The 56,567-nt window shown below is 67.8% G+C and carries 51 protein-coding genes (1 of these 51 cut by a window edge); 29 read left to right on the top strand and 22 right to left on the bottom strand.

Annotated features, from left to right (window positions below; genetic code table 11):
- From dnaJ to exaC, 3 genes are all read left to right on the top strand, one after another.
- On the top strand, positions 1–493 hold the 3' portion of the coding sequence (gene dnaJ, locus NYP18_RS08775) for a molecular chaperone DnaJ (protein ID WP_259427814.1). It extends 695 nt beyond the left edge of the window; 493 of the gene's 1,188 nt are visible here — the last part of the coding sequence; the start codon falls outside the window, past its left edge; the stop codon is at positions 491–493.
- A 130-nt stretch (positions 494–623) separates the two neighbouring features.
- Entirely contained in the window at positions 624–965 is a 342-nt protein-coding gene (locus NYP18_RS08770) for a heat shock protein transcriptional repressor HspR (RefSeq protein WP_439648078.1), read from the top strand.
- 209 nt (positions 966–1,174) lie between these two features.
- Positions 1,175–2,695, top strand: a complete 1,521-nt coding sequence (gene exaC, locus NYP18_RS08765; RefSeq protein WP_259427813.1) for an acetaldehyde dehydrogenase ExaC — start codon at positions 1,175–1,177, stop codon at positions 2,693–2,695.
- On the opposite strand, the gene NYP18_RS08760 is transcribed toward exaC, so the two are convergent.
- Positions 2,665–3,858 (bottom strand): alpha/beta hydrolase, encoded by a 1,194-nt coding sequence (locus NYP18_RS08760; protein WP_259427812.1) that lies wholly within the window; start codon positions 3,856–3,858, stop codon positions 2,665–2,667. The genes exaC and NYP18_RS08760 overlap by 31 nt on opposite strands.
- Entirely contained in the window at positions 3,858–4,112 is a 255-nt protein-coding gene (locus NYP18_RS08755; protein WP_259427811.1) for a hypothetical protein, read from the bottom strand. Before NYP18_RS08755 ends, NYP18_RS08760 begins: the two co-directional genes overlap by 1 nt.
- A 90-nt stretch (positions 4,113–4,202) precedes the next feature.
- Between NYP18_RS08755 and NYP18_RS08750 the strand changes: the two genes are divergently transcribed.
- A complete protein-coding gene (locus tag NYP18_RS08750) occupies positions 4,203–5,006 on the top strand; it encodes a carbon-nitrogen hydrolase family protein (RefSeq protein WP_259427810.1) in 804 nt (267 codons plus the stop codon).
- Between the two features lie 6 nt (positions 5,007–5,012).
- Here NYP18_RS08750 and NYP18_RS08745 read toward each other — a convergent pair whose 3' ends face one another.
- Positions 5,013–6,179, bottom strand: coding sequence for an FAD-binding oxidoreductase (locus NYP18_RS08745; RefSeq protein WP_259427809.1), 1,167 nt, complete (start codon positions 6,177–6,179; stop codon positions 5,013–5,015).
- Between the two features lie 22 nt (positions 6,180–6,201).
- Complete coding sequence (locus NYP18_RS08740) at positions 6,202–7,215, bottom strand: alpha/beta fold hydrolase (protein ID WP_259427808.1); 1,014 nt, start codon at positions 7,213–7,215, stop codon at positions 6,202–6,204.
- 114 nt (positions 7,216–7,329) lie between these two features.
- On the opposite strand from NYP18_RS08740, the gene NYP18_RS08735 reads away from it, so the two are divergent.
- From NYP18_RS08735 to NYP18_RS08720, 4 genes are read left to right on the top strand one after another with little or no spacing between them, the layout of a single operon-like run.
- Positions 7,330–8,136, top strand: coding sequence for an ABC transporter ATP-binding protein (locus NYP18_RS08735; RefSeq protein ID WP_259427807.1), 807 nt, complete (start codon positions 7,330–7,332; stop codon positions 8,134–8,136).
- Positions 8,133–8,777, top strand: coding sequence for an ABC transporter permease (locus NYP18_RS08730; protein WP_259427806.1), 645 nt, complete (start codon positions 8,133–8,135; stop codon positions 8,775–8,777). The genes NYP18_RS08735 and NYP18_RS08730 overlap by 4 nt, the downstream gene beginning before the upstream one ends.
- The gene (locus NYP18_RS08725) at positions 8,774–9,448 is read left to right on the top strand and encodes an ABC transporter permease (protein ID WP_259427805.1); all 675 of its coding nucleotides are present in this window, start codon (positions 8,774–8,776) and stop codon (positions 9,446–9,448) included. The genes NYP18_RS08730 and NYP18_RS08725 overlap by 4 nt, the downstream gene beginning before the upstream one ends.
- On the top strand, positions 9,445–10,404 hold the full coding sequence (locus tag NYP18_RS08720; protein ID WP_259427804.1) for an ABC transporter substrate-binding protein: 960 nt from the start codon (positions 9,445–9,447) through the stop codon (positions 10,402–10,404). The genes NYP18_RS08725 and NYP18_RS08720 overlap by 4 nt, the downstream gene beginning before the upstream one ends.
- Here NYP18_RS08720 and NYP18_RS08715 read toward each other — a convergent pair.
- A complete protein-coding gene (locus NYP18_RS08715) occupies positions 10,401–11,468 on the bottom strand; it encodes an LLM class flavin-dependent oxidoreductase (protein ID WP_259427803.1) in 1,068 nt (355 codons plus the stop codon). The two genes, NYP18_RS08720 and NYP18_RS08715, sit on opposite strands and share 4 nt — an antisense overlap.
- On the bottom strand, positions 11,465–12,637 hold the full coding sequence (locus NYP18_RS08710) for an NAD(P)-binding domain-containing protein (protein ID WP_259427802.1): 1,173 nt from the start codon (positions 12,635–12,637) through the stop codon (positions 11,465–11,467). Before NYP18_RS08710 ends, NYP18_RS08715 begins: the two co-directional genes overlap by 4 nt.
- Before the next feature lie 170 nt (positions 12,638–12,807).
- On the opposite strand from NYP18_RS08710, the gene NYP18_RS08705 reads away from it, so the two are divergent.
- The 5 genes from NYP18_RS08705 (at position 12,808) to NYP18_RS08685 (ending at position 18,853) form a co-directional block, all read left to right on the top strand.
- Positions 12,808–14,157 carry a sodium/glutamate symporter gene (locus tag NYP18_RS08705; RefSeq protein ID WP_259427833.1) on the top strand — a complete coding sequence of 450 codons (1,350 nt, stop codon included), beginning with the start codon at positions 12,808–12,810 and terminating at the stop codon, positions 14,155–14,157.
- A 143-nt stretch (positions 14,158–14,300) separates the two neighbouring features.
- Positions 14,301–16,862, top strand: coding sequence for an ATP-dependent chaperone ClpB (clpB, locus tag NYP18_RS08700; RefSeq protein ID WP_259427801.1), 2,562 nt, complete (start codon positions 14,301–14,303; stop codon positions 16,860–16,862).
- Positions 16,863–16,931: 69 nt separating this feature from the next.
- The gene (locus tag NYP18_RS08695) at positions 16,932–17,219 is read left to right on the top strand and encodes a DUF7218 family protein (protein WP_259427800.1); all 288 of its coding nucleotides are present in this window, start codon (positions 16,932–16,934) and stop codon (positions 17,217–17,219) included.
- A gap of 52 nt (positions 17,220–17,271) precedes the next feature.
- Positions 17,272–18,447, top strand: a complete 1,176-nt coding sequence (locus tag NYP18_RS08690) for a glucose-1-phosphate adenylyltransferase family protein (protein WP_259427799.1) — start codon at positions 17,272–17,274, stop codon at positions 18,445–18,447.
- A 10-nt stretch (positions 18,448–18,457) separates the two neighbouring features.
- The gene (locus tag NYP18_RS08685; protein WP_259427798.1) at positions 18,458–18,853 is read left to right on the top strand and encodes a DUF4265 domain-containing protein; all 396 of its coding nucleotides are present in this window, start codon (positions 18,458–18,460) and stop codon (positions 18,851–18,853) included.
- 9 nt (positions 18,854–18,862) lie between these two features.
- Here NYP18_RS08685 and NYP18_RS08680 read toward each other — a convergent pair whose 3' ends face one another.
- On the bottom strand, positions 18,863–20,185 hold the full coding sequence (locus tag NYP18_RS08680) for an MFS transporter (protein WP_369415250.1): 1,323 nt from the start codon (positions 20,183–20,185) through the stop codon (positions 18,863–18,865).
- 81 nt (positions 20,186–20,266) lie between these two features.
- On the opposite strand from NYP18_RS08680, the gene NYP18_RS08675 reads away from it, so the two are divergent.
- The 7 genes from NYP18_RS08675 to NYP18_RS08645 all read left to right on the top strand — a co-directional run bounded on the left by NYP18_RS08675 (position 20,267) and on the right by NYP18_RS08645 (position 27,335).
- Positions 20,267–21,106 (top strand): sulfurtransferase, encoded by an 840-nt coding sequence (locus tag NYP18_RS08675; RefSeq protein ID WP_259427796.1) that lies wholly within the window; start codon positions 20,267–20,269, stop codon positions 21,104–21,106.
- A gap of 71 nt (positions 21,107–21,177) precedes the next feature.
- A complete protein-coding gene (locus NYP18_RS08670) occupies positions 21,178–22,350 on the top strand; it encodes a TtfA family protein (RefSeq protein WP_259427795.1) in 1,173 nt (390 codons plus the stop codon).
- Positions 22,351–22,427: 77 nt separating this feature from the next.
- Positions 22,428–22,982 carry an orotate phosphoribosyltransferase gene (gene pyrE, locus NYP18_RS08665; protein ID WP_259427794.1) on the top strand — a complete coding sequence of 185 codons (555 nt, stop codon included), beginning with the start codon at positions 22,428–22,430 and terminating at the stop codon, positions 22,980–22,982.
- Positions 22,963–23,616 carry a TrmH family RNA methyltransferase gene (locus NYP18_RS08660; RefSeq protein ID WP_259427793.1) on the top strand — a complete coding sequence of 218 codons (654 nt, stop codon included), beginning with the start codon at positions 22,963–22,965 and terminating at the stop codon, positions 23,614–23,616. Before pyrE ends, NYP18_RS08660 begins: the two co-directional genes overlap by 20 nt.
- A gap of 78 nt (positions 23,617–23,694) precedes the next feature.
- Positions 23,695–24,894 carry a glycoside hydrolase family 76 protein gene (locus NYP18_RS08655; RefSeq protein ID WP_259427832.1) on the top strand — a complete coding sequence of 400 codons (1,200 nt, stop codon included), beginning with the start codon at positions 23,695–23,697 and terminating at the stop codon, positions 24,892–24,894.
- 146 nt (positions 24,895–25,040) lie between these two features.
- Positions 25,041–26,072: a class II fructose-bisphosphate aldolase gene (fbaA, locus tag NYP18_RS08650; protein ID WP_259427792.1), complete on the top strand. Its 1,032-nt coding sequence runs from the start codon at positions 25,041–25,043 to the stop codon at positions 26,070–26,072.
- 78 nt (positions 26,073–26,150) lie between these two features.
- Positions 26,151–27,335 (top strand): FUSC family protein, encoded by a 1,185-nt coding sequence (locus NYP18_RS08645; RefSeq protein ID WP_259427791.1) that lies wholly within the window; start codon positions 26,151–26,153, stop codon positions 27,333–27,335.
- Positions 27,336–27,347: 12 nt separating this feature from the next.
- On the opposite strand, the gene NYP18_RS15540 is transcribed toward NYP18_RS08645, so the two are convergent.
- The 3 genes from NYP18_RS15540 to NYP18_RS08630 form a co-directional block, all read right to left on the bottom strand.
- Positions 27,348–28,427, bottom strand: coding sequence for a PRC-barrel domain-containing protein (locus NYP18_RS15540; RefSeq protein ID WP_369415249.1), 1,080 nt, complete (start codon positions 28,425–28,427; stop codon positions 27,348–27,350).
- 322 nt (positions 28,428–28,749) lie between these two features.
- Positions 28,750–29,190: a PRC-barrel domain-containing protein gene (locus tag NYP18_RS08635; protein ID WP_259427790.1), complete on the bottom strand. Its 441-nt coding sequence runs from the start codon at positions 29,188–29,190 to the stop codon at positions 28,750–28,752.
- A gap of 251 nt (positions 29,191–29,441) precedes the next feature.
- Positions 29,442–30,290 (bottom strand): hypothetical protein, encoded by an 849-nt coding sequence (locus tag NYP18_RS08630; RefSeq protein WP_259427789.1) that lies wholly within the window; start codon positions 30,288–30,290, stop codon positions 29,442–29,444.
- A 106-nt stretch (positions 30,291–30,396) separates the two neighbouring features.
- Between NYP18_RS08630 and NYP18_RS08625 the strand changes: the two genes are divergently transcribed.
- Genes NYP18_RS08625 through NYP18_RS08615 form a run of 3 tightly spaced genes read left to right on the top strand, consistent with a single transcriptional unit; the run spans position 30,397 to position 33,279 of the window.
- On the top strand, positions 30,397–31,686 hold the full coding sequence (locus NYP18_RS08625; RefSeq protein WP_259427788.1) for an adenylosuccinate synthase: 1,290 nt from the start codon (positions 30,397–30,399) through the stop codon (positions 31,684–31,686).
- Positions 31,687–31,689: 3 nt separating this feature from the next.
- Entirely contained in the window at positions 31,690–32,733 is a 1,044-nt protein-coding gene (locus tag NYP18_RS08620) for an ATP-grasp domain-containing protein (protein WP_259427787.1), read from the top strand.
- Positions 32,734–32,793: 60 nt separating this feature from the next.
- Positions 32,794–33,279 (top strand): hypothetical protein, encoded by a 486-nt coding sequence (locus NYP18_RS08615; RefSeq protein WP_259427786.1) that lies wholly within the window; start codon positions 32,794–32,796, stop codon positions 33,277–33,279.
- Positions 33,280–33,352: 73 nt separating this feature from the next.
- Here NYP18_RS08615 and NYP18_RS08610 read toward each other — a convergent pair whose 3' ends face one another.
- Entirely contained in the window at positions 33,353–34,720 is a 1,368-nt protein-coding gene (locus NYP18_RS08610) for an FAD-dependent oxidoreductase (RefSeq protein ID WP_259427785.1), read from the bottom strand.
- Positions 34,721–35,200: 480 nt separating this feature from the next.
- On the opposite strand from NYP18_RS08610, the gene pta reads away from it, so the two are divergent.
- From pta to NYP18_RS08595, 3 genes are all read left to right on the top strand, one after another.
- Complete coding sequence (gene pta / locus NYP18_RS08605; protein ID WP_259427784.1) at positions 35,201–36,574, top strand: phosphate acetyltransferase; 1,374 nt, start codon at positions 35,201–35,203, stop codon at positions 36,572–36,574.
- Positions 36,575–37,780 (top strand): acetate kinase, encoded by a 1,206-nt coding sequence (locus NYP18_RS08600; RefSeq protein ID WP_259427783.1) that lies wholly within the window; start codon positions 36,575–36,577, stop codon positions 37,778–37,780.
- 195 nt (positions 37,781–37,975) lie between these two features.
- Entirely contained in the window at positions 37,976–38,434 is a 459-nt protein-coding gene (locus NYP18_RS08595) for a DUF4383 domain-containing protein (protein WP_259427782.1), read from the top strand.
- An 85-nt stretch (positions 38,435–38,519) separates the two neighbouring features.
- Here the strand turns inward: NYP18_RS08595 and NYP18_RS08590 are convergent, their stop codons facing one another.
- From NYP18_RS08590 to NYP18_RS08555, 8 genes are all read right to left on the bottom strand, one after another.
- Positions 38,520–40,544 carry an acetoacetate--CoA ligase gene (locus tag NYP18_RS08590; RefSeq protein WP_259427781.1) on the bottom strand — a complete coding sequence of 675 codons (2,025 nt, stop codon included), beginning with the start codon at positions 40,542–40,544 and terminating at the stop codon, positions 38,520–38,522.
- A gap of 59 nt (positions 40,545–40,603) precedes the next feature.
- Positions 40,604–41,965, bottom strand: coding sequence for an MFS transporter (locus tag NYP18_RS08585; RefSeq protein WP_259427780.1), 1,362 nt, complete (start codon positions 41,963–41,965; stop codon positions 40,604–40,606).
- Between the two features lie 231 nt (positions 41,966–42,196).
- Positions 42,197–42,997: an IclR family transcriptional regulator gene (locus NYP18_RS08580; protein ID WP_259427779.1), complete on the bottom strand. Its 801-nt coding sequence runs from the start codon at positions 42,995–42,997 to the stop codon at positions 42,197–42,199.
- Between the two features lie 23 nt (positions 42,998–43,020).
- A complete protein-coding gene (locus NYP18_RS08575; RefSeq protein ID WP_259427778.1) occupies positions 43,021–43,902 on the bottom strand; it encodes an amidohydrolase family protein in 882 nt (293 codons plus the stop codon).
- A gap of 219 nt (positions 43,903–44,121) precedes the next feature.
- Positions 44,122–45,294, bottom strand: coding sequence for an NAD(P)-dependent malic enzyme (locus tag NYP18_RS08570; RefSeq protein WP_259427777.1), 1,173 nt, complete (start codon positions 45,292–45,294; stop codon positions 44,122–44,124).
- A 206-nt stretch (positions 45,295–45,500) separates the two neighbouring features.
- Positions 45,501–47,936, bottom strand: a complete 2,436-nt coding sequence (locus NYP18_RS08565) for a serine/threonine protein kinase (protein WP_259427776.1) — start codon at positions 47,934–47,936, stop codon at positions 45,501–45,503.
- On the bottom strand, positions 47,933–48,967 hold the full coding sequence (locus NYP18_RS08560; protein ID WP_259427775.1) for a transporter substrate-binding domain-containing protein: 1,035 nt from the start codon (positions 48,965–48,967) through the stop codon (positions 47,933–47,935). The genes NYP18_RS08565 and NYP18_RS08560 overlap by 4 nt, the downstream gene beginning before the upstream one ends.
- Positions 48,967–50,571, bottom strand: coding sequence for a GlnX family signal transduction membrane protein (locus NYP18_RS08555; protein ID WP_259427774.1), 1,605 nt, complete (start codon positions 50,569–50,571; stop codon positions 48,967–48,969). Before NYP18_RS08555 ends, NYP18_RS08560 begins: the two co-directional genes overlap by 1 nt.
- A gap of 99 nt (positions 50,572–50,670) precedes the next feature.
- Here NYP18_RS08555 and NYP18_RS08550 point away from each other — a divergent pair, with 99 nt between their 5' ends.
- From NYP18_RS08550 to NYP18_RS08540, 3 genes are read left to right on the top strand one after another with little or no spacing between them, the layout of a single operon-like run.
- Positions 50,671–51,177, top strand: coding sequence for an NUDIX domain-containing protein (locus tag NYP18_RS08550; RefSeq protein WP_259427773.1), 507 nt, complete (start codon positions 50,671–50,673; stop codon positions 51,175–51,177).
- A 22-nt stretch (positions 51,178–51,199) separates the two neighbouring features.
- On the top strand, positions 51,200–52,123 hold the full coding sequence (locus NYP18_RS08545; protein ID WP_259427772.1) for an ABC transporter ATP-binding protein: 924 nt from the start codon (positions 51,200–51,202) through the stop codon (positions 52,121–52,123).
- Between the two features lie 3 nt (positions 52,124–52,126).
- Complete coding sequence (locus NYP18_RS08540; protein WP_259427771.1) at positions 52,127–52,888, top strand: multidrug ABC transporter permease; 762 nt, start codon at positions 52,127–52,129, stop codon at positions 52,886–52,888.
- 25 nt (positions 52,889–52,913) lie between these two features.
- Here NYP18_RS08540 and NYP18_RS08535 read toward each other — a convergent pair whose 3' ends face one another.
- From NYP18_RS08535 to NYP18_RS08525, 3 genes are all read right to left on the bottom strand, one after another.
- Positions 52,914–54,137: a Na/Pi symporter gene (locus NYP18_RS08535; protein ID WP_259427770.1), complete on the bottom strand. Its 1,224-nt coding sequence runs from the start codon at positions 54,135–54,137 to the stop codon at positions 52,914–52,916.
- An 87-nt stretch (positions 54,138–54,224) separates the two neighbouring features.
- Positions 54,225–55,712 carry a cardiolipin synthase gene (gene cls / locus NYP18_RS08530; RefSeq protein WP_259427769.1) on the bottom strand — a complete coding sequence of 496 codons (1,488 nt, stop codon included), beginning with the start codon at positions 55,710–55,712 and terminating at the stop codon, positions 54,225–54,227.
- 5 nt (positions 55,713–55,717) lie between these two features.
- The gene (locus NYP18_RS08525) at positions 55,718–56,539 is read right to left on the bottom strand and encodes an exodeoxyribonuclease III (RefSeq protein WP_259427768.1); all 822 of its coding nucleotides are present in this window, start codon (positions 56,537–56,539) and stop codon (positions 55,718–55,720) included.
- Positions 56,540–56,567 lie beyond the last annotated feature (28 nt).

The raw sequence follows: 56,567 nt of genomic DNA, 5'->3' as shown, positions 1-56,567 counted from the left end.
CTGCCACGGTTCCGGCACGGTCCGGCGCACCCGCCAGCTCACCGTCCGCATCCCGGCCGGCGTCATTGACGGGCAGAAGGTCCGGCTGGCCGGGCAGGGTGAGGCAGGGCCGCAGGGTAAACCTGCCGGCGATCTCTTCGTCACCGTGCACGTGCGCGCCGACAAGGTGTTCACCCGCTCCGGTGATGATCTCGAGGTGACCGTGCCCGTTTCCTTCGCGGAGCTTGCCCTCGGCGACACCGTCACGGTCCCGACCCTCGACGCGCCGGTGAAGGTGAAGGTGCCCGCCGGCACACCCAGCGGACGCACCCTGCGTGTCCGGGGCCGGGGCGTGCCCAAGAGCGGCGGCACCGCCGGTGATCTCCTGGTCACCGTGGAGGTGACGGTGCCGAAGAACCTCGACGCCGCCGCCACCAGCGCCCTGCGCACCTATGCACAGGCGGAGAAGGACTCAGGATTCAACCCGCGCACCGGGTGGTCCGGGAACAAATAGCAGAGTGTGAGGAGGTGTATGACCTGTGATCGGTGACAGTGACAAGGCCGGCGGAAAGGCCAAGGACAAATCATCGACGGAGGAGCTGGGCGAGGTCTTCGTCATCTCGGTGGCCGCCGAGCTGGCCGGCATGCACGCCCAGACCCTGCGCACCTACGACCGCATGGGACTGGTCACCCCGCGCCGCACCACCGGTGGTGGGCGACGCTATTCCCGCAAGGATGTCGCCCTCCTGCGCTGGATCCAGCAGCTCTCCCAGGAGGAGGGTGTGAACCTGGCCGGCATCAAGGCGATCATCGAGCTCTCGGAGGAGAACGAACGCCTCCGCACTGAGGTGGAGGAGCTGCGTGCAGAGAAGGAACGGTTGCGCGGCCGCAGTGGTGTCCGGGGCGGGGAACTCGTCCACGTGCCGCGTTCCACCGCGATTGTGATGTGGGAACCCCGCCGCGTGCGGCGCCGCCGCCAGGCATGAACCGGGATCTTCCCGAGACCCGCGACCGCTCCTGCTGAAGGGGTGACCGCGGGTCCCTTTTTCCCCGGAGTTTTCCTGCCTGTGCGGTCGTGAACGCTGCTGACCACCCCCTTGGCTGATAATGTCCACAGATCTTCGCAACTGTGTCCTGGGGCACAGGTAGGGTGTGTGGGGCAGACCGTACATCCTCCGTGAAAGGACCCACCGACATGACTGTCTACGCCAACCCCGGTACCGAGGGCTCGATCGTCAACTACCGTGACCGCTACGACAACTTCATCGGCGGCGAGTGGGTGGCCCCGGTGGACGGCGAGTACCTGGACAACATCACCCCCGTCACCGGCGAGGTGTTCTGTCAGGTCGCCCGAGGCAAGGCCGCCGACATCGAGCTCGCCCTCGACGCCGCCCACAAAGCCGCCCCGGCCTGGGGGAAGACCTCCGCAGCCGAACGCGCGCTGATCCTGCACCGCATCGCCGACCGCATCGAGGAGAACCTCGAGGAGATCGCCGTCGCCGAGACCTGGGACAACGGCAAGTCCGTCCGCGAGACCCTGGCCGCCGACATCCCTCTGGCCGTCGACCACTTCCGCTACTTCGCCGGTGCCCTGCGTGCCCAGGAGGGGCGTCTGTCGCAGCTCGACGAGAACACCGTGGCCTACCACTTCAACGAGCCCCTCGGTGTGGTCGCCCAGATCATCCCGTGGAACTTCCCGATCCTCATGGCCACCTGGAAGATCGCCCCGGCCCTGGCCGCCGGCAACGCCATCGTGCTCAAGCCCGCGGAGCAGACCCCGGCCTCCCTGCTCTACCTCGTGGAGAAGATCGCGGATCTGCTGCCGGCCGGTGTGCTCAACATCGTCAACGGCCTCGGCGATGAGGCCGGCTCGGCGCTGTCGGGCTCAGACCGCATCGCGAAGATCGCCTTCACCGGCTCCACCGGCGTGGGCAAGATCATCAACAAGGCCGCGGCCGACAAGATCATCCCGGTCACCCTCGAGCTGGGCGGCAAGTCCCCGTCCATCTTCTTCCCGGACATCATGGACAAGGACGACGCCTTCCGGGACAAGTGCCTCGAGGGCTTCGCCATGTTCGCCCTCAACCAGGGTGAGATCTGCACCTGCCCCTCCCGCGCGCTGGTCCACGAGTCCATCGCCGATGACTTCCTGGCCCTGGCCGTGGAGCGTGTCAAGAGCATCAAGCAGGGCAACCCGCTCGACACCGAGACCCAGATCGGCGCGCAGGCCTCCCAGGAGCAGATGGACAAGATCTCCGGTTACCTGGAGCTCGGCCCGCAGGAGGGCGCGGAGACCCTCACCGGCGGCAGCGTCAAGCAGATCGAGGGCCTGGACAAGGGCTTCTACATCGAGCCGACCGTGTTCAAGGGCACCAACGACATGCGTATCTTCCAGGAGGAGATCTTCGGCCCGGTGCTCTCGGTGGCCACCTTCCAGGACTACGACGAGGCCATCCGCATCGCCAACGACACCAACTTCGGGCTGGGCGCCGGCGTGTGGGCCCGCAACGGCAACATCGCCTACCGCGCCGGCCGTGACATCCAGGCCGGCCGCGTGTGGGTCAACCAGTACCACACCTACCCGGCCCACTCCGCTTTCGGCGGTTACAAGGAGTCCGGCATCGGCCGTGAGAACCACCTCATGATGCTCGCGCACTACCAGCAGACGAAGAACCTCCTCGTCTCCTACTCCGAGGACGCCGCCGGCTTCTTCTGATCCGCCAGTTCCCCCAGCCGCGCCAGAAACACCGGGTCCGCCCAGTAACTGCTGTGGTCCCCCGAACTGTCCCCCGGCCAGACCCGGGCCCCGAAACCCGGGGCGGTGGGATCCGGCCCGTGGACACCCGCCCCCTCCGTCACGGTCATTCCGATCGGGTCGGAGGGGTTCGTCATGGCGTGGATCTGCGGCCGGTCACCCAGCAGCGTCAGTTCCCCGGCATGGGCCACACCGGCGCCCGGGCTACCGATGAGGATGAGGTCATCCGCGTAGAGTCCACCGCCTGCCGATGCCGCCTTCCCTGCCACCACGGAACCGTAGCTGTGGCCGACCACCATGCGGTGCTGACCGGGGAAACGCCGGGTCAGCTCCCGCTGGAAGAGCTGTAGTTCTGTACCCGCCGCCCGGGCCGGTTCCTGTGCGAGTGCATGGGTGGCCTGCACCGGGGCGTGGTAGCCCAGCCACAGGACCGCCGCACCACCCGTGGCGGCGGCGACAGTGCGTGCCCGGTCGAGGTGGACCGGCAGCCCCGCCGGATCGGAGGAGCCCACCCCGGCCACAATGGTGGTCACCGACGCAGCCGTGGCGAGATCACCCACCGCGGCCACCAGGCGCCCGTCAGCCACCTCCAGGATCTGCAGGTCAGGTTCTTCCAGTGCCAGCAGTTGCACAGCCTCAGGCGCGGTGAGCAGGTTGAGTTCATGGACGGCCGCCACCTCCAGGTCCGGGGTGTCACCGAGGCGGGCCGGCCCCTCGACCGGCACCGGGGTACAGAGCAGGTCGATCTGCCGGGCGCAGGTGTAATCGAGCAGATCTCCCAGCGCGCGGAGATTGTGCAGCAGGAGACTGAGCGCGTCCGCAGCCCCCGCATAGCCGGCGACCAGCCCGTGGGCCCGTGCCTCCGCGGCGTCCAGTTCCTCCTGCAGTCCGGCCGTCATCGACAACACCTGCGCCACCCGCAGCATCTGGGCCGGTGGGGCCGCCATCGGCCGGGCCAGGACATGGAGGCGGTTCACGGCGGACTCCGCGGCCTGACCCCGGAAACCCGTGGCGGGCAGCTCATCGAAACTGCGCGACAGCCATTCCGACTGCCCCACGAGCCAGTCGGCGTCGACGGTGAGGCGTCGGGCGGCGTGGCGCAGGGAAGGGGCGTCGATACGCATCAGATATCCAGTCCGGCGGCGAGCCGGGAATCGTGTTCCCGGGCGCGGGAGAGAAGATCACGGACCTCCCGGACATGCCCGCGCAGCGCCTCATCCGCCCGGCGGTGGGTGCCGGTCCAGGCGATCCCGGCGCGGTGCAGGGCCGCGGCGGTACGCGAACCCGGGGGCAGCTCCGGTGGCGGAGGCTCGGAAATGGGGCGCAGCAGGGAGCCCAGGTGGTCGAAGGTGGCTGCGGTCAGCTGTATCTGGTTCATGCCGTCAGTGTGGGCCGTGACCGCGGCCAGACCAACCGCGTACCGGCGAACCTGTGGATAACCACCGCCCATCCACATACTGTGGGTGCCATGCGAATCGGAATCGTGCAGTTGACCTCCGGCGGGGATATCGTGGACAACCTCGCCCTGGCCCGGGAACAGATCCGGGAGGCCGCCTCCCGGGGCGCCACCCTCATCGTGCTGCCGGAGGCCGCCAGCCACGCCTTCGGCGCCGGCCGGCTGGACAGCCAGGCCCAGGAACTGGATGGCCACTACGCCACCGGCTTGCGCGAGCTGGCCCGGGAGCTCGGGGTCACCGTCGTCGCCGGGATGTTCCGCCCCGCTGACACCGTCGAACGCGAGGGCCGGGCCTTCCACCGCGTGTACAACACGGCCCTGGTCACCGGCCCGGACGTCCACCTGGGCTACGACAAGATCCACACCTTCGACGCCTTCGACTACCGGGAGTCCGACACCGTCAAACCCGGCTCGGAGCTGGTCACCTTCGGGGTGGACGGGGTCACCGTGGGGGTGGCCACCTGCTACGACATCCGTTTCCCCGTGCAGTTCCAGGATCTGGCGCGCCGGGGTGCGCAGGTGATCGTGGTGCCCACCAGCTGGATGGACGGTCCGGAGAAGCTCTACCAGTGGCGCACCCTCACCGCGGCCCGGGCGCTGGACTCCACCTCGTGGATCGTCGCGGCCGGCCAGGCCCGTCCGGGTGGTCAGGAGCAGGCCGGGCAGGCCAGCGGGCCGACGGGCATCGGGCATTCCTGCGTGGTGGGGCCGACGGGGCGTCGGGAAGCGGAGGCCGGCTACGAGCCGGAGATCATTGTCAGGGACCTGGACATGGACGAGGTGGCCAGGGCGCGGAAGACACTGCCGGTGCTGTAGACGGGCTCAGGGGAGCGGCCACTCCTCGGTGGGTTCCCAGGCCTCCGCCTGGATATGTTCCGCCGGGGTGCCACCGGAGATGAGGGCCGCGACGGTGGCGTGGACCCCCTCCGGATCCCCGGCGACCAGCACCTCCCGGTCGGCCCACGCGCCGTAGGAGGCCACCAGTTCGCCGACATGCCCGGTCTCCTGCAGATGCAGTCCGCGTGGGGCACGGGAATCCTCGGTGGCACCGACCCACCAGGCGTCCCTCGGGTGTTCGACGACGGGGACGACCGACAGCCAGGAGCTGACCACCGCCAGGTTCCACAGACCCATGAGGTCGTAGAGCTCCCCGGGGTACCCGGCGGCGACGAACAGGTGTACCCGGGGACGCTCCTCCCAGTCGAGCATGTCGAAGAGGATGGCGCGCAGCGGGGCCAGCCCGGTGCCGTGGGCGATCATGAGCACGTCGCGTTCTCCGCTGACCTGCAGGTCACCGCGGGGGGTGCCGAAGAGCCAGTAGTCGCCTGGCCTGGGCAGGGCCAGCAGCTGGGAGATGTCGGAGTCCGCCAGGGTCCGGATGTGGAACTCCAGCTGGCCGAAGTCGTTGGGCGGCAGGGCGGGGGAGAGCATCCGCCATACCCCAGGCAGATAGGTGGTGGTCACGGGCAGGTGCTGGCCGGCGCGGTAGGGGACGGGTACACCGGCCTCCAGACGCACGACGCTGATGTGGCGGGTGCGCCGCTGCACGCCGAGAACCTCAGCGGACCAGGCCGGGGCCACACCCTGTGCGTCGGTTTTCCGGGCAGCATCGGCCATGACCTTGCACACGCTCGCCAGGGCGCGGGAGGCGGCGTCGGCGGCGGGGACCTCCAACGTGTGCAGCCCGTGGTCCAGGGCGGTGGCGAAGGCGGGGTAGATCTCGGCGGGGAAGCCGTAGCGGCGGTGGTCCCGGCCGAGCTGGCGCAGCCGGTCGAGGATTTCTGCGGGCAGTGCCCCGGTACGCGGGGTGCGCTCGAGGACCCAGGCACAGGCGGCGGCGAGCTCGACATGGGTGTGGCGCAGGGAGATGGGGAAGGCCTGCCGGGCCTCCAGGACCTCCTGGTAGAAGCGCTGCTGCACCACGTCCCGGAACTCGTCGCTGCGTTCCCGCAGGGTGGCACCGGTATCGAGAAGAGTCGCCGAATCCATGTCCACCATTGTGCCTGCCGGTTCAGTCCCCGGTCGCCGCTGACCTGGACTCCTCCCAGAATCGGGGCAGGATCAGGTCGAAATCCGGCCGCTGATCCATGGGCAGGGAGTGGGTGCCTTCGGGCCAGACGGTGACGGTGGCCTGCGGGAGCACCTCCCGGGCACGTTCGGCTGCCCCGGAACCACTGAGTGACTGCCGGCCACCCAGGTCCACCCGCACCGGGGTGGTGAGCACCCGCCACTGCTCCTCGGGCAGTACCCCGGGGGTGGGCAGGGCAGCGGCGTAGCCCCTGGCGGCGGCGTCGATGAGTGCCCCCATGGGGCCTGCCCCACGCACCTCATCGGCGGTGGTGCCCCCGATCCGGGCAAGGGCCTCCTCGCGCCAGGCGGCCGGCAGCGGCAGGGAGGCGACGGTGGCCCAGAAGTAGACGGAGGCAGGTGGGGAGTCGAGCACCATCACCGGTTCGAACAGGGCCAGGGAGCGGATCCGCTCCGGATGCCGGACCGCGAGGTTGGCGGCCTGGGCGGCGCCGAAACTGTGGCCGACCACGTGGGCCGCGTCGATCCCCAGGCCTGCCATGACCTCCGCCCAGGCATCGGCCTGGTCGCCGATACCGGTGAAGGGCAGCCGTTGGGCGGAGAAGCCGGCGTCCCCCAGCGGATCAGGCGCGTAGATGGGGCGGGTGCCGATCCACCCGGGGAGGTTCTCCACCCACTGCGCCGAGCCGGAGGAACGCCCCGGGAGCAGCAGCACCGGCTCCTGTTCCGCACCATCGTCCCCGCCCGGCCAGTGGAGGACGCGGACGGTGCCGTGGGTGACGGGGATGTCGAGAAGCTCGGGCTGTGCGGGCAGCTGCGCGATGAGTTCCGCGTGTGCCTGCGTGTAGGTCTCCTGGGCCGCGGCGCTGCGCCAGTGGCCCACCTCGGGGCCGGAGCCCAGCAGCGCGGTGGTGGAGGCGATCGCCACGACGCTGACAGAGGTGAATGCCAGCCAGACCACGATTCTCCGTCGGCGGGATTCTGGTGGGCGGGTCACGGGCGCCTCCTCACACCCCCGACCCTACGCCGGGGGAGGCACCCGGTACACCGGTTCCGTCCGCCGACCTAAACTTGGTTGTCACCGGCCACCGACCGCGGGGAGAGCACAGACATGATCGAGTTCGACGACGTCAGCAAGACCTATCCGGGCAGTCCCCGGCCTGCCGTCGCAGGCTTCAGCCACCGGGTCCGGCGCGGCACGACCACCGTGTTCGTCGGCCCCTCCGGCTGCGGGAAGACCACGCTGCTGCGCATGGTCAACCGCATGGTCTCCCCGGATTCCGGCCGGGTGCTCGTCCGCGGGGAGGACATCGGCGGCGGGGACACGGTCGGGTTGCGCCGCTCCATCGGCTATGTCATGCAGCACGGTGGTCTGCTGCCGCACCGGACGGTGGCCGAGAACATCGCTGCTGTGGCCCGCCTCAACGGGGTGGGGCGGACGGCGGCCCGCGAACGGGCCGCGGAGATGCTGCGGCTGGTGGGCCTGGACCCGGCCCTGGGTTCGCGTTACCCGGCGGAACTGTCGGGCGGGCAGGCCCAGCGCGTCGGTGTGGCCCGCGGCCTGGTGGCCAATCCCGACATCCTGCTCATGGACGAGCCCTTCGGTGCCGTGGATCCCGTGGTGCGCCGCGGTCTGCAGGAGGAGGTGCTGGCCATCAAGGAGTCGACCGAGACAACCATCCTCATGGTCACCCATGACATCGACGAGGCCTTCCGCCTGGGTGATGAGATCGTCCTGCTGGGGGAGGGTGGAACCGTCCAGCAGGTGGGCAGCGCGGAGGACTTCATCACCTCCCCCGCCACCGAGGTGGTCCGGGAGTTCACCGGCGGTGACACCCGCCTGCTGAGCATCCGGGAGCACGAGGGGAAGCAGGTGCTGGTCGACCGGGACGGTCGCGTGCGGGGGGTGCTCGAATGAGATGGGACTGGGTGTGGACGAACTCCGGGCGGATCCTCGACCTGGCCTGGGCGCACGTCAACCTCGCCTGGCCGCCGATCGTCGCCTCCTTCCTCCTGGCGCTGCCCGCCGGCTGGCTGGCACACCGCTACCGTCGGCTGCGTGAGGTGCTGGTCATCGCCACGGGGCTGCTCTATGTCATCCCCTCCCTGGCGTTGTTCGTGGCCATGCCGCTGGTGTTGGGCACCTCGATCCTCTCGCCCCTCAACGTCATCGCCGCCATGACTCTTTACGGCATCGCCCTGCAGGTCCGGGCCAGCGCCGACGCCTTCGACACCGTGCCGGACAGTGCCCGCCAGGCGGCCGTCGCCATCGGCCACCGCCCCTGGCGCCGCGTGCTCAGTGTGGACCTGCCCCTGGCCGGGCCGGGGCTGCTCGCCGGCATCCGGGTGGTCTCCGCCTCCACCATCAGCCTCATCTCCGTGGGTGCGCTCATCGGGGTGGCCTCCCTCGGCACCCTGTTCACGGAGGGGTTCCAGCGTTCCTTCCCCACCCAGATCCTCGTGGGGCTGGTGGGCACGGTCGTGCTCGCCGTGCTTTTCGACGCCGCCCTGGTCCTCCTCGGCCGCCTGCTGCTGCCGTGGCAGCGGAGAATCGGATGAACCACCTCAGCGCGGCCTGGGAACTCATCGCCGACCCCGACCGGTGGGCCGGGCCCGGCGGAATCGCCCAACGGCTGCTCGACCATCTCCTCTACACCGGCCTCGCGGTGGGGATCGCCCTGTTCGTCGCGCTGCCCCTGGGGCTGTGGGTGGGGCACACCCGCCGCGGTGCCGACGGTGTGCTCGCGGTCTCAGGCGCTCTGCGGGCCCTGCCTTCCCTGGGGCTGCTGACCTGGCTGACGGTGGAGATGAGCATAGGGGTGCGGATGCCCGTCGTGCCCGCCACCATCGTGCTGGTGGCCCTGGCGGTCCCGCCCCTGCTCGCCGGCACCGTGGCAGGGCTGACCGCCGTGCCGCCGGCGGTGACCGATTCCGCCCGGGCCAGCGGTTTCAGCGAGTGGCAGATTCTCGGCCGGGTGGAGCTGCCCCTGGCTGCGCCGGTCATGGTCGGCGGCCTGCGTTCCTGCGTCGTCCAGGTTGTGGCGACGGCCACAGTCGTCGCCTACATTGGGTTGTCAGGACTGGGCAGGTATCTCATCGACGGCCTGGCGCTGCGGGATTACCCTCAGATGCTGGCGGGAGCACTGCTGGTCACCGCTCTGGCACTCGTGGTCGATCTGGTTCTGGCGGTCCTGCAACGACAAGTCAAACCCAGAGGAAGTGTCCCGTGAGCATCCGTTCCCCCCGTACCTTGACCGCAGCCGCCGCCCTCCTGGGGTTGGCGCTGACCGCCTGCACCTCCGAGGATCCGGTGGCCTCTGATCCCACCGCTACCACCGCGCAGGGGGAGACGGACACGATCGTCCTGGGCACCGCGAACTTCCCCGAATCCGAGATCATCGGCCAGATCTGGGCCGCGGCCCTCGAGGACGCCGGTTTCGAGGTGGAGATGAGCTCCGGCATCGGTTCGCGCGAGGTCTACCTCCGGGCGTTGGAGGGCGGCAGCATCGACCTGGTGCCGGAGTACACCGGCAACCTCACCCAGTACTTCCTCACCGGGGAGGGGGACGCTGAGCTGGCCGCGGGCTCGGACACCGATGAGGTCTACGCCCTCCTGCAGGACAGCCTGCCGGAGGGCACGGAGGTGGGGGAGTACGCGGAGGGTGAGTCCAAGGACGCCTACCGGGTGACCCGGGAGCTCGCCGATGAATACGAGCTGGTCACCCTGGCGGACCTGGACAACCTGGACCAGGTGCGCATCGCGGCGAACCCGGAGTTCGAGGAACGTCCCTACGGGCCCACCGGCCTGAGTGGTGTCTACGGGGTGGATGCGGAGAAGATCTCCATGGTGCCGATCTCCGACGGCGGTGGCCCGTTGACCGTGGCCACCCTGCTGGAGGGCACCGCAGAGGTGGCGGACATCTACACCACCTCACCGCTGCTGGATTCGGAGGGCAACGAGGTGGACCTGGTCACCCTCGAGGACCCCGAGATGCTCATCCTGCCGCAGAACGTCGTCCCGCTCATGCGGTCCGGTGAGCTGCCGCAGGAGGCGATCGACGCGATCAACGGCATCAATGAGCACCTGAGCACCGAGGCGCTGGTGGAGATGAACCTGCGCAACATCGGGGAGGAGAAGGCCGAGGCCCCGGTCATCGCCCGGGACTTCGTCGACCAGCATTCCTAGCCGACGGGGTAACCCTCCACCGGCCCCCGGTCCGCGGGGATCCAGCCCAGCGCCGGGGCGACGTGCCCGGCGAAGGCCTCCAGGATGGACAGGTTGACCTCCACACCCATCTGGTTGGGAACGGTGAGCATGAGGGTGTCGGCGGCCTGGACAGCGGCGTCGGCACGCAGCTGTTCAATGAGCACGTCCGGCTCCGCGGCGTAGGTGCGGCCGAAGGTCACCGGGGCACCCTCACCGAGAGAGCCGATCTGGTCACGGCCGGTGGCCTGCAGGCCGAAGAGCTCACGGGAACGATCGTCGATGATGGGGAAGATCGAGCGGGAGACGGACACCCGCGGGGCCCAGTCGTGGCCGGCCTCGGCCCAGGCGGCCCGGTAGCGGGCGATCTGCTCGGCCTGGATCTCCCCGAGGGTGGAGCCGTCAGCCTCGGAGACCAGCGTGGAGCTCATGAGGTTCACCCCGTCGCGGGCGGCCTGCTCGGCGGTGGAGTGGGAGCCGGCGCCCCACCAGATGTTGCGGCGCAGACCGGGGGAATGCGGGAAGACCGGCAGCGGGGTGCCCGGCTGGTACATCCGCGGGTACTGCTCCTCCGCCGGGGCGGCCTCGGCCACGCCGTAGCCGTCGATGGCGTTGAGGAAGAGCTCGAATTTCGCCCGCGCCATGTCCGCGCCGCTGTCCTGCTGCGCCTGGTAGCCGAAGGCCTCCCAGCCGCGCCGGGCCGGCTCCGGTGATCCCCGGGACACCCCGAGGGCGATACGGCCGTCGGAGAGCAGGTCGAGGGCGGCGGCCTCCTCCGCGAAGTGGAGGGGGTTCTCGTAGCGCATGTCGATGACGCCGGTGCCCACCTCGATGTGCTTCGTGGAGCCGGCGATGGCGCCCAGCAACGGCATCGGGGAGGCCCCCTGCGGAGCGAAGTGGTGGACGCGGAAATACGCGCCGTTGACACCGATCTCGTCGGCGGCCTGCGCCAGCTCCAGCGCCTGTTTGAGGGTCTCCGCGGCGTCGGGGCCGGGTTGGTTGCCAATGGCGTAGTGGCCGAAACTTAAGAATCCGAAGGCTTTCACGCTGCTGATACTACTTTCTGTTCGAGGTTGCGGGCGGCCCGGCGACCGGCGAGGCGGCCGGCGCGGGTGGCACCCACGGTGGAGGCGTTGGAGCCGTAGCCGACGAGCAGGATGCGGTTGTCGCGCGCCGGGGTGACCTCATCCGCCAGGAGGACGCCACCTTCAGGGCCGCGCAGGCGCATCGGGGCGAGGTGGCGCATGGCGGGGCGGAAGCCGGTGTTCCAGAAGATGACGTCCACCTTCAGCTCGGTACCGGCGGGCAGCGGGTCCCAGGACTCCGGCACCTGCAGCTCATCGCTTCTCGACGGCCCGTGGCCTTCCGCGTGCTGACTGTCAGGCTCGCCGAACACGACGCCGTTTCCGGTGATGCGGTCGAACATGCCCCGGGAGATCAGCGTCCCGTCGGACACACCGTCCAGGTAGTCGGGGATCTGGGGGATGCCGGTGGTGCGCACCACGGAGGCGGCGGGCAGGCCGGAGTGGGTGCGTTCACGGACGGCCTTCTCCACGGCCAGGCCCCAGCCGGCGTCGAATTCCCGGGCGGTGAAGTTCGGCGGGCGGCGGGTCGCCCAGATGGTTTCGGTGACCGGGGCCAGCTCGAGGAGGAACTGCACAGCGGACAGGCCGCCGCCGACGACCAGGGTGCGCAGGCCGGTGAAGTCCTCCCTGCGGGTGTAGCCCTTGGTGTGCAGCTGGCGGCCGCGGAAGCTCTCGATGCCCGGGATGTAGGGGATGTAGGGGTTGTCCCAGGTGCCGGTGGCGTTGAGGACCATGTCGGCGGTGAAGCTGCGGCCGTTGACCAGCGTGACCTGCAGCTGGGAGTCGGGGTCGGTCGGGTGGACCGGTTCCACGCGGCGGACGGGGGCCGGCCGCATGACCTGCAGGCCGAACTCCTCCTCGTAGGAGCCGTAATAGTCGGCGACGAGGGTGGAGGCCGGGACCTGCGGATCGGGGCGGTCCATGGCCAGGCCGGGGAGGTCGGCGATGCCGTGGGACCTGCCCAGCGTCAGGGAGTCCCAGCGGTGCCGCCAGGCCCCGCCCGGGCCGTCGTTGGCGTCGAGGATGAGGATGTCGGAGTCGGGGCCGGTGGTGAAGCCTCGGCGGTGGAGTTCGTGGGCGGCCGCCAGGCCTGCCTGACCGGCGCCGATGATGATGGCGCGGTAGTTCATGGGACCCACCCTAACAGTTATTGATGATATGTCAACAACGATGGTGACGGGGCAGGTCGGGCGCGATCGGGCGGTCGGGTTAGAGTGAGGGCCGACACAGAATATGCGCGTACCAGTCTGGGCCCACCCGTCCACCGGCTGGTCCGCGCCGGAAAGAAATGGATAACGCCGTGGACTACACCCCCTACAGTCTGCTCGTTGACGTGGGCTGGATCTCCCTGCTCATGATCATCGGAAACCTGCTCCGGCGGAAGGTCGGCCTGTTCCAGCGACTGCTCATCCCCGCCTCGATCACGGCCGGACTTCTCGGCCTCATCTTCGGTCCGCAGGTCCTGGGCTGGATCAACTTCTCCGATCAGATCGGCTCGTACACCTCGATCCTCATCGCCTTCGTATTCGCCTCCATGGCCTATTCGATGGACCTGACCTCCTCAGTGCGCACCGGCGCCAAGAACATGTGGTCCTACTCGACCGGCATGTTCATGGGGCAGTGGGGACTGTTCATCCTCCTCGGCGTCTATTTCTTCCAGCCGGTCTTCGACACGGAGGACTGGTTCGGCATGATGCTGCCCGTCGGCTTCGTCGGTGGCTTCGGCACCGCCGCCGCGGTGGGAAGCTCCCTGGAGGATGCAGGGGCGGTGGCGGCCAGTTCCCTGGGATTCATGTCCGCCACGGTGGGCACGCTCGCCGCCATCGTCGGCGGACTCATCTTCACCAGCTGGGGCATCCGCACCGGGCGCACGTCGACCATGCCGAAGAAGCTGCCCTGGGACCTGCGCTCGGGGTACATCGATGATCTCAAGGCCCGTCCCTCCATCGGCAGGGCCACGACCAACCCTTCCGCGATCGAGCCGCTGGCCCTCCATCTGGGCTTCGTGCTGCTGTCGGTGCTCATCGCCTACCTGGCCAACGGATTCATCAACGACGTCTTCCCCAGCGTCTCCATCCCGCTCTTCGCCATGGCCTTCGTGATCGGCCTGCTCGGCCGCATCCTGCTCGGGGCACTCGGGCGGAAGGATCTCCTGGACAAGCCCACCGTCAGCTCCATGTCCGGTGCGGCCACCGACTACCTCATCGCCTTCGGTGTGGCCTCCATCGTCCCGGCCGCGATCGCGGACTACTGGATTCCCCTCCTCATCCTCTTCGTGCTGGGCATCGTCTACTGCGTACTGGTCTTCTTCCTCCTCTCCCCGGAATTTTTCGGCGAGAAGTGGCTCGAGCGCGGCATCTTCTCCTGGGGTTGGGCCACCGCGGCCGTCGCCACGGGCATCGCACTGCTCAAGATCGTCGACCCGAAGCTCAAGTCCGGCACTCTCAACGAGTACGGCGTCGCCTACGTCGGTTTCGCCCCCTTCGAGATCGGTATGACGATCCTCGCCCCCATCGCGGTCCTGGTGGGACTGACGGCCGGTTTCGGCTGGCTGTCGCTGCTCATTGCGGTGGCCGTGCTGGTGGTGCCGATCGCCATGAAGAGGACGCCGGGCCGACAGCGGAAGGCGTCCGCCGCCGCAGACAGCTGACGTCGGGGGACTGCCGGGGCCCCGCTGCACGGACTAAACTTGAGCGCGCCTGACTCAGATATTTTTCCCTTGAGTGGAACAGACTCAACTCTTGAGGCGTTACTACTGGTAGTAGACGAATAAAAAGAGAAAGGAAACGTGGCGTGAGCTCGTTCAATCCCACCACCAAGACCCAGGAGGCACTGCAGGCTGCACTGCAGCAGGCCTCCGCCAACGGCAACCCGGACATCCGCCCGGCACACCTGCTGGCCGCCATCCTGGAACAGCAGGACGGCATTGCCGCGCCGGTGCTCAAGGCGACCGGTGTTGATCCGGAGACCGTCGCCCGTGAGGCACAGGAACTGGTCGACGGTTACCCGAAGGCCGCCGGGGCCAACCTGGCCAACCCCAACTTCAACCGGGACGCACTCAACTCCCTGACCGCCGCCCAGGAACTGGCCGGCGAGCTCGGTGACGAGTATGTCTCCACCGAGGTGCTCATGGCGGGTATCGCCCGCGGGGACTCCGATGCCGCGAAACTGTTGACCGGCCGCGGCGCCACCTACGACGCCATCAAGGGGGCGTTCCCCTCCGTGCGCGGTTCCACCAAGGTGACCACCCAGGACCCGGAGGGCCAGTTCCAGGCCCTGGCGAAGTACTCCACCGACCTCACCGCCCGCGCGCGGGAAGGCAAGATCGACCCGGTCATCGGCCGTGACTCGGAGATCCGCCGCGTCGTGCAGGTGCTCTCGCGCCGCACCAAGAACAACCCGGTGCTCATCGGTGAACCCGGCGTGGGCAAGACCGCCATCGTGGAGGGCCTGGCCCGCCGGATGGTGGCCGGGGATGTACCGGAGTCCCTCAAGGGCAAGTCCCTGGTCTCACTGGATCTGGGCTCGATGGTCGCGGGCGCGAAATACCGGGGCGAGTTCGAGGAGCGGCTCAAGGCCGTCCTGGATGAGATCAAGAACTCCAACGGCCAGATCGTCACCTTCATCGACGAGCTGCACACCATCGTCGGCGCCGGTGCCTCCGGCGAGTCCGCCATGGATGCGGGCAACATGATCAAGCCGATGCTCGCCCGTGGTGAGCTGCGCCTGGTCGGTGCCACCACCCTCGACGAGTACCGCAAGTACATCGAGAAGGATGCCGCCCTGGAGCGCCGCTTCCAGCAGGTCTACGTCGGCGAACCCTCCGTCGAGGATGCCGTGGGTATCCTCCGCGGTCTCAAGGAGCGCTACGAGGTCCACCACGGCGTGCGCATCCAGGACTCCGCGCTGGTGGCCGCCGCGACCCTGTCGGACCGCTACATCACCAACCGCTTCCTGCCGGACAAGGCCATCGACCTGGTCGATGAGGCCGCCTCCCGGCTGCGCATGGAGATCGACTCCTCCCCGCAGGAGATCGATGAGCTGGAGCGCATCGTCCGCCGCCTCGAGATCGAGGAGGTCGCCCTGGAGAAGGAGACCGACGCCGCCTCCCGGGACCGGCTGGAGAAGCTGCGCTCCGAACTCGCCGACGAGCGCGAGAAGCTCGGTGAGCTCAAGGCCCGGTGGATGAACGAGAAGTCCTCCATCGACAAGGTCCGCGGTGCCAAGGAGGAGCTGGAGAAGCTGCGCCAGGAATCCGAGATCGCCGAGCGCGACGGCGACTACGGCCGTGTGGCCGAGCTGCGTTACGGCCGGATCCCGGAGCTGGAGAAGGAGGTCGAGGCTGCCGAGGCCGAGGTCGCCGAGGGTGCCAACAACGCCATGCTCAGCGAGGAGGTCACCCCCGACACCATCGCCGAGGTCGTCTCCGCCTGGACGGGTATCCCGGCGGGCAAGATGCTCGCCGGTGAGACCGAGAAGCTGCTGGCCATGGAGAAGGTCCTGGGCAACCGGGTCGTCGGGCAGCACGAGGCGGTGCAGGCGGTCTCGGACGCGACCCGCCGCGCCCGCGCCGGCGTCGCGGATCCGGACCGTCCGACCGGCTCCTTCCTCTTCCTCGGCCCCACCGGTGTGGGCAAGACCGAACTGGCGAAGACGCTGGCGGAGTTCCTCTTCGACGATGAGCGCGCCATGGTGCGCATCGACATGTCCGAGTACGGCGAGAAGCACTCCGTCGCCCGTCTCGTCGGTGCCCCTCCGGGATACGTCGGCTACGACGCCGGCGGCCAGCTCACCGAGGCGGTCCGCCGCCGCCCCTACACCGTCGTGCTCTTCGACGAGGTGGAGAAGGCGCACCCGGATGTCTTCGATGTGCTGCTGCAGGTGCTCGACGAGGGTCGGCTCACCGACGGCCAGGGTCGCACAGTGGACTTCCGCAACACGATCCTCATCCTCACCTCGAACCTGGGGGCCGGCGGTACCCGCGAGCAGATGATGGAGGCCGTGAAGCGGACCTTCAAGCCGGAGTTCATCAACCGTCTCGATGACGTGGTCATCTTCGATCCGCTGTCGCGGGAGCAGCTGACCCACATCGTGGACATCCAGATCGACCAGCTGGCCGCCCGACTGGCGGGCCGTCGCCTGAGTCTGGAGGTCTCCGATGCGGCGAAGTCCTGGCTCGCGGACCGCGGTTACGACCCGGCCTACGGTGCCCGGCCGCTGCGCCGCCTCATCCAGCAGGCGATCGGTGACCGACTGGCCAGGGAACTGCTCGCCGGTGACATCCGGGACGGCGACACCGTCCACGTCGATGTCGCCGACGGTGGTGAGTCCCTGGAGGTCGGCCGAGCCCGCTAAAAGTGCTGCTGAAGTGCGCGGTCCCCACACGACCGCGCACTTCGTCGTTCCGCCACTACCCTCGGGGTCATGGCACAGGACAAGAACCCCGAGAAAACCCCGGGCGGACCGTCGGTCAAGGACGGCGAGCTCTACGAATCCCTGCGGGAGGACGGTGCGAGCAAGGAGAAGGCCGCCCGCATCGCCAACGCTGCGGCGAACACCTCCCGGGAGGAGGTGGGCGGGAAGGGCGGCCGGGCCGGCAGCTACGAGGACTGGACCGTCGACGAACTACGCAAGCGGGCCGCCGAGCTGGACATTGCGGGCCGTTCCTCGATGAAGAAGGATGAGCTGATCACGGCGTTGCGGGACCATTGAGCGCGTCCGCACCGTTCCGCAGCCGACGGATGAACCGCCGTACCATGTCCCCATGAACGACGATGCCTCCACCGTGGTCGCCCTCATCCTTGCGGGTGGGCGCGGCAGCCGACTGTCCCCGCTGACCGACTCCCGTCCGAAACCGGCGGTGCCGCTGGCCGGTTCCTACCGGCTCATCGACGTCCCACTCTCCAACCTGGCCCACTCGGGCCTGCGCGACGTGTGGATCGTCGAGCAGTACCGTCCCGGTCTGCTCAACCGGCATCTGGCCGGTGGCCGACCGTGGGACCTGGACGGCACCCGCCGGGGACTGCGGATCCTGCCGCCCGGGGAGCGGGACGGCAACGACCGGGACGGCTTCTCCGAGGGCAACGGCCATGCGCTGTTCCAGCAGCTGGATGCGTTGGCGGAGTTCGGGGCGGACACCGTCGTCGTACTCAGTGCCGACCATCTCTACCAGCTGGATCTCCGCCCCGTACTGGCGCAGCACCGGGAACGAGGCAGTGACCTGACGATCGTGACCACGGAGATCGACGAGGACCCCTCCCGCTACGGTGTGGTCAGCTCGGACAGGCAGGGGGTGGTCACCTCCTACGACTACAAGCCGGAGGAACCGGCCGGTCAGGTCGTCGCCACCGAGGTCTTCATCTACCGTTTCGAGGCGCTGGTCCGGGCCATCGACGAGCTCCTCGGCGACGACCCGGACGCCGACGGTTCCCGGTTGGGGGACTACGGTGAGACGATCGTCCCGCACCTGGTGGCCCAGGGGCGGACGCACGAGTACCGGATGGGCGGCTACTGGCGGGATCTGGGCACCATCGACGCTTATTTCCGGGCGCACATGGAACTCATCGAGGGCACCGGTATCCGGTTCGACCACCCCGACTGGCCGGTGCTGGGCAATCTGGCCGTCAGCTATCCGGCCCGCATCGACGACGGTGCCTCCGTGTCCGCCAGCATGGTCTGCCCCGGGGCCCGCATCGCCGGCGAGGTCGAGCACAGCCTCATCGGCCCCGGGGTCACGGTGGAGAAGGGGGCGAAGGTGTCGCGCTCGGTGCTCATCGGCGATGCCGTCGTCCCGGCCGGGGCGCACCTGGAGTCCGTCATCGCCGACCACGGGGTCACCATCCCCACCGGGCGCGTCGGCCGGACGAAACCGGGCCCCGGCAACATCACCGTCCTGGTCGACGGTTCCTCCACCGACCAGGGTGACGCGCTCACCCCGTAGCGCAGCCGACATGGTCATTCTCATCGCGCCGGTGGCACTGCCGGGTGTCGACTCCGAGGAACTCGCCGCTGATCCGCTGGGTGGCGGGCATTATGTCCTGCACTCCATCCCGGTCGTGGCCGAGGGACTCGCGCTCGGTGACATCGTCTCCTGCGTCACCGTCGGCGGCAGCCTCCATATCGACCGCGTGGTCGTGCCCGGGGGCAACACCACCCTGCGTCTGCTTGTCGACACCCCCTTCCTCCCCGCCCTCCGCCGGCGTCTGGCGGCCATGGGTTGCCGTCTGGAACATCCGCTGCCCGATCTGCTGGTCCTCAATCTGCCCCCGGACGCACCGGGGGAGGGGATCCGGGCCTACCTGGACGATCTGGCGGAGCAGGGCGTCGTGCAGATCGCACCTGATTAGCCGGCCGGCTCAGCTCTGCGCGGCCTGCCCCGCCACATCCTGGCTCGTGTTCGCGTAATACTCCGAGAGCCGGCGGTAGGGGCGGGAGAAGAAGGCGAGGATGACCACCACCAGCATCACCAGACTGGCGGCCACCACCATCAGCGCCATCCCGCGGGTGTCGCCCTCGCCGAGCAGCCAGCCGAACATGCCACGCCCGGAAGGGGTGGTCATCCACGGGATGACGTAGGCCTGCGCCACCACCGCCACGAGGATCCCGGAGACCGGGTTGGCGGCCATCTCCACCGCTATCGCCAGGCCGAAGACCCGGCCCTGCTGGCGGAAGGGCACCACCCGTTGCAGGATCGTCTGTTCTGCGGCCTCCGCGGCGGGCGTGATCGACATGAAGACGAGCATGCCCAGGGCGAAGAGCCACCACCATTCCCGCAGTGTGAAGACCCCGCCGATCAGGGCAGCCACAAGGTTGACCAGGAGCAGGGTCCGCACCGGGTTCTTCCCCAGCCCCACCTTCGACACCGCCAGCCCGCCGAGGATAAACCCGGCGGAGGTCACCGCCAGGACCACACCCCACAGCTGCGGGCCGTACATCTCCAGGCCGTAGGGGTCCATGAGTGCGGTGTAGACCCCACCCATGAGGTTGTTGAAGGAGGAGAACAGGATCAGGGCCAGCAGTCCCGGGACCATCCGGATGGCCGCCCAGGAGCCGCGCAGATCCAGACCGGCGGTGGTCACGTCCCCCGCACCGTCCGGATCGGCGGTGGTGACGATGCCCGTCTCCCGGATCCGGATGGGCAGCAGGTGGACCAGGGCCAGGATTGTCAGCCCCAGGGCTATCCACAGGGAGGTCTCCATACCCAGGTAGCCGATCGACAGCCCGGAGAACACCGAGGTGATGAAGAAGGCGATGCCCTGCACCATGCCGACCAGACCGTTGGCCCGGTCCCGCCCGGACTCAGGAACCAGCAGCGTCACTGTCGTAGACAGGGCGATGTTGCGCATCTGCTCGACCACGGCGCCGGCCAGGACGAGGATGGCGAAGGCGATGATGGCGGGGTCGTCGGCACGCACCTGTCCCGGGTCGACCCACAGGATCCACACGAGCGCGGCGAGACCGAAGAAGGCCAGCGTGGTGGTCGCGGCGAAGACCATGACCGTCTTCTTGCGGTGGTGGTCGACAACGGAACCGAAGAAGACGGAGCCGACCGTCAGCAGAACCATGTACAGGCCGTTGATCACACCGGTCAGGCCGACGTTACGGGTTTCCAGGTAGACCCAGAAGGCGAGGCAGAACCAGAGGAAGCTCGTCGTGATGTTCGCGAGCAGAGTGTTCACCAGCACATGGTGGAATGGCCGCACAGGGATATCATATGTGGATTCTGCGGTGGAGCAGAACCCCCTCTACACTCCCGGGGTATGAGCACTTTTGTGACTGCACAGGACCTGCGCGACGACATCTACCACGCCCGTCGACAGACCGTTCTCGGGGCCTTCTGGGCACCGCAGGAGGGGGCGGGCTACCGCCGATTCAAGTCCGAGCATGTGCCGACCGCCCTGTTCTGTGACCCGGCCTCCGCCCTGGCAGGTGTTCCCGGTTCCGGCCAGGGGCGCAACCCCATGCCCGAACCGCACCAGCTGCAGGGCTGGTTCCGGCGCTGGGGTCTGAGCGACCACAGTCGGGTCGTGGTCTACGACGAGGGGCGTGGGCTCATGGCCGCCCGGGCGTGGTGGATGCTGCGCTGGGCGGGGCTGAGTGATGTGCAGGTCCTGGACGGCGGTCTGCGCGCCTGGGACCGCCGCAACCTGCCGATCGTCGGTGGTCCGGGCAACTTCGTCACACCCAACGGCGGCACCGTGAAGGCCGGGGCGCTGCCGGTCGCTGACATAGACGATGTGCGCGGGCACATCGACGCAGGTGGGCTGCTCATCGACGCACGCGAGCCCCGCCGCTTCGCCGGCCAGCGCGAGATCCTGGACCTCAAGGCGGGTCACATCCCGGGTGCGGTGAACATCCCCGCAGACGCGTTCTACGACGAGGACCAGATGATCCGTCCGCGGGAGGAGGTCCGGGAGATCTTCGCGGGCCACGGCATCACCTCCGGTGAGGGGGCCATCGTCTACTCCGGTTCGGGCAACCATTCCGCCCTGCTGCTGGCCGCCATGGACCATGCTGGCCTGGGTGCCGCCGCGCATTATGTCTGCGGCTGGTCCCAGTGGTCCGCTGACCCCGCCAACCCGGTTGAGCGCGGCCTCTAGCGGACCTGCGGCGAACCGATGAACGTGCATCAGCCCCGCGGAGGGGCTCCTGCGCACTATTGTCGAGGGTGATGTCCATCATTGCCTTTGCTCTCGCTGCGCTTGCCGCCGGTGCGGCGGCTCTGCTGTGGCGTCTCGACGCCCGTCAGCGGACCGCGGACCGGCCCGAACCTGCGCCCGCGACGGAGACCGTCCCGGAGGAGGCTCCCGTGGACGCAGCAGCGGATCCGGAGCCGATTCCTGAGCCTGTGGCTGAGCTTGTAGCCGAACCGGAACCCGTAGCAGTCGTGGAACCGGAATCGACGGGGGAGGACACCACTGAAACCCAGGCCCCCGCCCCGCCACCCCCTGCCCCGGTGGTTGTACCGGAGCGGCGCACCGGGTTGACCCTGCCCGGCTCCCTGCGCCGTGAGCGCCGTTCCTGGGCGGAGGACAAGGGCTTCGAGTTCTCCCGTTCCGACGACTGGCTCAACGACGAATGGTCCCGCGGGGCCGCCGCCAGCGGCGCGGCCGCGAAGGACATCGTCAGCGGACAGGCCTTCGGCCACGAGATGGTGCTCATGGACCTGGGTGGGGTGAACGTCATGGCGGTGCGTCGGGGTGCGGCCTCGGACGTGGTCATTGACGCGCGCCGGGTGGGCACACCCGAGCAGGAGTCCTCCCCGGACCTCATCGAGGCGTTCACGTTGGAGGATTTCCGGGTGCTGGCCACGGACACGGGTGTGGCGGAGCGGCTGGTGGATGAGCGGGTGACCACGGCTCTCGGACAGTTGCCGGCGATTGTCACCGCCGTGTGGCTGGAGTCGGACTGGGTCCTCGCCCAGACCGGGCGTGGCTCCCACTCCGGGGACTGGGAGCAGATGCTCGCCCCGCTCGCCCTGCTCGCCGATGCTGCCCGCGCACTGCCCCCGCGCACCACCGCGACGTATATCCTCCAGCTGGACGGCATGGACCCCACCCGCCAGATGGCCGATCCACCGAAGCCCGGTTTCGGGGTGCTGGAACTGGTCGCAGGTGGTGCGGAAGGCGGGGCACGGCCCCTCGTGCAGCGTCCGGAGGAGCCGCTCGACATGCCCAGTCGGCGGCTGCCGGTCGCCCGCGGTGTGGTGGAACCACCCACCGTGGGAGCAGACGAAGTCGCCCCGATCGCGGACGGCTCGCACCGTGACCATCCCCGGGGCGTGCAGATGCCGCGGGATCTGCGCCGTGGTCCCTCGATATTCGGGGACGGGCCGAAGGCCTGATCGACCCCCGCGTGGGCCGTGAATCTATGCTGGTTGACAACAGATATTCTTCTTCGGCCCCAGGAGGACCCCGCGTCATGACGAACCCCGCCGTCAACCAGGAGAAGCTCGCCGAACTGGCTGAGCTGGTCAAGGAACTTGCCGTGGTCCACGGCAGAGTGACCCTGTCCTCGGGCAAGGAGGCCGACTACTACGTCGACCTGCGGCGGGCGACCCTGCACAACCGGGCCTCCAGCCTGATCGGTGAACTCCTGCGCGAGCTCACCGCAGACTGGGATTTCGCGTCCGTGGGTGGGCTGACCCTGGGCGCGGATCCGGTGGCCACCGCCGTCATGCACGCCGGAGGCCGCCCCATCGATTCCTTCGTCGTGCGCAAGGAGGCCAAGAAGCACGGCATGCAGCGCCGCGTGGAGGGCCCGGATGTGGTGGGGAAGAAGGTGCTCGTGGTGGAGGACACCACGACCACCGGGAACTCCCCGCTGACCGCTGTCGCCGCGCTGCGCGAGATCGGCGCGGAGGTCGTCGGTGTAGCGACCGTCGTCGACCGGGCGACCGGGGCGGATGAGGTCATCCGCGCGGAGGGTCTGGAGTACCGCCACCTGCTGGGCCTGGATGATCTTGGACTCGCTTAAGGGCCCCACCGAGTGGGGTGAGGGCAGGCACGGGGTCGGCCCCTGGGAAGGGGAGTGGCCCACCGGTGAACGCTATGACCCGGAGCTGCTCGAACACGGTGACCGCCGCAACGTCATGGATGCCTACCGTTACTGGTCGCGCGAGGCGATCGTGGCGGACATCGATAAGCGGCGGCACCCGCTGCACGTGGCGATCGAGAACTTCGAAAACGACGCCAACATCGGTACCGTCGTGCGCACCGCCAATGCCTTCGCGGTGGACACGGTCCACATCGTCGGACGCCGGCGGTGGAACCGGCGCGGTGCGATGGTCACCGACCGCTACCAGCACCTCATGCATCATCCGGATGTCCATTCCCTGCTGGTCTGGGCGATCCGCAATGATCTGACGGTGGTGGCCATCGACAACACCCCCGGCTCGATTCCGCTGGAGACGGCCACCCTGCCGCGGGAATGTCTCCTGCTGTTCGGCCAGGAGGGGCCGGGTATCACCCCCGAGGCCGCCGAGGGTGCCCTGATGACATGCTCGATCGCGCAGTTCGGCTCCACCCGCTCCATCAACGCGGGGGTCGCCGCAGGTATCGCCATGCACGCCTGGGTCCGCCAGCACGGGGAACCCGGTAACGCCTGGTGACGCAGTTCCCGAGAAATCGTTATCATAGTGTGATGAAGAAGCTGTAACACCATGACCTTCGGGAGCGACGAGACTAACGTGCAGGAAACCTGGGCGCACCGCGCCGACCTGGCGGAATCCGCCATCAATGAGCGCCACGCCCGGCGCGTGTGGGGGATGCCACGGACCAACCTCGCGGTGGTCAGCTGGCCACCGACGAGCAAGGAAGGCCTCTTCCACCACTGGCACTACTGGTGGCAGGCCCACTATCTGGACTGCCTGGTCGATGCGGCGTTGCGACGCCCCACCCGGGCCCGCCGGAAGTTCATCCGTTACACCGTCAACGGCATCCAGGCCCGCAACCTCGGCCCCTTGACCGGCAACCGCTACTACGACGACAAGGCGTGGCTGGCGCTGGCGCTGCGCCGTGCCGGCTCCCTGCCGGAGGTGCCCATGCCGACGGCCGTCACGGCCCTGGAGAAGGACCTCATCGAGGGTATCGACTCCCTGACTGGTGTCCTGCCGTGGCGTACGGGGGAGATGTTCTACAACGTTCCCTCCAACGGTCCGGCGGCGATCATGATGGCCCGCACCGGGCGGCTCGACACGGCCCGCACCATCATGGAGTGGATCCATGACCATCTCATTGACGATGAGGGTCTGGTGATGGACGGCATGCGCATGCGGATGCACGGGCCTGAGCTGGTCCGCGATCTGCACCCCTACTGTCAGGGGGTGGTCCTGGGTGCGAACCTGGAGATCGCCCTGGCTCTGCGTCGGGAGGCGGGTTTCGATCCCGCCGACCGCATTGCCGGGGTGGCGGATGCCGAGGCGATCGACGAGGCGATGCCGTACATCACCCGCGTGCGTTCCCTCGTGCAGGCCGTGGCCGTGCACATGGCCACCCCCGCCGGGGTCATCGACTGGCAGACCGGTGACGGTGACGGCGGTCTGTTCAAGGGGATTCTCGCCCGCTACCTCGCGGACGTCGCGGTACGCCTGCCCTCGGACAGTCCCGCGAACCGGGCCGCCAAGAAGATCGCCGCCCGTCTCGTGCTGGTCTCCGCGGAATCCGTGTGGAACCGCCGCCTGGAGGTTGACGGCCTGCCGGTCTTCGCCACTGACTGGACGGCGGATGCCCGCCTGCCCCACAACTACGGGCTGGCTCCCTCCACGCTCCCGGAGGCCCTGGGGGTCCTGCGTATCGACGAACGCGACCTGTCCGTCCAGCTCTCCGGCTGGATGCTGCTGGAGGCTGCTGCCCGCGTCATCGCCGAAACGGACAACCGTAAACCCTGATCCTGCCCGGTTCGGGGGGAGTGCGACCGGGATTACAGGCGTTGGCGCGAGCGGAACGTGTCACGGGCAGGCATACTGGGGTGCGGACACCGGACCTGAAAGCACAATCGGCCGGTGAAGCGACCGACAACCTGGAGGATCACCCTATGCCTATCGCGACTCCCGAGATCTACAACGAGATGCTCGATCGGGCCAAGGAGGGCGGCTACGCCTTCCCGGCCATCAACTGCACCTCCTCGGAGACCATCAACGCTGCGCTGAAGGGCTTCGCAGAGGCGGAGTCTGACGGCATCATCCAGTTCTCCACCGGCGGTGCCGAGTTCGGCTCCGGTCTGGGTGTGAAGAACAAGGTCGCCGGCGCGGTTGCCCTCGCCGCTTTCGCACATGAGGCTGCCAAGCACTACGGCGTCAACGTTGCACTGCACACCGACCACTGCCAGAAGGAGGTGCTCGACGAGTTCGTGCGCCCGCTGCTGGCCATCTCCCAGGAGCGCGTCGACGCCGGCCAGCTGCCGCTGTTCCAGTCCCACATGTGGGACGGTTCCGCGGTTCCGATCGACGAGAACCTCGGAATTGCCCAGGAACTGCTGGAGAAGTCCCGCAAGGCGAACATCATCCTCGAGATCGAGATTGGTGTCGTCGGTGGCGAGGAGGACGGCGTCGAGGCCAAGGCCGGCGCCAACCTCTACACCACCCCCGAGGACTTCGAGAAGACCATCGACGCTATCGGCACCGGTGAGAACGGCCGCTACCTGCTGGCCGCCACCTTCGGCAACGTCCACGGCGTGTACAAGCCGGGCAACGTCAAGCTGCGCCCGGAGATCCTGCTCGAGGGCCAGCAGGTCGCCCGCCGGAAGCTGGGTCTCGGCGACGACGCCCTGCCCTTCGACTTTGTCTTCCACGGCGGCTCCGGCTCCGAGAAGGAGAAGATCGAGGAGGCGCTGCGTTACGGCACCATCAAGATGAACGTGGACACTGACACCCAGTACGCGTTCACCCGCCCGGTCGCGTCGCACATGTTCGAGAACTATGACGGCGTGCTCAAGATCGACGGCGAGGTCGGCAACAAGAAGGCCTACGACCCGCGTTCCTACCTGAAGAAGGCCGAGCAGTCCATGTCCGAGCGTGTCATCGAGGCATGCCAGGACCTGCACTCCGTGGGCAAGACCGTCAAGTAGTCGACCCCACACCCCTTCCCGGCGGCCCCGCGCAGTCCACAGCGCGGGGCCGCCGCTTCTTTCACTAGGGTCTAGGGCATGGCGAAACTGAGAATCGGTACCCTCGAACGCCTCCGGCAGGTGGAGGGGTCCGTTGAGTCACGTCTGAACAGGGTCCGCAAACGTTCCTTCACCATTATCCAGGTCGCCGTCGCCGCCGGTCTGGCGTACTGGGTGGCGCAGGAACTCTTCAACCACCACGCCCCGTTCTTCGCCCCGATCACCGCGATCATCATCCTGGGTCTGACCGGTGGTGACCGTATCCGGCGTGCCCTGGAACTGTCGATGGGTGTCACCGTCGGCGTCGGCCTGGGTGATCTCCTCGTCCACTACCTGCCCGGCGGGATATGGCAGATTCCCCTCATTGTGGCCATCTCCCTGACGGTTGCTTCATTCCTGTCGAAGTCGCCGCTGGTGAGCAACCAGGTGGCGATCGGTTCGATCCTCATCGCCACGATCCTGCCGCCCGGCACGGAGGGCGGTGGCCCGGACCGCATGATCGACGCCTTCATCGGCTCGGTCATCGGCCTGGCCACGATCGCGCTGCTGCCCTCCTCCCCGCTGCACTCCGGCAGGCAGGAGGTGTCGAAGATCCTCGGCATCGCCTCCTCCGTGCTTGACGACGTCGCCGGCACGCTGGACCACCCCGATGTCCAGGCCCTGGATGAGGCGTTGGAGGCCATCCACAACACCCAGCCGGACATCGACCGGATGATCTCCGCGGCGAAGGTGGGCCGGGAGGTGTCGAATCTCTCGCCGCTGAGGTGGGGGGCCCGCCGGAGGGTCCGGTCGCTGGAGCGCATTCTGCCGGCGGTGGAGAACTGCATGAACAACACCCGCGTCATGGCCCGCCGTGCCCTGGTGCTGTCCCAGGACGGGGACAGCGTGTCCACCCGCCTGGTCAACATCGTCGATGAACTTGCCGACATCACCGCCTCCCTGTCGGATGTCTTCGACACCCGTACCGAGGCCAACGAAGCGACGGACATCCCGGAGCTCGTCCGCCGGCTGCAGGTCATCGGGGCACGTGCCGGGATGGAGGTGATCAGCAAGGGCGGGGTGCTCTCCGAGTACGTCATCCTCGCCCAGACCAGGTCCATCACCGCCGACCTCCTCGAGGTCTGCGGCTGGTCCCGGGAGTCCTCACTCGCGGCCCTCGCACCGACCTCCCAGACTCCGGCCTATCCGCCGGAGGTCTGGCCGGGCATCCTCGAGGAGGACTGAGGAAGGCGGGTCCTAGAACGCCGGGCGCGGGTGGTTCGGGTCTCCTTCATTCAAGGGGCGGCCCTCATCATCGACGGGGCCGGGGGTGGCGCGAGGCGGCAGATCCTGCCCCTGCCCGGTCCGGTTGAACTCCTCGGCCAGGACATCGTCGGGATCCTTGATATCCCGCCTCAGGTCACCGGTGCCGGTGATGTCCGTGCGGGGATCAACCTGGTGCTTCTGGGAGTCATCCTCACTGAGCCCACGGGTGGTCCCGCCGGTCCTGTCGTTCAACTCATCGGCGCTGGTGTGCGTGATGTGTCCGCGCCGGTCGTCCGCATGCCCCACCTGTCCGGCATGGTCGTCTTCACCTTCCGCCCACTCGACCTCGTGCCAACGATCCTGTTCCACGGGTTCATCACTCATGCCGTGCGCGCTGGTGCCGCGCATCGCACGATCCTCGGGAGTCCTGTCCAGGCCGAGCTCGTGGTCGGAGTCCGCCCGCAGGCGGTCGGGCGGACCCACGCTGCGGGGGGCGTCGCCGAAACCGTGGAGCACCTCTCCCGGCTCGTAGCGTTCGTCGGAGGGCCCTCCCAGGGTAGGAGGTACCGGATCCTTGTCGGCACGGGCCTGACGGGAATCCTGTGAGAGGCCCGTTTCCTGGGGGCCGGGTGATTGGGCAGGGCCGGACACCTGTCGGGTCTGCTGACGGTCCGGCGTTTCCGGTGGGGTCTGGGTGTCTCCTGCCCCGCGGGCGTCCCGGGCGGCGCCCGTCCCGCCTTCATAGGTGTGGACATCCGTCACGTCCTCCAGACGGTAGTGACGGTAGATGGCGGCGTGATCCTCCTCGCTGAGGTGCTCATCATCTCCGATGTCGGGAGCATCCTTGATCTGGTCCTTGGTGAAGGCCAGTTTCAGTTCTTCCCCCACGAGACTGTGGCCACGGAGCGGGACGATGCTGGAACGCATGCCGAAGAGTCCGTGGCTGACCTGGGCGAAGTCGGGCTGGCCGGTGGAGTCGTTGATGTAGACTTCCGTGATGTCGCCGAGCTTGTCGCCGTTGCGGTCGTAGGCGGTGGCATTGGTCAGGTCGTGGATGTTGTGGCGGGTCATTGTGTCGGGTTCCCTTCGGTGTGAATCTGGATGGTGATCCCGACAGTAGGGATGTCCACCGGGCCTGTGCCGCGGATCCCGGGCTGAGCTGCACGGACCTTGAAATATCGGGGCAGAGCCGTACAATCATCGGCTGCAGGCGTGGGCAGGGTGGGATCACCATATGTTTTCTCTGGTCAGCAGTGCTCGGCCCGCCGTTCCGCCGAGGCCCCCGCGTGTGATCTGCATCCCAATTGCCACCCCGGCAGGTGCATGTGATGTAAATCACTTTCCTTCTGCGGGACTCCGGGTTGCGCGCCGGCGGTCGTGGCGGGTCGGGCCATCACGAGGCGGTGCGTTCCGGTTTCTCCGATTCTTCCGAATCGCCGAATCCCCGCGTGGTGTGCCCGCGGCTGAACTCATCGCCGGAGTAGAGCGGCTGGTCCCCGTAGGAGTGGACGTCGGCGGTGTCGGTGAGTCCGTAGTACTCGCAGATGGCGTCATGGTCGCTGCGGTGCTTGGGCAGCTGCTCCTTCTTGGAGATCTCCGGGGCCTCCTTGAGCAGGTCCTTGCTGAAGGCCAGCCTGAGTGTCCTGCCCTCCAGGGTGTGGCCGCGGAGGGGGACCACGGTTGAGCGCATGCCGAAGAGTCCGTGGCTGACCTCGGCGTAGTCGGGTTCGCCGGTCTTGTTGTTGATGTAGACCTCCTTCACCCGGCCGAGTTTGACGTCGTCGCGGTCGTAGACTGTCGCGCGGCCGAGCTGCTGGATGCTGCGGTGGGTCATCGGTCTCAGATCCTTTCCTGGAAGGGGAGTTACTTCCGACCTTAGGGACCTGCGGGGCGCCCCCGCCACGGTTTTCTCGGGGGTCTTGATGAGTCTTGTATTCCGGACTTCTGGTGATATAATGGCCGTTGTTTTTGCAGATTTGAGAAGATCTGACCAGCTCAGAGCGCTAACCGGGAAATGTTATCGAATCGATTTGTTGAGATATGGCTCACATTCCGCACTTAAGCGCTGTTGTGATTTTTGTCACATTATGGACGAATAACTTGAAGATCCCGTAAATGACGGTAGAAGGTCACCCGCTCCAGCGGGCGCCTGTGGCGCACGCCGTCGACGGCCACCGCGAGGGCAGGCCCGCCGGCCTGTACAGCGCGGCCGGTGGCCAGGGAGTCCGGGTCCAGGGGCGGGGTACCGCCGAGCCTCCGGGCGATCTTCTCCCGCCAGTTCAACACGGGGTTCTCGGGTTGCGTGGCGCGGACGGCTGCGATGCCCGGGGCGTCGACCATCGGTACGAGGCGGGCACCGAACACCCCGTTGAAGCGGACGTCCTCCCTGGCCTCGTGGCGGAGCAGCACGTGGCTGTCGACGACTATCTCCCCGGTGATCTCCCCGTCGTCCCAGGAGCGGATGGTGGCGGAACCGGCCACTGCGATGCCCTGGTCGGAGCGGATGACCGGCACCGGGCGTACCTGGCCACCCAGCGCGAGGTCCCAGGCGCCGGAGACGTCGATGCCCCAGTTCCGGGCGGCCACGGATTCGCCCACGGGGACGAAGGCGAGTTCGGCCCACAGGTAGTCGCCGCGCATCATGCGGGTGAGGACGGCGGAGAGTGCAGCGTCGGTGCCGACCACCACCACACGCAGCCCCTCCTCCAGGTGCGGGGCCTGCGGGGCGGGGCCCGGGGCTCCCAGGTGCGGGACGTCCGGCTGGGCGGAGATCTCGTCGAGGGAGGGGGTGGGGTCTGCCGGCAGGAGCTCGGCGGCGAGGGCGTCGAGCGGCCGGAGGTCGCGGCGGCCCGGGACCTCGGGCAGGTTGAGGACGGTGCCGGGGGGATCGGCCGGAAGGGGGGCGTCGCCGCAGCGCAGAATGAGCACTCGCATGGGGTTTGATACTACAAGCGGGGGTGGGAGGTAGTAGAATGGTAAGCCGTTCGTGGCTGGCACCAGCCACGCGTTCCCGGACCTTGAGTGGAAGTGACCCAATTTAATGGCTGCAATCGTGATTGTCGGCGCCCAGTGGGGCGATGAGGGCAAGGGCAAGGCCACCGACATCCTGGGCGGCGAAGTCGACTACGTGGTCAAGCCCAACGGTGGCAACAACGCCGGCCACACCGTCGTCGTCGGCGGCGAGAAGTACGAACTCAAGCTGCTGCCGGCGGGTGTGCTCTCGGAGAACGCCGTCCCGATTCTGGGTAACGGCGTCGTCATCAACCTGGAGGCACTCTTCGAGGAGATCGACGGACTCGTCGCCCGGGGCGCGAACCCGGAACGTCTGCGCATCTCCGCCAACGCGCACCTGGTCGCCCCCTACCACCAGGTCATGGACCGCGTGCAGGAGCGTTTCCTGGGCAAACGCGCCATCGGCACCACCGGCCGCGGCATCGGCCCGGCCTACGCGGACAAGGTCTCCCGCATCGGTATCCGTGTGCAGGACATCTTCGATGAGTCGATCCTGCGCCAGAAGGTCACCTCCGCCCTGGACGTGAAGAACCAGATCCTGGTGAAGATGTACAACCGCAAGGCGATCGATCCGGAGGAGATCGTCCAGTACTTCCTGTCCTACGCCGACCGCCTGCGCCCCATGGTCATTGACGCGGAGGCCGAACTCAACAAGGCCCTCGACGCGGGCAAGCGTGTCCTCATGGAGGGTGGTCAGGCCACCATGCTCGACGTGGACCACGGCACCTACCCCTTCGTCACCTCCTCCAACCCGACCGCCGGTGGCGCATGTGTCGGCGCGGGCATCGGCCCGACCCGCATCACCACGTCGCTGGGCATCATCAAGGCCTACACCACCCGTGTGGGTGCAGGTCCGTTCCCGACGGAGCTCTTCGACAAGTGGGGCGAGTACCTGCAGACCGTCGGCGGTGAGATCGGCGTCAACACCGGACGCAAGCGCCGCTGCGGCTGGTACGACTCCGTCATCGCCCGTTACGCCTCCCGGGTCAACGGCTTCACGGACTACTTCCTGACCAAGCTGGACGTGCTCACCGGCATCGGGGAGATCCCGATCTGCGTGGCCTACGAGGTCGATGGTGAGCGTTTCGACGAGATGCCCACCACCCAGACCGATTTCCACCATGCCGTGCCGATCTTCGAGACCATGCCCGCCTGGGACGAGGACATCACCGGCTGCACCGCCTTCGAGGAGCTGCCGCAGAAGGCCCAGGATTACGTGCTGCGCCTGGAGGAGCTCTCCGGCTGCCGCATCTCCTACATCGGCGTCGGTCCGGGCCGCGACCAGACGATCGTGCGCCACGACGTCCTGGCGGACTAACCGATGACCGTTGATGTCCTCCTGCTCGGCTCCGGAGGCTTCGTGGAGGAGCTCACCGCCGCTTTCCGACGCCTCGGGGTCACCGTCCACCATGCCCCCGCGGAGGTGGCCCGGGACGGGGCGGCACTGCGTGCGGCCGTCGACAAGCACTCCGTCGACCACGTGGTCCCGCTGGTGGAGGACATCGACGTCGATGCGCTCACCGCGCTGGAGCAGCAGGGCGTGAACATTGCGCCCTCGGCGAAGGGCTGCGCACTCACGGTGGCCCGGGACACCCTGCGGAAGGTCGCCAACGAGGACCTCGGCCTGCCGACCACCGCCTACCGGGTCGCGGACACCCGCGCCGGGCTGGAGCAGGCCGTCGAGGACCTGGGCCTGCCGTGCATCGTCAAGCCCGCAGAATTCTCCTCCGGTCGCGGCCACACCCTCGTCCGCTCAACGGATGAACTCGACGCCGCCTGGGACGGCCGACGCGTGATGGTCGAACGCTTCGTCGACTTCGACCACGAACTGACCCTGCTGGTTGTCCGGTCCATCGACCCCGCGACGGGCAAGCTCGCCACGTGGTTCTGCGAACCGGTCGGCCACATCCACCGCGCGGGACGGCTCGAGAGCTCCTGGCAGCCCATGGCCGTCGCCCCGCGGGCCCTGGAGAACGCGCGCTCCATGGCGGCGCGCATCACCAACGCACTCGGTGGCCGGGGACTCTACGCCGTGGAGATGTTCGTGGCCGGGGACGAGGTCTACTTCTCCGCCATCACCCCGCGCCCCCACGATGCCGGGGCGGTGACCCTGCGCTCGCAGCGTTTCTCCCAGTATGACCTGCATGCCCGGGCGATCCTGGGGTTGCCCATCGACACCACCCTGATCTCCCCGGGTGCGTGCACGGTACTGCGCGGGGAGGTCATCGACCCGGCTGCCGCGCTGGCTGTGCCGGAAACTGATCTGCGGCTCGACGGGCAGCGTGGACTGGTGCTGGCCACCGCGGAAACGGTGGAGGAGGCCCGGGACCGCGCCACCCGCAGCGCCACCCGCGCCCGCGCCTGAGTCGGCTGGGGACCACCCTACGTATGGCAGGGGAGGCATGTGTGTGGTTTCATGGTGGCCATGCGTAAGTTCCGTAACACCATGACCGCCTTCGCCGTCGCCGGCCTCGTCGCGACGACCCCCGCCATCGCCCACGCCGACATCGTCGACGACTACCTCGCGGCCATCCCCGCCGGCCAGATCTCCTGCCAGCAGGCCAACAACTACTGGACCAACGCCGACGACTACCAGAGCAAGCGCAGTCAGGCGCTGCTGGGGGCGAACTTCCACCCGCGTGGTGGCGAGATCCGCGCCGCTGTCTCGCGTGTTGACGAAGCCGCCCACCGCTGCGGTCTCGTCGGTGGCGGGGGCCAGAACAACCAGGCCCCTGCCCCGGCCGCCCCCGCCCAGCAGGCGCCTGCTCCGGCGCAGCAGGCACCGGCTCCGGCTGCCCCGGCCGTCAACACGGTCACCGTCGCCGGACAGACCGTGCCCGTGCCGGAGGTCCTGTCGCCGGTGGTCACCTGGCTGCGTGACGTCCTGGGCAACCTCGGCATCCGCATCTGACCTTCAGACAGCAGAGAGTCGGGCCGTCACCCTGTGCAGGGTGACGGCCCGACTTCCCGTTCCGACCAAGCGGTCAGATCTCGTACTCGGGGTGCGAGGAGACGATCATCTCGTCCCACTCGACGATCTTCTTGCGTTCACGGCCCTCAGCCTCGCCCAGGGAACGCTCGGCGGCGTCGAGGTTGTGCCAACCCTCCCAGGTGGTCACGGCGATGCCGCGGGCCTCGAGGAGCTCGGTGACGGCCGCGGGCTCAGGATGGGCCGGAGCAGAGAGACGACCGGAGGTGAAGTCCTCCAGCAGCATGGTGGTGGTGTCCTTCGCATCGGACTTGGTGTTGCCGATCAGGCCCACCGGGCCGCGCTTGATCCAACCGGTGGCGTAGAGGCCACGGACAGCCTCCCCGGTCTCCGGGTCGAGGACCCGGCCGCCGTCGTTGGGGATGACGGCCCGCTCGGCATCGAAGGGCACACCATCAACGGCCTCCGAGCGGTAGCCGACGGCACGGTAGACGGACTGCAGATCCCACGTGGTGAACTTGCCGGTGCCCCGGACCTGGCCGGTGCCGTCGAGCTCGGTGCGTTCGGTCTTCAGACCGACCACACGGCCGTCCTCGCCGAGGATCTCCACCGGGGACTCGAAGAAGTGCAGGTAGAGCTTATTGGGGGCACCCTTCGGCTCCCGGATGGCGTAGCCCTCCAGGGTCTGGCACACCAGGTCCACGGACTTGGACTCGCGGCGGGCGGCCTCGGAAGCCTCGTCGTAGTCGATGTCCTCCGGGTCGACGATGACCTCGATGTTCTCGGAGTGGTCGAGTTCCTTGAGCTCCAGCGGGGTGAATTTGGCCTGGGCGGGGCCGCGGCGGCCGAAGACGTGGACCTCCTTGACTGAGCTGCGGGCCAGGTTGTCGTAGACGTTGTCCGGGATCTCTGTCACCAGCAGCTCGTCGGCGGTCTTGGCCAGGATGCGGGCGATGTCGAGGGCGACGTTGCCCACGCCGATCACACCGACCCGCTCGGCGTTGAGGTCCCAGTCGCGGGAGAAGTCGGGGTTGCCGTCGTAGAAACCGACGAATTCACCGGCGCCGTGGAAGCCCGCCAGCTCGGATCCCCGGATCCGCAGCTCCCGGTCGCCGGTGGCGCCGGTGGAGAAGATGATGGCGTCGTAGTAATCGCGCATCTCTTCGACGGTGAGATCCTTGCCGATCTCGATGTTGCCGAGCAGACGGATCTCCGGCTTCTCCAGGACCGAGTGCAGGGAGCGGACGATGCCCTTGATGCGCGGGTGGTCGGGAGCGACGCCGTAGCGGATGAGTCCGAAGGGGGCGGGCATGCGCTCGAAGAGGTCGATGGTCACGTCCTCCCCGGACTTCACGAGCAGATCCGAGGCATAGATACCGGCCGGGCCAGCTCCGACGACAGCGACGCGCAGGGGTCGGGACATGATGGTGTGACATCCTTTGACGTTCGGGAACAGGGTGTTTCTCCGTTCCATACTACTGGCCTGTCCCGGAGGCCATGAATTCTGGGTCGGGGGTGACCATCGGGGTGGTCCGGGGTGCTCCCGATCAGGGGGATTCGCGGAAATTCGCAGCCTTGTTGAGGTTCGCCAGTGGCATTTTCGGACCCCTGGACACTAGGTGCAAGCAGCATTCCCACACTGCGTGCAGCTTGGGGGAAGGTTCCCCTTTCTGTGCCTTTGACCTGCTGCTATCCTTGTTTATCCCTGTTGCGGTGGGGCGGTTCAGGTGCTTCCTGGCCGGGTGTCAGGTTGTGGAGTGTCCGGTTATGTCGTGTTAATTCTGAAAATTACTGGCCTTACAGGTGTGGCAGAGCTGACATTCGTTATAGAATGGCGACCGATCCCACAGGGCGGCGTGTTGTGCACTACCGGACACCCCGCTCAGCGACAGAAAGGTTATGCATGTCTGACCCTCGATCAGCACTGCTCAGTGTCGTCAACCGGAATTTCGACGGTGTCGACGTTGACGGCCTCGCTGCTTCCCTCGGTCTCAGTGTGCGTCGTCTGGACGACTACGAGCCGAAGATCGGCCCCATCTACGCCGCCAGCCTCGTCAACGCGGAGCCGGTCCTGGTCGTCGGTACGGGCAATCTGCACTTCGATGCCGAGGTTGCCGCGGCCCTCGGTCTGCCGATCATCCTGCTCACCGACGCCAGGGGGCGTCACGTGCAGCTGGCCGAACGTCACTCGAAGGAGCTCCGGGCCGTCATCGCGACCGCTGTCACCGAGGATGGGCTGCGCGATGTGCTCAAACTCCGGGAGGCACTCAAGGTCGAGGTCCATCCCGTCATGTCTCCGCCGGTCTTCGAGACCTGGCTGTTGCAGCGGGCACGGAAGTCGAAGTCGCACATCGTACTGCCCGAGGGTGAGGACGACCGCATCCTGCTCGCCGCCGGTGAACTGCTTGAACAGGAGGTCGTCGACCTGACCATCCTGGGTGATCCCGCGGAGATCGGGAACCGCGCCGAGGAGCTCGGCATTGACCTGTCCGACGCGCACATCATCAACCACCACACCTCCCCGCTGCTGGAGGAGTTCGCGGCGGAATTCGTCGAGCTGCGCAAGGCCAAGGGCGTGACCTTCGAGGAGGCCTGCGAGACGATGCGGGACATCTCCTACTTCGGGACGATGATGGTGCACCGCGGCCTGGCCGACGGCATGGTCTCCGGCGCGGCCAACACCACCGCCCACACCATCAAGCCCTCCTTCCAGATCATCAAGACCACCCCGGATGCCTCCGTGGTCTCCTCGATCTTCCTCATGGTCTTCCGGGGCCACGTGTGGGCCTTCGGCGACTGTGCGGTCAACCCGAACCCGACCGCCGAGCAGCTCGGTGAGATCGCCGTGGTCTCCGCCAAGACCGCCGCCCAGTTCGGCATCGACCCGCGGGTGGCCATGCTCTCCTACTCCACCGGCGCCTCCGGCTCCGGCCCCGACGTCGACCGCGCCATTGAGGCCCTCCACGCCGCCAAGCGCATCGACCCTGAACTCAAGGTCGACGGCCCGCTGCAGTTCGACGCCGCCGTGGATCCGGGAGTCGCCCGGAAGAAGATGCCCGACTCCGATGTCGCCGGCCACGCCAACGTCTTCGTGTTCCCTGACCTCGAGGCCGGCAACATCGGCTACAAGACCGCCCAGCGTACCGGTGGCGCCCTGGCCATCGGCCCGATCCTGCAGGGCCTGAACAAGCCCGTCAACGACCTGTCCCGCGGCGCCACCGTCCCGGATATCGTCAACACCGTAGCTATCACCGCCATCCAGGCCGGAGGAGAATAAATGTCCTACGCACTCGTCCTGAACTCCGGGTCATCATCCATCAAGTTCCAGGTCCTCGATCCCGCCGCCGACGCCTCCGATGAGCCCCTCGTCTCCGGCCTCGTCGAGCAGATCGGTGAGTCCTCGGGCAAAATTGTGATCAAGATCCGCGGGGAGAAGATCACCGTTGAGCAGCCCATCCCGGATCACTCCGCCGGTCTGCAGAAGTCCTTCGAGATCATGTCCGAGCACGGCGTCGGCCCGAAGGATCTTGATCTCACCGCCGTCGGCCACCGCGTCGTCCACGGAGGCAAAGTCTTCTCCCAGCCGGAGATCATCAACGACCAGGTCGTGGAGATGATCCGTGACCTCATTCCGCTGGCGCCGCTGCATAACCCGGCCAACGTCGACGGCATCGAGGTCGCCCGCGATATCCTGCCGAACATCCCGCACGTCGCCGTCTTCGACACCGGTTTCTTCGCGGACCTGCCGCCCGCCGCCGCTCTCTACGCCATCAACGCGGCGGTCGCCGGCGAGAACGGTGTGCGCCGTTACGGTTTCCACGGCACCTCCCACGAGTTCATCTCCCAGCAGGTGCCCTCGCTGCTGGGCAAGGATCCCTCCGACGTCAACCAGATCGTGCTGCACCTGGGCAACGGTGCCTCCGTCTCCGCAGTCAAGGGCGGCCACGCCATCGACACCTCCATGGGCATGACCCCGCTGGCTGGTCTGGTCATGGGCACCCGCTGCGGTGACATCGATCCGGGCATCATCTTCCACCTGTACCGCACCGCCGGTCTCAGCATCGACGAGATCGACACCCTGCTGAACAAGAAATCCGGCATCAAGGGACTGTCGGGCGTCAACGACTTCCGCGAGCTGCGCCAGATGATCGAGAACGGTGACACCGACGCCTGGTCCGCCTACAACATCTACATCCACCAGCTGCGCCGCTACATCGGTTCCTACATGATCGCCCTCGGTCGCGTTGACGCGATCACCTTCACCGCCGGTGTCGGTGAGAACGCCAAGTTCGTCCGCGAGGACGCCCTGGCCGGTCTGGAGATGTACGGCATCCGGATCGACCCGGAGCGCAACGACCTGCCCAACGACGGTCCGCGGGAGATCTCCACGGAGGATTCCGCGGTCAAGGTCTTCGTCGTGCCCACCAACGAGGAGTTGGCCATCGCGCAGAAGGCCACGGCCCTCGCCGTCGCCCAGGTCTAACTGTCCCGGCGCGACCCGGAAGGCCCCGGATCCCTGCGGATCCGGGGCCAATTGCATCGTTTCTGTGATACTTATGGGACTTGAGTGGCTGTTGTGACGTCTGGTGTGTTGTTAACCTGAAGATACCGCGGCAGTGACGCCGGAGGCGCACGAGAGAGTCTGACTCCGCGGGCAGCCGAGAAGAAAGGTGCCGTCATGACAACCACAGACCGGTCCACCACACGCACCGGGCGCACACCAGTCCAGATCGTGGCACTGCTCTACGGGGTGGTCTTCCTCCTCGTCGGTGTCGCCGGGTTCATCCCCGGCCTGACCCAGAACGTGGGGGACCTGCAGTTCGCGGGCCACGAGGGCCATGCGATGCTGCTGGGCGTATTCCACGTCTCCATCCTGCACAACGTCGTCCACCTGCTCTTCGGTGTCGCCGGCGTCGCCCTGGCCCGCACGCCGGGCTCCGCCCGCCAGTACCTGTTGTGGGGTGGCGTGATCTATCTGCTCCTCGCCCTCTACGGGGTGTTCATCGACTATGAGTCGGCCGCCAACTTCGTCCCGCTCAGCGACGCCAACAACTGGCTGCACCTGGGGCTGGGTGTGACCATGGTGGGCCTGTCCTTCCTGCCTCGGGCCACGGCGGATGCGGAGGTGAGGGTCTGAGTTTGCGTCCCGTCCCCGACAATGACGTCCGGCCTCCCGGATCCACATGGATCCGGGAGGCCGGTTTCCTGTCCGGTCGGGTAGGTCAGGACCTGCGGGTCGCCGCGAAGTCCCGGAACCAGTCCAGGGCCTCGGGGTTGCGCACGGAGTCCCGGTTGACGGGCCTTCCACCGGGTCGGGTGCTGAACATCCGCTTGAGAGGGACCTCCAGGCGCTTCATCGTATGGGTCACCGGGATGGCCGGGGCCTCGATGATCTCGTCGGGGACGTGGCGGGCGCTGGCGCGGCTGCGCAGGGTCGTGCAGATGCGGTCGCGCAGGGCGTCGTCAAGCACGGCACCCTCGGCGAGGACGACGAACAGCGGCATCCAGTAGCCGCCGCCCTCCTGCTCGAGGCCGAGGACCAGGCAGTCCTCCAGCTGGGGGATGTCCTGCAGGGCGTCGTAGATGTCGGAGGGGCCGATGCGCACGCCCTGACGGTTGAGGGTGGCGTCCGCGCGGCCGTGGACCATGTAGCGGCCTTCCGGGGTGCGGGTGATCCAGTCGCCGTGCATCCACACGCCGGGGGCGGCGGTGAAATAGGAGGAGTGGTAGCGCTCACCGGTCTCATCATCCCAGAGGAACAACGGCATGGAGGGCAAGGGGCGGGTCACGGCCATCTCACCGACCTCGTTGACCAGCGACTGACCGCTGTCGTCGTGGGCCTCGGCGGCCACGCCGAGCAGTGGGCCCTGCAGGTAGCCCAGGTGCACCGGTTCCATGGGGTTGGAGCCGAGGAAGCCGCCGCAGATGTCGGTGCCGCCGGAGTCGGAGCCGAGGTGGACGTCCTCCTTGACGGCCTCGTGCACCCACAGCCAGGTGCTCGGCGGCAGCGGGGAACCGGTGGACAGGATCGCCCGCAGGGCGGACAGGTCCCGGCCGCGGCGGGGGTCCAGCCCCGACTTCTCCACCATGGACAGGTAGGCCGCGCCGGTGGCGAACTGGGTGACCTTCAGGTCGGAGAGGATCTGGAAGTGGTGGTCCTTGCCCGTCACCTTCGGCGAACCCGCGTAGGTGACGATGCTCGCGCCCGCCAGCAGGTTCTGGCTGAGCGTGTTCCACACCATCCAGGAGGTGTTCGCCGCGACGTAGTAGACGTCACCCGGACCCATGTCCTGGTGGAGCGCGATGCCCTTGAGCCCGTCGAGGACCATGCCGCCATGGCCGTGGATGATGCCCTTGGGGTCGCCGGTGGTGCCGGAGGAGAACAGGATCCACAGCGGGGCCGCGAAGGGCACCCGGTCGTAGGTGGGCGGCACCTGCTTATCGACGGCCGCGTCAAAGGCCACGCGCGCACGCCCCCCGCGTCCCTCTCCGGCGGGTGCCTGCGGATCCAGGGTGCGCACGAGGACGGTGGCGGTGAGGGAGGGGAGGTTCTCCTCGATCTCGGCGGTGTGGCTGCCCCGCTCGATTTCCTTCCCACCGAAGACGTAGCCGTCACAGGCGAAGAGCACCTTCGGCTCCAGCTGCCGGACCCGGCGCACGCTCGCCTCGGCCGACAGGTCAGGGGAATTGATGGTCCACACCGCGCCGATGGAGGCTGCGGCCAGCAGACCGATCACCGCCTCCGGGATGTTGGGCAGGACAGCGGCCACCCGGTCACCGCGGCCGACGCCGAGCTCCCGCAGGGTCTGGGCCAGTGCGGCGACCTGCGACTCCAGCTGTGCCCAGGTGATCTCCGTGCGGCTGCCGTCCTCCTCGACCTGCAGGATGGCGGCCACATCGCGCAGGGCCGGGTCGGCGGCGTGGCGCAGGACGTTCTCCGCGAAGTTGAGCTGCGCCCCCGGGTACCAGGTGGCGAAGGGCATCGTGTCGTCCGTGATCACCGGACTGGTGTCGAGGCTGTCGCCGAGGACGTCGAAGAACTCCGGGATGGCCCGCCAGAATTCCGCGGTCTCCGTGACCGACCAGTCCCACAGGGCACGGAAGTCCGGGAGCCGGCGGTTGAAGCGCTGCTCTGACCACCGGGCGAAGTGGCTCATGCGGCAGTTGTCGAGCTGCTCCTGCGTGGGGCGCCACGTGACGGGGGCGGGGGGCTGGGTGGTCGGCGCGGTGATGATGGCGGTGGACATGGTTTCTCCTCCGGGGTGGTTCTGTACTCGGGGTGGGGCTGGGTGGTGCGGGATCAGGATCAGTCGGCCATGGTGGCGGTGCGGCGGCCCAGCAGCAGGGAGAGGGCGGCCAGACCGGCGATGGCGAGCGGCACAGCGAAGGCGATGAAGACACGTTCGGGGGCGATGCCGGTGGCCAGGATGTAGCCGACGATGATCGGGGCGGCGACCGAGACCAGGCGGCCCAGGCCGATCATCCAGCCGATGCCGGTGGCACGGGCGCGGGCGGAGTAGACGGTGGGGGCGACCGCGTAGAAACCGGCGATCGCGGCGGTGGTCAGCATGCCCAGCAGGAAGCCGACACCGATGGCGACCGTGACGACGTCGAAGATCACGCCGAAGAGGACGTAGGTTCCTGCGGCGGCGAACAGGGTGAGGAAGAGCAGGCGGCGGCCGCTGAAGCGGGTGGCCAGGCCGGCGAAGATGAAGCAGCCCAGCACGCCGCCGAGGTTGGCCCCGATGCCCATGGTGGTGCCCAGCTGCGGGTCACCGGAGACGGTGGTCAGGATCGTCGGGATCCAGGTGTTGGCGAAGTAGTAGGAGGCGACGAGCAGGCCGTAACCGATCCACAGTGCCAGGGTCAGGCGCAGTGCGGGCGGGGTGAGGACCTCGCGGAAGGTGCCCTGCTTCTCAGCGTCGTCCTGCTCGGTCGCGGACGGGGCGGGCAGCTCGGCCAGGGGCTCGCGGTGCATCTTGGCCAGGATGCGGTTGACGCGCTCCAGGGCGTTCGCCGGGCGGCGGACCAGCAGGTAGTCGAGGGATTCCGGCAGGAAACGCCAGCTGGCGACCAGTGCCAGGACGGCGAGGACGGTGCCGGCGATGAACATGGAGCGCCAGCCGTACTCGGGCATCAGCGGGCGGGCGAGGAAACCGGCGATGGTGGCGCCGATCGGGTAACCCGCGGCATAGATGGCGATGGCGGTGGTGCGGCGGGCATCAGATGAGTACTCCGCCACCAGTGCGTTGAGGTTGGCCATCATGCCGCCGATGCCGAGGCCGGTGACCACACGCCAGAGGATGAGCATGCCCGCCGTCGGTGCGGTGATGGTCAGCGCCATGCCGATGACGATGAGCACGAGCATGGCCAGGGTCAGCGGGCGCCGGCCCATGCGGTCGGCCAGCGGGGTGAGGACGATGGAGCCGATCGCCATGCCGAAGAGGCTGCCACTGAGGACATATCCGAGGATCTCGGGGCTCAGGCCGAGCTGCTCCTGGATCTGCGGGGCGGCGAAGGCCATGATGCCGACCTCGAAGCCGTCGAGGATGACGAGCATGAGCGCGATGGAGACCGCGGCGATCTGGAAACCGGACATCCGGGCCTGCCGGACTTCAGCGAGGACCTCTTCCGGTCCCCGGACGGGACGCTGCGTGGTGATGGTCATGGGAACCCTTCCGTTGCGGGCCGAATGTGATCCATTCCGCCTGGTGCTTGTTGTGTGATCGGAAGCATATGTAGTGCAGATCACTCTGTCAGCACATCGGATCCAGGTTCCGCGTAGGGGAATGCGCAACGGGGGAAATGAGGTCTCCGGGCGTGCCTGTAGGGCTGAAACTGGCCTTGTTTAGCCTAGCTGAGCTGGTGTTTGTCGGGGCTCATGTCCTGCATTCCTTAATCAGGAATCCGCGACGTGATGGGGTCCGAACACTTCCCGGTGGATCTCCTCGGCGGCCTGCTGCAGGGCGGCCACATAGTCCGGGATGAGCTCCTTCTGGAAACGCACGCTGGGGATCGCGATGGTCACTGCCGCCACCGGTCGGGCGTCGGGCCCCAGGACCGCGACCCCCACGCCGACCACCCCCTGCTCGGTTTCCTCCACACTCAGGGCGTAACCCTCACGGCGGACCTGCGTGAGCATCCGCTTGAGCATCCTCATCGTCTGCACCCGGCGGGTCGGCCACTCCACCAGTCCCCGCCGGTAGACCTCCTCCACCTCCTGGTTGGACATGCGCGCGAGGATCGCCTTGCCCCCGGCGGAGACGAAGGCAGGCATCTCGTCGTCGACCCGCCGCACCACCCGGAGGAGGGTGTTCGGCTCCACCCCCTCTATGAAGCGGATGTTGCCGCCGCGCAACACCATGATCTGCACGGTCTCCTGCACCTTCGCCTGCAGCGCGGTCAGCGGACGGAGGGCCACATCGCGCAGCACGGACTCGGTCACCCGGCCCTGATCGGTGCCCGAGAGCACCGCGCCCATCCGGTAGCGCCGCTCGAAGTCCTGGACGGTGAAGCCGCGCCGGGTCAGCGTGGACAGCAACCGGTGCGCCGTCGAGGCGGCGATGCCGAGGAGCTCGGCGGCCTCCTTCACGGAGATCGAGTCGTGGTCCCGCAGGTACAGCAGGAGCTGCAGCGCACGGTCGACGGATTCGACGGGGGCGGGCAGGGGGTCCCGTGCGGGCCCGTTCTGCGCGGACATGGTCGGCCGGTCCCTCACGTCCCCTAGTGCACGCCGAGGACGCGCAGGGCGTTGTCCTTGAAGATCTTCGGGCGGACCTCATCCTTGATGGGCAGCTCCGCGAAATCCGCCAACCACCGCTCCGGTGCCAGCAGCGGATAGTCCGTGGCGAACAGCAGTTTCTCGGACAGCATGTTCGACGCGAAGCGCACCAGCGACTCCGGGAAGTACTTCGGCCGCCACCCCGACAGGTCGATGAACACATTCGGTTTGTGCACCGCGATCGAGTTCGCCTCGTCCTGCCACGGCACCGACGGGTGCGCCATGATGATCTTCAGCTCGGGCAGCTCAGCTGCGATGTCATCGAGCAGCAGGGGATTGGAGTAGCGCAGCTTGATCCCGCCACCCCCGGGCATCCCGGCGCCGATGCCGTTCTGCCCGGTGTGGAACAGTGCCGGCACCCCGAGTTCGGAGATCTTCTCCCACAGGGGCATGTACTGGCTGTCGGAGGGGTCGAAACCCTGCAGGGAGGGGTGGAACTTCATGCCCCACACCCCCAGTTCCTCGACCTGGCGCACTGCCTCGGTGATCGCGTCCCCACCGAGGCGCGGGTCGACGCTGCCGAAGGGGATGAGCACATCGTTGTTCTTCGCGGCGGCGGCGACGAGGTCGTCGATGGAGTTGGGCAGGTGGCCGAGCTGGGTGCGGGCGTCGACGGTGAACATCACCGCAGCCATGTTCAGGCCCCGGTAGAGCTCGGCGATGGCGTCGGCCGAGGGCATGCGGTCCGCGCCTTTGAAATAGGCGGCGGAGGCGTCGATGTACTCCTGGGGCATGGAGTGGTGCCCGCAGGTGTCGGTCTCGTAGTGGACGTGCATGTCGATCGCCTCGACGGCGGCGAAATCGATCGCGGACTCATAACGCATGGTGACGGCTCTTTCGGTGTCGTGGATGTGTCCGGGGCCGCGGTCGGGGGCTGATGTCGTGGCGGGCCTGTGCTCCCCGCCATGAGCCCTGCGTCTTCCGCGTCGGCCGGTGTCGGTGGGGCCGGTGGTCCCTGCTCCTGTCCAACTATCCAAGACACTAGATAAACAGGGGAGAGCCCACAACCGCCCCACCGGAAGATGAGGGCCGGGGTGTGGGGGCTACCGGCCCTGCGCCGCCGCCTGGACCGCGGCGCTGACGGCCGGAGCCACGCGCGGGTCGAGCGGGGAGGGGACGATGTAGCCGGCCTCGAGGTCGTCGGCGGCGATCTCCGCGATCGCGCGCGAGGCGGCCAGCTTCATCTCCATGGTGATGGCGGTGGCGTTGGCCGCCAGCGCGCCGTGGAAGATGCCGGGGAAGGCCAGGACGTTGTTGATCTGATTCGGCAGGTCAGAACGGCCGGTGGCGACGACGGCGCCGTAGCGGCGTGAGAGTTCCGGATCGATCTCCGGGGTCGGGTTGGCCAGGGTGAACAGGATCGGCTCCTCAGCCATCAGCTGCAGGGCCTCCTCGCCGATGTTGCCGCCGGACAGTCCGATGAAGGTGTCGGCACCGGTGAAGGCCTCGTTGATGCCGCCGCTGACACCGCGCGGGTTCGTCTTGGCGGCCAGCTCCTGCTTGACCGGGGTGAGGTCGGTGCGGTCGGCGTGGATGATGCCTCGGGAGTCGAGGACGATGATGTCGCGCACGCCGGCGTCGAGAAGCATGTTCACGGAGGCGACACCGGCGGCGCCGGCCCCGGAGACGACCAGGCGCAGGTCGGCCAGCTCGCGACCGAGGAAGCGGGTGGCGTTGCGCAGCGCAGCGAGCAGGACCACGGCGGTGCCGTGCTGGTCATCGTGCATGACCGGGATGTCCAGACGCTCGATGAGCCTGCGCTCGATCTCGAAACAGCGCGGGGCGGAGATGTCCTCGAGGTTGATGCCGCCGAAGGACGGGGCCAGGGCGGCGATGGTGTCGACGAGCTCGTCGACCTCGTGGATGTCCAGCACCAGCGGCACGGCCTTGAGGCCGGCGAAGGCGTTGAAGAGCTGGGCCTTGCCCTCCATGACCGGCAGGGAGGCCTGCGGGCCGATGTTGCCCAGGCCGAGCACCGCACTGCCGTCCGAGATGACGGCGACGGTGTTGCCCACCCCGGTGTGGGTGCGGGCGATCGCCGGGTCCGCGGCGATGGCCTCACAGACGGTGGCCACGCCCGGGGTGTAGGCCAGGGAGAGGTCCCGCATGTCCTTCAGCGGGCGGGTGGAGTTGATGGAGAGCTTTCCTCCCTCGTGGGCCGCGAAGATCTCCTCATGGCTGAGGGCCTGGACAGTGGAGGGCTTGACTGAGGTCATGTGTTTCGCCTTGGGCTTTCGTGGTTGTCGGAAAGAATAAGCAGAAAGCGTACCTGTGTTAATTTACGGGATTAATCTGTAAATCTTGCGAAGATGCGGTGCTTTCCGTGAACAGGAAGGATAATTTTGCTAAGCAATCATTCACAGTGAATATATGTTTGTCATCACACCCATTGACCTGTCCTGCGACGCCCCGGCGCGCCCCTTCAGAACCAGGTCACCGGCCGGACCTGATTGGCCAGATCCACCAGTGCATACCGGTGCCGGGCGAAGGGGGCCTGGCGGGCCTGCTGCCGCAGGGTGTAGGCCAGGCCGTAACGCAGCCCCCGCTGAGTGAAGGGGTACTCGAAGAGGTCATTGGGGGAGGCCGCTGACTCCACCCCGGCATCCCGGAGGAAGTTCAGACCCGCGGACATCACGGCGATCTTGATCTGCAGGAAACGGGGCTCGTTGGTGGGGATCTCCTCCAGACGGCGTGCCGCCCGCCGGATCCGGGACTCGGTGAGGGTGCCGGAGATCAGCTGGAGGATCGTCGTCAGCTGGGCCATACGGTGGTGTCGTGAGGCCTGCGGAACCCGGTCGAGTGCGGCGACGGCCATCTCGATCTGCCCCTCCGCCATCAACTGCCGGGCCAGACCGAAAGCCGAGGACACCGTCGTCGGGTTCGTCGCCCACACCAGACCGTAGAGGCCGATGGTGTTGAAACGCAGGACAGCCGGATCCTGGGTGATGTGGGTCCACTCCGGATTGAACTCTGCGAAGACATCGGCGTCAACGGCCTCCAGGTTGGTGCTCAGCAGGGAGGCGGAGCGGGAGACCTTGTCGGGCAGCAGGGCGGCGTGGTGGTGGCCCAGCTGCTGGAGGATCAGCTCGTCGACGGCGGCCAACGCCAGTTTGGGTGCGGCCTCACCGGGCAGGATGTTCAGGACCTCGGCGAAATGCTGCTGGGCGGGGGTGTAGTCGTCGAGAAGCAGGGCGGTCACGCCCGAGTACCACTGGAAACGCCAGTCATGGCCGAGAGCGTCCTCCAGGGAACTCAACCACGTGCGGGCCTGGCCGGTGAAACCCAGGTCCAGCATGGCACGCACCACACCCAGGGGGATCTCGGCCGAGTGTTCGTACTCACTGGTTTTCATCGCCTGGCGCAGGGTCTCCAGTGCCTCCTGGGGCTCCGTGTAGGAGGAACCCGAGAGCATGGGGGCACCGACGTCGGTGCGGTCGATCAGCGGGGCCGGCAGCGCCGAGACCACCTCAGGGGCGGTGATGCGCACCGTGCGGTCAATGCCGTCGATGAGCTGGTCGGTGCGGAAGACGAGGTGCTTGGTGCCGAAGGTGGTGCGCTGCGGGGAGAACAGGGAGTGCTGCGCCGGGTACTGCATGCCGGAACGCACGGCGATGACCTCCCGCAGGACGCCGTGGAGCTGGGTGGACAGCTCGTCGATGTCCCGGAAGCGCCGGGCCGGGTCCACGGCGGTGCAGCGCTGCAGCAGCCGGTAGAAACTCAGGTGCTTGCGGAACAGCGGCTCCTCACCCGGGTCGGGGAGGCCAGGCAGGTACACCCCGGAAGCATCCTTCGGCAGGTGCACCGTCAGCGAGGCGAGGGCACGGCCGACGGTGTAGATGTCGCTGGCCACCGACGGGCCCTGCGCCCCGACCTCCGGGGCCTGGAAACCCTGCGTGCCGTAGATGAAACCGTAGGCCCCGATACCGGAGACCGCACCCAGGTCGATGAGCTTGACCTGGTCCTCGGTGACAACGATGTTGTCCGGCTTGAGGTCGTTGTAGACCACCCCACGGGAGTGGAGGTAGTCGAGGGCGGGCAGGATCTCGATGATGTAGGCCATTGCCAGATCGATCGGCAGGACGCCGTTCTCCTGCTCGTTGCGGCGGGCCCGCAGGGAGGGCCCGCCCACGTACTCCATGACGATGAAGCCGCCGGGGACACGGGGGTCGTCGATGAAGTTGTAGATCTTCACGATGCCGGGGTGGGTGATGTCCGAGAGGAAGTCGCGTTCGGCGACCGCGGCCCCCTGCTCATCGGAGGACTTCTCCGACTGCAGACCTTTGAGCACGACGAGCCTGCCGGAGACGAAGTGGTCGTTGGCCAGGTAGATCCACCCCATGCCGCCGTGGGCGATGACCCCGAGGATCTCGTACTGACCTGCCACCATGTCACCGGTTCTCAGCTGCGGGGCGGGCACCCCCTGGGCCTCCGCCTCGGCTGGATCGCGCAGCGCGTCCTCGGGGCGGGTGGGTACGACAAAGGGCAGGTCGACCATGCCGTCGGCGACGGTCCGGTCGCCCCGCTCCGCACCGCGCCGCTGCCGGAAGGTCGACAGCGCCAGCTGGCGGGCCCGGGCGGAGGTGTCGTCCCGCTTCTGCGCCGCCGTCGGTTCCGTCCCCGGCCCGGCCGCCGCGACCGTACCGACGGTGCCGATCGGCCCGGCCGGCCCCGTGACCGTTGCCTGGGTGTGTGCCTCGTGCTGCTCACGAAGGTGGCCCAGGTCCTCCAACAGGGCGGAGATGCCGGGATCGATGTCGTCATCCTCGTCGGCGAAAGGATCGAAGTGGACCGCCTGGGTGCCGGCGGGCCCCTCGGGCTCCGGCAGGTCCTCCGGGAATTCGAGGTCGGGGTTGTTCACGGTGTCGTCTCCTGGGGGGCCGGTTCAGGGCGGTAGGACAGGGGCGGGGGCCCGGACGTGGCGAGGTAGACGGCGAACCACCGGTCGTAGAGCCGCCACCAGGTGCCGTCGGAGCGGATCCTCTCGATGGTGGAGTTGACCTGGCGGATCAGCCCGGAGGAGTCGTAGTCCTCATCCGGGATGGGCATGGCCACCGCATAGGACTCGGAGGCCAGGGACTCTCCGACAATGTTCGTGTAGGGGTCCTGGGCGGCGATGCCCGACAGGACGGTGTCGTCGGAGAGGATCGCATCGGCCTGGTACTGCTGGAGCGCCACGAGGCAGTCCGCCCAGCTGCGGGTCTTGAGGATCCGGGACTGTGGGGCATACATCCGTACTTTCTCCAGGGCGGTGGAGTCCCGGGTGACGCACACGGTGCGGCCCGGCAGCTGGGCCACGCCCTCGATGTCGGAATTGTGCATCACCAGCAGCCGGGAGTCGGTGGTCAGGTAGGGGGAGGAGAATGCCACCTCCTGCTGCCGGGTGCGGGTGACGGTGGTCGTGCGGATGATCATGTCGACCTCGTGGTTCTGCACCGAGTGGACGCTCGAGGAGGACTCCACGAAGCGGAAGTCGACCCGGTCGGGGTCACCGAAGATGTCACGGGCGATCTCCCGGGCGAGGTCCACCTCGAAACCCTGCAGTTCACCGCTGACCCCGTCCCGGTAGCTCAGCAGATTCTGGGACTGGTCGACGCCCACGATGATGCGGCCGCGCTCCATGATCCGGGGGATGGTCTCCTCCAGGTCGACCTCGCCTTCGAGGGGGCGCAGGGAACCGGCCACATCCCAGGTGTTGATCTCGCGCGGTTCCTCCTCCCCGGGCTCCTCCACCAGCACGCCGGCCGGCAGCGGCGGACCGTAGGCGTGCGCAATGGGCCGCGGCGCCTGCACCGGCTCCGAGGTGGCGGAGGCATCCGACAGATCCAGCGTGGGCAGGGAGCAGCCGGCCAGCGCGAGCGTGGCCACGAGGGCGGGGAGGAGGCGGCGCATCACAGGTACTCCTGCAGTCGGGGACGCACGCCGATCCACACCGCGACAATCGCCAGGACGGACAGCAGCAGCACGGCGGTGGAGACGAGCTGGGTGGCGGCCAGGCCGTCGTTGATGAAGGCGCGCATGGAGGAACGGGCATCGGCGATGAGACGGGAGAGTGCCCCGTCGAGCCGGTCATAGGCTGCCGCGGAGGTGGCGGGGGAGCCTGGCACGAGTGTCGTGGTGGTTGCCAGCCGCACGGCCTCCGGGTAGTTGCCGTTGTTCATCGCGTGGGTGAACCGCTCATGGGCCGCTGACCAGTCCGCCAGCGCCGTCCGGGCCTCGACGATCTGTGCCCGGTTGGCCCCCGAGGCGTTGGGGTTGTGCCCCTCGGACTGCTCGAAATCATCGAGGGCGACGGTGACGGCCTCGACCGTGGCCCCGAAGGAGACGTTGGAGTCCTCCACCGACTGGCGGCGCACCAGCGCGAGGGTCTCGGAGGTGCGGGCCTGCTGCGCCTGGATACGGGACGCGGTCAACGAATCCCAGGGCATGGAGGCCTCCTCGAAGCCGCGGGTGCCCGCCTGCCAGGTGCCGAAGTTGGAGGCGGAGACCCACACGATCGCCACCAGCATGAGCGCCGTCGCGGTGAGGAAGCCGCGGTTGAGTCTGCGCCGGGTCATCCGCCACAGCAGCCACTGGGCGATGACGAGGAAGAATACGGCCGCGAGCAACCCGGACAGGGGCACCCACTGCGGCCGGGTGAGGTCGCTCTGCTGGTTGCGGACCTCACTGGAGGTGAGCGTGAACAGGCGGGCGGCGGCCGGCAGGATCTCATCGCGCATCAGGGAGGAGGCCTCCGCCATGTAAGCCACGGCGACCGGGTTGCCCAACCGGTTGTTGGTGCGCGCCGTCTCCACCAGACCGGTGTACACGGGTATCTGCCGTTCGATGTCCGCGATGAGCTGGAGGGTGTCGCGGTCGGAGAAGGAGATGCCGGCGGCTGTTTCCGTGGCGGAGAGCATCGCCCGGTCGATGGCGGCGTTGTAGCGGGCCCGGGTGCCGGCGGACTCCACACCCGCCTGCACGAAGCCGGTGGTGGCGATCGTGTCCGCCAGCGACAGCGAGGTGTAGAGGTTGTGGGCGGCGTAGCTCATCGGTTCGGTGGTGGTGAGCAGGACGTCGAGCTCCGACTGGCGTTGCGAGGAGGACTGGGACATCGAGTAGCCGGCCGCGAAGATCGCCATCGAGAGTACGACGGTGATGCCCACCAGCTTGCCGGGGGTGGTGACCAGGAAGGCGAAGACACGGCGGAACCACAGGTAGGGCACCGCGAAGGTGTCCATGACGCGGGAGGTCACACCGCGGCGGTGCTGCTCATCGCCGGAGGTGACCTCGTCGAGCCAGTGGTCCCGGGTGTCCTCGGGGACGTCCGCCCCGTCATCCTCGACGACGTCCTTCCGGTTGGAACGGGAGGCCCCGGCGGCGCGCTCGCGCAGGCGTGTTCGACGGTAGTGCAGCAACGTGCCCGCCGGGCCGGAGAGGACTCCCCCCGTGGCACGCTCAGATCCGACCCCTCTGTCTGGCTGCTCTGGATCGGGGGTCTCCGTCGCGCCGGTCATTACCACATGATAACCCGCCTGGTGTGTCCTGCGCCATGAGCCTGCACCCGCGCGCCACCTCCCGGACTGTGCCCCTCAGGCCGACTACGCTCTACAGGTATGAACGGTGACGGAAACGGCTGGGCTGCAGGTCCCGGCGGAGTTCGGGTGTGGGGACGTCATGGCGCCGCCGGCCTGATGCTGCTGGCCGGTGACGACGATCCGCTGGTGCTCATGCAGCACCGCGCGGTGTGGACGAACAACGGTGGTACCTGGGCATTGCCGGGTGGGGCGCGGGACTCCCACGAGTCGATGGCGGAGGCCGCGGTGCGCGAGGCGGTGGAGGAGTGCTCCATAGAACCCTCCCTGGTCGAGGTGCTGGAGGAACACGTCACCGCCGGACCCTACCCCGGGGATCCGCAGCAGCCGGAGCTGGCTGAGGGTTGGACGTACACCACCGTCATCGCCCGCACCACCACCGGAGCACCGTTGAAGACGTTCGGCAACGAAGAATCCCTCGAGCTGCAGTGGGTGCCCCTGTCCCGGGTGGGGGAGCTGCCCCTGATGCCCGCTTTCGCGGAGGCACTCCCCGGACTCGCTCAGGCAATTCACAGGCTGCACTGCTGAGTCCTGTGGCAGGGTGGACGTCATGATCCACGTTGCAGGTCTGACCAAGGACTACGGTCCGGTCCGTGCGGTCGAGGACCTCACCTTCAGGGTGCAACCGGGTATCGTCACCGGCTTCCTCGGCCCCAACGGTGCCGGTAAATCGACGACGATGCGGATGATCGTCGGCCTCGACACACCCACCTCCGGTACCGCGCTCGTCAATTCCCGTCCCTACCGCGAGCTGCCCCGCCCCCTGACCGTCGTCGGTTCGCTTCTCGACGCGAAGTCGGTCCACCCCAACCGCAGCGCCGCGAACCACCTGAGGTGGCTCGCGCAGTCCAACGGCATCCCCCAGAAGCGTGTCGACGAGGTCCTCGGGCTCGTCGGCCTGGCCGGGGTGGCCCGGAAGCGGACGGGTGGTTTCTCCCTCGGCATGGGACAGCGTCTCGGCCTGGCGGGGGCCCTGCTGGGTGACCCGAGGATCCTGGTGCTGGACGAACCTGTCAACGGCCTCGACCCCGAGGGCATCCGCTGGGTCCGTGACCTGCTCAAGGCCTTGGCCGCCGAGGGACGCACGGTGCTCATCTCCTCCCACCTGCTCTCCGAGATGGCGCTGACCGCGGACCGGCTCATCGTCATCGGGCGGGGTCGCCTGGTGGCGGACACGACGACAGCGGAATTCATCCGCGAGCACTCGGCCTCCACAGTGGTGGTGCGCAGCGAACGGCTCGATGAGTTCGCCGCGCACCTCACCCGCGCCGGGCTGGAACCGGTGCCCGCCGCGGGGCAGGCCCTGGAGGTGCCGGACGCCACGACCGAGCAGGTCGGCGAGCTGGCCTTCACCGGGGGTTTCCGGCTGTATGAGTTGTCGATGCGGCAGGCGTCGCTGGAGGAGGCGTTCATGGATTCCACGGGAACTGCCGTGCAGTACCAGGCCCGGGGACCGGAGAGGTCGGCGAAGTAGAAGATGTTCCTCAACACGCTGGCTGCGGAGTTCACCAAACTGCGCACGACGGCCTCATTCTGGTGGACCACCGCATTATTCATCGGCCTGGCCCTCGGCTGGGCGGCGCTGACCGGTTCCACGACCATGGAGGCGGACGGTGGTTTCCCCACCCTGTGGGCCTCCTCGACGGTGGCGGCGGTGTACCTCATCGGTTTCCCCGTACTCATGATCCAGTCGATCATGCTGGTGACCACCGAATACCGCTACCAGCTGCAGTCGGCGACCTTCCTGGCCACACCCCGCCGGTGGACCGTGGCCCTGGCGAAGCTGCTGCTGTACGCGGCTTTTGCGGCGGCCCTGACCTTCCTCGTGGTGGTCGCGGCATTCTTCATTGCGAAGACCCTCGCCCCGCCGTCAGCGGCGGCGATGTTCGAGCCGCTGCAGGACCCCGCAGCGCAGGAGATCATGTGGGTCTACCCCGCGGCGGCGGCGATGATCGTCATGTTCAGCCAGGGGGTGGCCCTGCTCCTGCGGCAGACCGCCGGCACGGTGGCGCTCATGCTCATCTGGTTCATGGGCCTGGAGCAGATCTTCCGTCTCGTGCCCAAGGTGGGCCACGATATCGTCCGCTACCTGCCCTTCCAGAATCTCGACGCCTTCGTCAACGACTTCGCGCTGGATGGGGTTGCGTGGGACGTCAAGGGTTCCGGTGCCTTCTTCCTGGCCTGGGCGGTGGTGGCCTGGGTGGCGGGTGTGGTGGTGCTCCAGCGCCGCGACGCTTAGATCCTGCTGGTGCGGCCGGCGGGGCTCAGCTCAGGAACGTGTAGATCAGGATGACCACTGCCGGGATGAGGAAGTAACCCAGCAGCATGGCGGTGGCGGCGTAGGAGTAGCCGCGCGCGGCCAGTCGGCCGGAGAGCTCGGCCAGACGGATGAGCCATTCACGCAGGGGACGGATGAGCAGGACAAGCAGCGTGCCCGTGGTGTTGAACGTGACGTGCACCAGTCCGGCCTGGACTGCATAGGGACCCAGGGAACCCGGGACAGCGAGGGCGGTGATCAGTGCCATGAGGGTGGTGCCCACGTTGGCGCCGAGGGTGAGGGTGAGGATCTCGCGCAGCTTCAGCGATTTCGACACCGCGAAGGGCAGCAGCGAGGACACCGTGATCGAGGAGGCCTGGACGGCTGCCGTGCCCACCGTCCCGGAGAACACCCCGAGCGCATCGGAGGCACCGGAGGAGCGTTCCAGCAGGGTGCGGGTGGCGGCGGCGGTGAGGACGGACAGCTGGGCGTTGAGGATGCGCACCGCCGTGAGAACCAGCACCACGCCGAGCACGATACCGGCCACCGCTGCGACGTAGGGGGAGAGGAGGGATCCGAGGAGGCCATCGGTGCCGATGGCGCCGATGAGCGGGGAGAAGATGGTGAACAGGCCCCGGCTGGTTCCGGTGGTGCCCTCGGCGAGCAGGGAGTCGGCCACCAGGTTCGTGAAGCGCTGCAGCGGATGGAAGAGCAGCTCCAGGGGGAAGATGAGGCAGACGAAGGTGAGGTTGAACCACGTGTGCAGCGAGGCGGAGGTGAAGGCCCGGCGGAAGTTGGCGCGGTCGCCGACGTAACTGAAGGCGACCAGGGAGGCGGTGACCGTTGTGCCGATGTTCGCGCCCAGGATGATCGGGATCGCCACGGGGACCGAGACGGCGCCGGTACCCACGGCCGCGACGGTCAGCGTGGTCACGGTCGTCGAGGACTGGATGGCGGCGGTGGCGAGGATGCCGATGAGCAGACCGATGAAGGGGTTGGTGGCCAGTTCGAAGAGCCTGGCCACGGTGCCGGTACTCAGTCCCTGGGCGCCGTCGAGGATGAGGTAGATCGCCGTGATCATCATCAGGACAGCACCGGCGACCCCCGCCCAGCGCACGGCGGCACCGAAGGTGGAGAGTGCGACGAAGTCCCGCTCAGCGGGGATCTTGCGGGGGTTGATGAAGTGCTGCGTGCCGGGCAGGGGGATGGGACGGGTACGTCCAGCGGTCATGCCTCACCCCTTAACTTTCCGGACATCTTCAGGACAGCGCACGTACACCTGAATCTATCACCAGTGGTCGTTTTTCACGATTGACCGTCATTGGAGGGCGGATGTCAGTTTCATGACGTTGTCCAGGTACCGCCGGGCGAAGCTCCGGTCGTTCCACTCCTCCAGCGACAGCTGCCGGGAGACAGCCAGGTAGGCCTGGGCGAGTTCATCGAGCTGCACCAGCAGGTTGCCCTCCGTGATCATCAGGGTCGACTCGTAGTTGAGGCCGAAGCTGCGCATGTCCATGTTCGAGGAGCCGACGGTGCCGATGGAGCTGCCCTCCATCCCCGGATCGGCGAGGATGAACTTCGAGTGCAGCACGTAGGGGGCGGGGAAGAAGTGGATGCGCACGCCCGCCTCCAGCAGGGTCTGGTAGTAGGAGGACTGCGCGTGGTGGACCATGAACTGGTCCGACTGCTCGGAGACCAGCAGGTCCACCTGCACCCCGCGGTAGCAGGCGGAGGTCACAGCCTCCAGCAGGGACTCGTCCGGGATGAAATAGGGCGAGCACAGGACCAGGCGGTGCCGGGCCAGGTGCAGGATGGAGTTGAACATCCGGAGGTTGGGTTCGGTGGTGTAGCCCGGGCCGGAGGGGACCAGCTGCACGATGTTGAGGTTGTCCTCCGGGCCGGCGCTGTCCGGCCCCTCCAGGGGTGGGGAGACGTCGAGCATCTCGTTGGTCTCCGTGTACCAGTCCACCGCGAACACGAAGGCCATGGACGCGACCACCGGCCCGGTCAGCTCGACCATCACGTCGATCCACTGCCGACCGGCCCTGATATTGCCCCGGACAAGGTAGGAACGGTCGATCATGTTGATTGACCCCATGAAGGCCACCCGCTCGTCGATGATGAGCAGTTTCCGGTGGTTGCGCAGGTCCGGCCGACGGAAGCGCAGCCGCCACGGCTTCACGGGCAGCATCAGTCGCCAGTCCACCCCGATCCCGGTGAGGCGGCGGCCCAGCCTGAGGTAGCCGGGGTACTTCATCGAACCGATCTGGTCGAAGAGGTACCGGACCTTCACCCCGCGCTGCACCGCGCGTTCCAGCGCGCGGAAGAACACATCCGTCGTGTCATCCCAGGCGGTGATGTAGATCTCCACGTGGACGTGGCTCTCGGCCTCGTCCACCGCCTGCGCCATCCTCCGGATGGTCTCGTCGTAGTCACCGAGGACGCCGTGGTTGTATCCCGTGACGGCCGGCAGGTTGGTCAGGCGCCGGTTGAGCCGGGTGATCGACTGGACCGCCGGCCGCAGGTCCGCCCCCGCCGGCCAGTCCGGGACGTCCGACTGGACGTCCTCGACCATGACGTTCGCCTCCTGCTGGATACGGTGGCGGCGCCGGTTGATGTAGGGCGAACCCATGAGCAGGAACAGTGGCAGGCCGACGAAGGGCAGCAGGAGAATCGCCAGCAGCCACGCCGTCGAGGAACTCGGCCTCCTGCCCTCCGGTACGAGGCCGATGGCGAGGATCTTGATCGTGTAGTCGATGATCAGGCCGACGAGCTGCCAGCCGCTGAGGTCGAGGGCCAGGTTCACGGCGGCTAACGGACCTCGTCGAAGTTCGGCTCATCCACGTAGTCGACGACTACCGGTGCGTGGTCGGAGGCACCCTTGCCGGCGCGCTCCTCGATGTCCACGAAAGCCCGCTGCGCGAGTTTCGCCAGTGTCGGGGTGGCCAGCTGGAAGTCGATGCGCATGCCCTGGCCCCGCTGAAAGCGCAGCCCCTTGTAGTCCCAGTACGTGAAGCGCTCACGGCTGAGCGGGCGGGTGACCTCGACGAGTCCGGTGTCGAGCAGGCCCTCGAAGACGACCCGCTCGGCCTCCGTCACGTGGGTCTTGCCGTCGAAGAAGGAGATGTCCCACACGTCCTCGTCCAGCGGGGCGATATTGAAGTCGCCCAGATAGACGGTCTGCTGGTGGGGGTCGCGGCGCAGGGAATTCTCGGCATGGAAGCCGAGGTTGTACAGCCAGCGCAGCTTGTAGTCATAGTGCGGGTCGGCGATCTCCCGGCCGTTGGGCACGTAGAGGCTCCAGACGCGTACCCCGCCGCAGGTCGCCCCGATGGCGCGGGATTCCACGACCTGCGGATTGTTCGGGTCCTTGTCGAAGCCGGGCTGTCCGGGAAACTGCTTCTCGACGTCCGCGATCCCCACCCGGGAGATGATCGCCACGCCGTTCCACTGGTTGCTGCCCTCATGGGCGACCTCGTAACCGGCCGCGTGGAAGCGCTCATACGGGAACTGTTCGTCAGAGCATTTCGTCTCCTGGACCGCCAGCACATCCACATCGTGGCGGGTGAGGAAATCCACGATCCGGTCGGCGCGGGTGCGCACAGAGTTGACGTTCCAGTTGACGATCCGCATGCCGTACACACTACCTGCGCTGCACGGA

It is taken from the genome of Corynebacterium lemuris (assembly GCF_024919295.1).
Lineage (GTDB): Bacteria > Actinomycetota > Actinomycetes > Mycobacteriales > Mycobacteriaceae > Corynebacterium > Corynebacterium lemuris.
This window is presented reverse-complemented; position numbering and strand designations above follow the sequence as displayed.

Excerpts from the sequence above, each read along its gene's own strand:
- NYP18_RS08635 (WP_259427790.1), bottom strand. The coding sequence starts at position 29,190 with ATGACCCACCGCAGCATCCAGCAGCTCGGCCGCGCGACAGTCTACGAC.
- NYP18_RS08745 (WP_259427809.1), bottom strand. The coding sequence starts at position 6,179 with ATGGATTCGGCGACTCTTCTCGATACCGGTGCCACCCTGCGGGAACGC.
- NYP18_RS08760 (WP_259427812.1), bottom strand. The coding sequence starts at position 3,858 with ATGCGTATCGACGCCCCTTCCCTGCGCCACGCCGCCCGACGCCTCACC.
- NYP18_RS08580 (WP_259427779.1), bottom strand. The coding sequence starts at position 42,997 with ATGTCCGCGCAGAACGGGCCCGCACGGGACCCCCTGCCCGCCCCCGTC.
- NYP18_RS08620 (WP_259427787.1), top strand. The coding sequence starts at position 31,690 with ATGACCGTTGATGTCCTCCTGCTCGGCTCCGGAGGCTTCGTGGAGGAG.
- NYP18_RS08660 (WP_259427793.1), top strand. The coding sequence starts at position 22,963 with ATGATCTTGGACTCGCTTAAGGGCCCCACCGAGTGGGGTGAGGGCAGG.
- NYP18_RS08575 (WP_259427778.1), bottom strand. The coding sequence starts at position 43,902 with ATGCGTTATGAGTCCGCGATCGATTTCGCCGCCGTCGAGGCGATCGAC.
- NYP18_RS08670 (WP_259427795.1), top strand. The coding sequence starts at position 21,178 with ATGTCCATCATTGCCTTTGCTCTCGCTGCGCTTGCCGCCGGTGCGGCG.
- NYP18_RS08600 (WP_259427783.1), top strand. The coding sequence starts at position 36,575 with ATGTCCTACGCACTCGTCCTGAACTCCGGGTCATCATCCATCAAGTTC.
- NYP18_RS08750 (WP_259427810.1), top strand. The coding sequence starts at position 4,203 with ATGCGAATCGGAATCGTGCAGTTGACCTCCGGCGGGGATATCGTGGAC.
- NYP18_RS08625 (WP_259427788.1), top strand. The coding sequence starts at position 30,397 with ATGGCTGCAATCGTGATTGTCGGCGCCCAGTGGGGCGATGAGGGCAAG.
- NYP18_RS08755 (WP_259427811.1), bottom strand. The coding sequence starts at position 4,112 with ATGAACCAGATACAGCTGACCGCAGCCACCTTCGACCACCTGGGCTCC.
- NYP18_RS08695 (WP_259427800.1), top strand. The coding sequence starts at position 16,932 with ATGGCACAGGACAAGAACCCCGAGAAAACCCCGGGCGGACCGTCGGTC.
- fbaA (WP_259427792.1), top strand. The coding sequence starts at position 25,041 with ATGCCTATCGCGACTCCCGAGATCTACAACGAGATGCTCGATCGGGCC.
- NYP18_RS08585 (WP_259427780.1), bottom strand. The coding sequence starts at position 41,965 with ATGACCATCACCACGCAGCGTCCCGTCCGGGGACCGGAAGAGGTCCTC.
- NYP18_RS08590 (WP_259427781.1), bottom strand. The coding sequence starts at position 40,544 with ATGTCCACCGCCATCATCACCGCGCCGACCACCCAGCCCCCCGCCCCC.
- NYP18_RS08735 (WP_259427807.1), top strand. The coding sequence starts at position 7,330 with ATGATCGAGTTCGACGACGTCAGCAAGACCTATCCGGGCAGTCCCCGG.
- NYP18_RS08555 (WP_259427774.1), bottom strand. The coding sequence starts at position 50,571 with ATGACCGGCGCGACGGAGACCCCCGATCCAGAGCAGCCAGACAGAGGG.
- pyrE (WP_259427794.1), top strand. The coding sequence starts at position 22,428 with ATGACGAACCCCGCCGTCAACCAGGAGAAGCTCGCCGAACTGGCTGAG.
- NYP18_RS08535 (WP_259427770.1), bottom strand. The coding sequence starts at position 54,137 with ATGACCGCTGGACGTACCCGTCCCATCCCCCTGCCCGGCACGCAGCAC.
- NYP18_RS08610 (WP_259427785.1), bottom strand. The coding sequence starts at position 34,720 with ATGTCCCGACCCCTGCGCGTCGCTGTCGTCGGAGCTGGCCCGGCCGGT.
- NYP18_RS08595 (WP_259427782.1), top strand. The coding sequence starts at position 37,976 with ATGACAACCACAGACCGGTCCACCACACGCACCGGGCGCACACCAGTC.
- NYP18_RS08560 (WP_259427775.1), bottom strand. The coding sequence starts at position 48,967 with ATGCGCCGCCTCCTCCCCGCCCTCGTGGCCACGCTCGCGCTGGCCGGC.
- NYP18_RS08550 (WP_259427773.1), top strand. The coding sequence starts at position 50,671 with ATGAACGGTGACGGAAACGGCTGGGCTGCAGGTCCCGGCGGAGTTCGG.
- NYP18_RS08545 (WP_259427772.1), top strand. The coding sequence starts at position 51,200 with ATGATCCACGTTGCAGGTCTGACCAAGGACTACGGTCCGGTCCGTGCG.
- NYP18_RS08725 (WP_259427805.1), top strand. The coding sequence starts at position 8,774 with ATGAACCACCTCAGCGCGGCCTGGGAACTCATCGCCGACCCCGACCGG.
- pta (WP_259427784.1), top strand. The coding sequence starts at position 35,201 with ATGTCTGACCCTCGATCAGCACTGCTCAGTGTCGTCAACCGGAATTTC.
- NYP18_RS08690 (WP_259427799.1), top strand. The coding sequence starts at position 17,272 with ATGAACGACGATGCCTCCACCGTGGTCGCCCTCATCCTTGCGGGTGGG.
- exaC (WP_259427813.1), top strand. The coding sequence starts at position 1,175 with ATGACTGTCTACGCCAACCCCGGTACCGAGGGCTCGATCGTCAACTAC.
- NYP18_RS08615 (WP_259427786.1), top strand. The coding sequence starts at position 32,794 with ATGCGTAAGTTCCGTAACACCATGACCGCCTTCGCCGTCGCCGGCCTC.
- NYP18_RS08730 (WP_259427806.1), top strand. The coding sequence starts at position 8,133 with ATGAGATGGGACTGGGTGTGGACGAACTCCGGGCGGATCCTCGACCTG.
- NYP18_RS08570 (WP_259427777.1), bottom strand. The coding sequence starts at position 45,294 with ATGACCTCAGTCAAGCCCTCCACTGTCCAGGCCCTCAGCCATGAGGAG.
- NYP18_RS08685 (WP_259427798.1), top strand. The coding sequence starts at position 18,458 with ATGGTCATTCTCATCGCGCCGGTGGCACTGCCGGGTGTCGACTCCGAG.
- NYP18_RS08645 (WP_259427791.1), top strand. The coding sequence starts at position 26,151 with ATGGCGAAACTGAGAATCGGTACCCTCGAACGCCTCCGGCAGGTGGAG.
- NYP18_RS08630 (WP_259427789.1), bottom strand. The coding sequence starts at position 30,290 with ATGCGAGTGCTCATTCTGCGCTGCGGCGACGCCCCCCTTCCGGCCGAT.
- NYP18_RS08525 (WP_259427768.1), bottom strand. The coding sequence starts at position 56,539 with ATGCGGATCGTCAACTGGAACGTCAACTCTGTGCGCACCCGCGCCGAC.
- NYP18_RS08770 (WP_439648078.1), top strand. The coding sequence starts at position 624 with ATGCACGCCCAGACCCTGCGCACCTACGACCGCATGGGACTGGTCACC.
- NYP18_RS15540 (WP_369415249.1), bottom strand. The coding sequence starts at position 28,427 with ATGACCCGCCACAACATCCACGACCTGACCAATGCCACCGCCTACGAC.
- NYP18_RS08710 (WP_259427802.1), bottom strand. The coding sequence starts at position 12,637 with ATGAACTACCGCGCCATCATCATCGGCGCCGGTCAGGCAGGCCTGGCG.
- NYP18_RS08675 (WP_259427796.1), top strand. The coding sequence starts at position 20,267 with ATGAGCACTTTTGTGACTGCACAGGACCTGCGCGACGACATCTACCAC.
- NYP18_RS08540 (WP_259427771.1), top strand. The coding sequence starts at position 52,127 with ATGTTCCTCAACACGCTGGCTGCGGAGTTCACCAAACTGCGCACGACG.